Here is a 57,671-nt window from a genome sequence, read left to right as displayed (position 1 = left end):
AAAGCCGCCAGTCATGCCGGCACCGAAGTTGTAGCCGGTTTCGCCCAGGACGATGACGGTACCGCCAGTCATGTATTCGCAGCAGTGGTCGCCAGCGCCTTCGATGACTGCCAGTGCGCCGGAGTTACGCACACCGAAACGCTCGCCAGCCACACCTGCGGCAAACAGCTGGCCACCGGTGGCACCGTACAGGCAGGTGTTGCCGATGATGATGGCTTCGCCGCTGTCATAGGCTGCGTTCTTGGGCGGGTAGATGGTGACGCGGCCACCGGCCATGCCCTTGCCGACGTAGTCGTTGGCATCGCCTTCCAGTTCCAGGTGCAGGCCGGAGGCATTCCACACGCCAAAGCTCTGGCCGGCGCTGCCGTTGAACTTGACCTTGAGGCAGCCAAACGGCAGGCCAGCGGCACCGTGTACGCGGGCGATTTCGCCGGACAGGCGGGCACCGATGGAGCGATGGATGTTCTCGATCGGGTAGGACAGTTCCAGCATCTGCTTGTTATGGATGGCAGGCAGGGCATCCACCAGAATCTGTTCAGCCAGCTCGCCCTTGTCAAAGGACGGGTTGCTGTCGCTGATGCAGAAGCGCGGCACGTCGTCCGGCACTGTGCCTTGCGACAGCAGCGGCGACAGGTCCAGCTTGTTCTGCTTGGCGGTTTCGCCTTCCAGCAGTTCCATCAGATCCATGCGGCCGATCAGCTCTTCCATGCTGCGCACGCCCAGCTTGGCCATCCATTCGCGGGTTTCACGGGCGATGAACAGGAAGTAGTTCATCACCATTTCCGGCAGGCCAAGGAAGTACTTGGAGCGCAGCTTGATTTCCTGGGTGGCCACGCCGGTGGCGCAGTTGTTCAGGTGGCAGATACGCAGGTATTTGCAACCCAGCGCCACCATCGGGCCGGTACCGAAGCCGAAGCTTTCTGCACCGAGGATGGCTGCCTTGATCACGTCCAGGCCGGTTTTCAGGCCACCGTCGGTCTGTACCCGTACCCGGCCACGCAGGCCGTTGGCACGCAGCACTTGCTGGGCTTCGGACAGGCCCAGCTCCCACGGCGAGCCGGCGTATTTCACCGAAGTCAGCGGCGAGGCGCCGGTACCACCGTCGTAACCGGAGATGGTGATCAGGTCGGCATAGGCCTTGGCCACGCCGGCGGCAATGGTGCCCACACCCGGCTCGGCCACCAGCTTCACCGATACCAGCGCAGTCGGATTGACCTGTTTCAGGTCGAAGATCAGCTGGGCCAGGTCTTCGATGGAGTAGATGTCGTGGTGCGGCGGCGGCGAAATCAGGCTGATGCCTTCCTTGGCGTGACGCAGGCGGGCAATCAGGCCGGTGACCTTGTCGCCCGGCAGTTGGCCGCCCTCACCCGGCTTGGCGCCCTGGGCTACCTTGATCTGCAGCACTTCGGCATTCACCAGGTAATGCGGGGTGACGCCAAAGCGGCCAGAGGCCACCTGCTTGATCTTGGACATGCGCTCGGTGCCATAGCGCGAAGCATCTTCGCCACCCTCACCGGAGTTGGAACGGCCACCCAGACGGTTCATGGCGGTTGCCAGTGCCTCGTGGGCTTCCGGCGACAGCGCGCCCAGCGACATGCCGGCGGAGTCGAAGCGCTTGAGAATGGCTTCGATCGGCTCGACTTCGTCGATGGAGATCGGCTGCTCGGCCAGTTTTACCTTCATCAGGTCGCGCAGCATGGATACCGGACGGGTATTCACCGTGTCGGCGTATTGCTGGTAGGTCTGGTAGTCGTCGTTTTGTACCGCTTTTTGCAGCAGCTGCACCACGTCCGGGTTGTAAGCGTGGTATTCCTCGCCGTGCACGTACTTGAGCAAGCCGCCCTGCGAAATCTGGCGCATCGGGTTGAAGGCGAAGCGCAGCAGCTGTTGCTGGTCGTCTTCAAAGTCCTCGAAGCTGGCCCCGGAAACGCGGGACACGGTGCCCTTCAGGCAGAGGTCCACCACATCCTTGTGGATACCCACGGCTTCAAACAGCTGGGCACCGCGATAGGAAGCGATGGTGGAAATACCCATCTTGGACAGCACTTTCAGCAGGCCCTTGTTGATGCCCTTGCGGTAGTGCTGCAGCGCTTCGTTGATCTTGCAGTTGACCACACCGCTGTTCACCAGGTCGATGATGCTCTGGTAAGCCAGGTAAGGATAAACCGCAGTGGCACCATAACCGATGACACAGGCCATCTGGTGCGCGTCGCGCACGGTACCGGTTTCCAGCAGGATGTTGGTCTTGCAGCGCAGGCCGGTTTCGATCAGCGCATGGTGTACCGCACCAGTGGCAAACAGCGCATGAATCGGCAGGCGACCCTGGGTGATGATGCGGTCGGACAGCACCACGATCACCGTGCCCTCGTTCACCGCTTCGATCACATGCTGGCACAGCTTTTCGATGGCTTGCTTGAGCGAGCTTTCGCTCGGGTCGTAGCACAGGTCGAAGGTGGTGGCCTTCAGATAGGTTTCCGGCCGGGTGGTCACGCGCACGAATTTTTCATGCGACAGCACCGGCGAGCGCACTTCCAGCCGCTTGGCGTGTTCGGCGCTCTCTTCAAACATATTGCGTTCCGGGCCAAACACGCTGTTGAGCGACATCACCACCGCTTCGCGGATAGGGTCGATCGGCGGGTTGGTTACCTGGGCAAACTGCTGACGCAGGTAGTCGAAGGGTGAGCGCACTTTCTGGCTCAATACCGCCATCGGGGTGTCATCGCCCATGGAGCCAACGGCTTCCTGACCGTCTTCGGCCAGGACGCGCAGGATCTGGTCGCGCTCTTCAAAGCTGAAGTTGTACAGCTTTTGCAGACGGGACAGCTCTTCCTTGCCCATGGCTTCGATGCCGGCATCGTCTTCAATCGACAGTTCCAGATACTTGGCGCTGTCCTTGATCCACTGACGATACGGCTTGGCGCTCTTGAGCATGGCGTCGATGTCTTCCGGCATCAGCAGCTCGCCGGTGGCCAGGTCGGCAGCAAACAGCTGGCCCGGCTTGACGCGGCCCTTGCGGACGACATCTTCCGGCTTGTAGTCCCACACGCCCACTTCGGAGGCGATGGTGAGGATATTGTCGCGGGTCAGCACCCAGCGTGCCGGACGCAGGCCGTTGCGGTCCAGCATACAGGCAGCGTAGCGGCCATCGGTCAGCACGATGCCGGCCGGGCCATCCCACGGCTCCATGTGCATGGAGTTGTATTCGTAGAAGGCGCGCAGGTCCTTGTCGGTGGAGTCGACGTTCTGCCAGGCCGGCGGTACCAGCAGGCGCAGCGCACGGAACAGCGGAATGCCGCCCATCAGCAGGCCTTCCAGCATATTGTCCAGGCTCATCGAGTCCGAGCCATCGGTCTGGACGATGGGGCGCACGGCGTCCATATCCAGATGCGGCGAGGCCATGATGCGCTCGCGCGCGCGCGCCCAGTAGCGGTTGCCCTGCACGGTGTTGATTTCACCGTTGTGCGCCAGGAAACGGAAGGGCTGAGCCAGCTTCCATTGCGGCCAGGTATTGGTAGAGAAGCGCTGGTGGAATACCGCCAGGCTGGATTCAAAACGCGGGTCGTTCAGGTCCAGGAAGAACTTGGGCAGGTTTTCCGGCGTCACCAGGCCCTTGTAGGACAGGGTGTGCGGCGACAGCGTGGGCAGGTAGAAAGACGGATCGTCCACCTTGTTGGCTTTTTCTGCCTGGCGACGGCCCATGTACAGACGGCGCTGGAAGGTGAGCTCGTCCATCCCGAAGGGACAGTTAACGAACACCTGCGAAATGGCCGGCAAGCTGGCCAATGCCGCTTCGCCACAGGCGCTGATGTCGGTGGGCACCACGCGGAAACCAGCCACTTCCAGTTGCTGGGCTTCCAGGAATTCCTTCAGCCGGCGCAGGCTGCGCTCGCCGATTTCACTGTCGGGGTGGTGGAACACCAGACCGGCGGCGTACACTGCCTTGAGCGCGATATCCGCCTCGGCAGCCACTTCACGCAAGAAACCGTCCGGCTTGCGAAAGAGCAGGCCACAGCCGTCGCCCGATTTGCCGTCTGCCGCCACCGCTCCACGGTGGGTCAGTTTGGCCAGCGAGGAGATGGCGGTTTCAACCAGCCAGTGGCTGGGTTTGTCGTCCAGTTGGGTGATGAGGCCGAATCCGCAGCTGTCCTGCTCGAAATCCGGATGGTACAGGGTACCCTGCAACCAGCGCTGTCTGTCCATTGCTTTGTCCTGCTTATAATTGTGAATCGAGTGAATCGATTCTAAGGGCAACTTGCTTGACCTTGCAACCAGTTATTACCTGCTTTTCCGCAGCGCAATAATCGTTTAACTTCAACAAGTTGATTGATTTTTTCCGCAAAAAAATCAGGGAAAACCCGCAAAATATGCACATTTTTCTTCCAGTTTTGTGACACTCATATTCATATTTACGACTTTCCCTGTTGCGGGATGTCCTTATCCAAAACCAGAGAAAACACCTTATTTTGAATATTGTCTGACAACATTCACGAGGCGATATGCGTAGCGATGCCACTACACCGGCAACACAGGATTTCGTCCGCCAGCTGGCCGACCAGGCTTTCGCGCGTTCGGCCGGCGCGCCGCTGATTGCCGGCAATAGTGTGCAGCTGCTGTATGACAGCAGCGATAACTTTCCGGCCTGGAAACAGGCGATTGCCGCTGCGGAAGATTCGGTATTCATTGAAATGTACATCGTGGCCAACGACCGCTTTGGCCGCGAAATTCGCCAGTTGCTGATGGACAAGGCCGCCGCCGGCATCAAGGTATGTTTGTTATACGACTGGCTGGGTTGCTGGCGGCCCAGCCTGGGTGGTTTTTTCCGGCCACTGGCCAGTGCCGGGGTCGAGGTGCGCGCCTACAACCCACCCACGCTGACTGGCGGGCTGACCCTGCTGGGGCGCAATCATCGCAAGCTGATCGTGGTAGACCGGCAAACGGCCTTTATCTCCGGCCTGTGCATCAGCTCCAGCTGGGAAGGCCAGCCGGATGCCGGCATCGCCCCCTGGCGTGATACCGGGCTGGCGCTGCGTGGCCCGCTGGTGGCCGAGGCGCTGGCTGCCTTTACTGACAGCTGGGCCAGCTGTGGTCCGCCACTGGACGCGCATTGGCTGGATTTTTCCACCCCCATCCCGGAATGCGGCACGATTGCCGCCCGCCTGATTGCCACCACTCCGTCCACCGCTCACATGATGCGGCTGGACATGCTGATTGCCAGCTTTGCCCGCCGCACGCTGTGGCTGACCGATGCCTATTTCATGGGCACCAGCACCTATCTGTCGGCACTGAAACAGGCGGCGCGCGATGGCGTGGATGTGCGGCTGCTGGTGCCGCGCTCCAGTGACATCCGCTGGATCGCCACCGTCTCGCGCACCATGTACCGCCCCTTGCTGGAATCCGGCGTGCGGGTGTTCGAGTGGAACGGCCCGATGATCCATGCCAAGACGGCGGTGGCCGACGGCCGCTGGGCGCGTATCGGCTCCACCAATCTGAATATCTCCAGCTGGCTGGCCAACCGCGAAATCGATGTCGCCATCGAAGATGAAACGGTGGCGCAAGAACTGGCCGCGCGCTTTCTGCAGGATCTGCAGCAATCCACCGAAGTGGTACTCAGCGGCCACAAGCGCACGCCGGTACTGACCCAGCCGCGCCAGCGCCAGCCGCCCTCTTTACTGTTGCCGGCGGCCAGCCATGCGGCGCGCAGCAGTGCCAGCGCCGCAGCGCGCCAGGCGGCACGCATTGGCGATGCGCTGGGTGCCGTGGTGCGCGGCACCCGCAGCATCGATACCAGCGAGGCCGCTGCTTTTCTGACCATTGGCCTCGCCTTGCTGGCACTGGCGGTGCTGGTGGTGCTGTTTCCCTGGCTGGTGGCCGGGCCGCTGGCCTTCCTGCTGCTGGTCAGCGGTGGCGCCATTGTGCTGAAGGCTTTGGGGCTGTACCGCCGCCGCAATGAAAAAAAACAACAGTTGGCCGCGACAAAAAATAATCTCAAACCGCCAGCACCACCTGCAGGCTAATCTGTCTTAAAACAATCCTTTAAGTCGGTAGCGACTGGCTGAAACCCTTGCCAGACAAGGCTTTCAGCCGGATATTTGATCAAACCTGCAGAATATTTTCACTCACTGATATTGCCTTGCAACACAAGCACGGTAAAAGGTCTACAATGCGCGCTTTCTTGGGATGTTCCCCAAGCCGGCCGACGTGAAGGACGCACCTAAACCGTGCTCCCTAAGAAAGCCGGGGATCTGCGGCCACTCCACGTCAGCCAGCAGGATGCACCCCGGTTTTCGTGCGCGCCTAGTACCATTACGCGCCTCAAGGCCAGCCCCGCCCACTGCCATCCGGCAGGGACCAGCGACTGCGCCCCAACGCGCACCGAGTGACACTGCAGCAAGCTGCGGGCCGACAGGCGTTACAGGTGCACGGTATTGCCCTTTGCCATGGCAAGGGCTGCCTTCCTGAATGGCCATCCCCGGCTGTGGTGTCCGAGTTTTGACCGACAAGGACTCAGGTATGCGTTTTCATTTTCCCATCGTCATCATCGACGAGGACTTCCGCTCGGAAAACACCAGCGGCTCCGGCATCCGCGAACTGGCAGCAGCCATGGAGGCCGAGGGCATGAGCGTGATCGGTTACACCAGCTATGGTGACCTCACCTCCTTTGCCCAACAGCAAAGCCGGGCAGCCGGTTTCATCCTGTCCATCGACGACGAAGAATTCCAGACCGACGACGCCTCGGAAAACGCCCTGGGACAGCTGTACAGCTTCGTGGCGGAAATCCGCCGCCGCAACCCGGACATCCCGGTGTACCTGTATGGCGAAACCCGCACCGCGCGCCATATTCCCAACGACATCCTGCGCGAGCTGCATGGTTTCATCCACATGCACGAGGACACGCCGGAATTCGTGGCGCGCCACATCATCCGCGAATCCAAGAGCTATCTGGACAGCCTGGCCCCGCCGTTTTTCCGCGCGCTGGTGGACTACGCCCACGATGGCTCCTATTCCTGGCACTGCCCGGGTCACTCCGGTGGCGTGGCCTTCCTGAAGAGCCCGGTGGGCCAGATGTTCCACCAGTTCTTTGGCGAAAACATGCTGCGCGCCGACGTGTGCAATGCGGTGGACGAACTGGGCCAGCTCTTGGACCACACCGGCCCGATTGCCGCCTCGGAACGCAATGCCGCACGCATCTTCAATGCCGACCACCTGTTCTTTGTCACCAACGGCACCTCGACCTCCAACAAGATCGTCTGGCACAGCTGCGTGGCTGCCGGCGACATCGTGCTGGTGGACCGCAACTGCCACAAGTCCAATCTGCACGCCATCATGATGACCGGTGCCATTCCGGTATTCCTGATGCCCACGCGCAACCACTACGGCATCATCGGCCCGATTCCGAAATCGGAATTCCAGCTGGAAAACATCAAGAAAAAGATTCTGGCCAACCCCTTTGCCCGCGAAGCGCTGGAAAAGAACCCCAAGCTCAAGCCGCGCATCCTCACCATCACCCAATCCACCTACGATGGCATCCTGTACAACGTGGAAGAGATCAAGGGCATTCTGGATGGCGAAGTGGACACCCTGCACTTTGACGAAGCCTGGCTGCCGCATGCCAGCTTCCACGACTTCTATGGCGATTTCCACGCCATTGGCGAAGGCCGTCCGCGTTGCAAGGACAGCCTGATCTTCTCCACCCAGTCCACCCACAAGCTGCTGGCCGGCATCAGCCAGGCTTCGCAGATCCTGGTGCAGGACCCGCAAAACCGTCAGCTGGATACCGCCTGGTTCAACGAGGCTTATCTGATGCACACCTCCACCAGCCCGCAATACTCGATTATTGCCAGCTGCGACGTGGCTGCCGCCATGATGGAACAGCCGGGCGGCCAGGCACTGGTGGAAGAATCGCTGGTGGAAGCGCTGGACTTCCGTCGCGCCATGCGCAAGGTGGACGAGGAATACGGCAACGACTGGTGGTTCAGCGTGTGGGGCCCGGACGAGCTGTCCGACGACGGCATCTGCGACCCGGTGGACTGGGAACTGAAACCCGGCGCGCACTGGCATGGTTTTGCCGGCATCGAAGAAGGCTTCAACCTGCTGGACCCGATCAAGGCCACCGTGCTGACGCCGGGCCTGGATGTGGACGGCAGCTTCGAAGAGATGGGCATTCCGGCCGCCATCGTCACCAAATACCTGACCGAACACGGTGTGGTGGTGGAAAAAACCGGCCTCTACAGCTTCTTCATCATGTTCACCATCGGCATCACCAAGGGCCGCTGGAACACGCTGATTTCGTTGCTGCAGCAGTTCAAGGACGATTTCGACAAGAACCAGCCGCTGTGGCGCGCCATGCCGGACTTTGTCGCCCGCTACCCGCAGTACGAACGCGTGGGTCTGCAGGACCTGTGCCAGCGCATCCATGCGCTGTACACCAAGCACGACATCGCCCGCCTGACCACCGAGATCTATCTGTCCGAGATGGAGCCGGCCATGCGTCCGTCCGATGCTTTCGCCAAGATGGCCCACCGCGAGATCGAACGCGTGCCGGTCGACCAGCTGGAAGGCCGCGTCACCGCCGTACTGCTGACCCCGTATCCGCCGGGCATTCCGCTGCTGATTCCGGGCGAGCGTTTCAACAAGACCATTGTTGACTACCTGCGCTTTGCCCAGGCTTTCAACCGCGAACTGCCGGGCTTCGAAACCGACGTGCACGGTCTGGTGGCTACCGAAGTGGAAGGCCGCAAGGTCTACTGCGTGGACTGCGTCAAATAAGCGCGGTCACAGCCCCATGTCAAAGCCGCAGGCATTGCCCTGCGGCTTTTTCTTTGTTGTTTGCAGTGATGTGAACACGCTTAGAGCGGCTAACAAAATAGTGTAGCGGCCCTGGGGCAAGGCGCGCCGACGCCGACAGCAAGGGTACGGCCAGGCCGCACCACGTCGCACCAGCTAGGTTGTTAGCGACGCCTAATGGCGGCACAAGGTATTGCGCCCGGTTGCCTTGGCCTGATACAGCGCGATATCCGCACGCGCATACACCTGGGCCAGGTCATCACCGGGCCGCCACAGGGCCAGCCCGGCCGAGCAGGTATAGCCAAAGCCCGGCTGCTCGGCCAGCGGCCGCGAAGCCTCCACCGCAGCCAGCATGGCACGCAGGGACAACTCGGCCTCGGACGAACTGTAGCCGGGCAACAGCAGCAGAAATTCCTCGCCGCCCAGCCGGCCAAAACCGTCGTGCGGCCGCAACATCGGCTGGATGCGCTGCACAAAGTCGATGATGACGCGGTCCCCTGCCGGATGACCCAGCCGGTCGTTGATCTGCTTGAAATGATCGAGATCGATGATCGCCACCGCCAGCGGCATGCCGGTGGCCTCGGCCCGACCCAGCAATTGCTCAAACAGCTGCATGATGCAGGAACGATTACTGATGCTGGTCAGCGGATCGGTCTGCGCCGCACGCTGTGCCATGTCGCGCGCCTGGCGCAGCTCACGCTCTGACACTTTCAGTTCGCTCATATCGGTGGCCACACACACCATGCTGCCATCCGGCTGCATCGCCTCGGTCATCCAGATCCAGCGGCCATCGGTCAGGTCAGCCTCGAAGGCACGATAAGGCTGTTTGCCACGACGTGAACGGGCCGACACCAGCCAGGCTTCAAAATCATGGGTATAAATCAGCGCGCCGATGCAGCGCTGGTAATTGCGCCGCATCAGTTCGGACCAACTGAGCGTTTCATCCGGCGCCACATCATAAGCCTGACAAAACGCCGCATTGGCGTAACGCAACCGGTCATGGCGATCAAACAGCGCCAACAGCACGGGCGACTCATGCAGCGCCGCCTGCAACTTGCTGGCCATGGAGTGTTGTTCTTGTAAGGGCATGCCCTGGCTTCCCGCATACTTTGTTATGGGCCGACAGCGTGCTCTCACCTTCACACTGGCGTACCGTTCGGCAATGCCGACATTCTGTTTAAAGATAGTTGCCAGTTCTTAATACAGCTAATGATTTTGCCACGCGCTCTTGCATTGTGCTGAGCGCTGGCAGGGCCAGTCAAAAGCCATGGCCCTGACAGTCAACTTGCCTTTCCCCCAGCCCGTAAGCTGAAGTCCCGCCCGCTACGGGCGCAGGAGAACAAGGAGAAGGCAATGCAACATTATGACTATATCGTGGTGGGTGGCGGCTCGGCGGGCTGCACCATCACCTGCCGGCTGGTGGAGGCCGGCAAGCGGGTGCTGCTGCTGGAGGATGGCCCGCCCGACAACAGCCCCTTCATCCACATGCCGGCCACCTTCATCAAGGTCATCGGCAGCGAGCGCAGCGTCATCTACCACAGCGAACCACAGGCCAGTGCCGCCGGCCGCCGCATGCATGTACCGCAAGGCCGCACTTTGGGCGGCGGCAGCTCGATCAACGCCATGGTGTATATCCGTGGCACCGCCGCCGACTACGACGACTGGGCGGCCCAGGGCTGCACGGGCTGGGAATGGGAACAGGTGTTGCCCGCGTTCAAGAAAGCCGAAAACCATATGCGCTTGTCCGGCCCCTACCACGGCACCGAGGGGCCGCTACGGGTCAGCGATACCCGCTATCGCCACCCGCTGAGCCTGGCTTTCGTCAAAGCGGCGCAAGAGTGCGGCCTGCCTTATAACGATGATTTCAACGGCCCCGTGCAGCAAGGCAGTGGCTTTTTTCATACCACCACCTTCAATGGCCAGCGCGGCAGCACCGCTGCCACCTATCTGGCAGCGGTAAGACAGCGCGACAATTTGCAGGTGCGTACCGGCTGCTATGTAGAAAAGCTGCTGTGGCAGGGCCCCCGCGCCGTTGGCGTAGCCTGGCGTACGGCCGATGGCCAGCACCACCAGGCCCTGGCCGGGGCCGAAGTCATTCTGTGCGCCGGTGCGCTGTCCACGCCCAAGATCCTGCTGCTGTCCGGTGTTGGCCCGGCCGCCCAGCTACGCGAACAGGGCATTGAAGTGCTGCATGATGCGCCGGAGGTCGGCCAGAACTATCAGGATCATCTGGAGGTATCGGTGTATGGCCGCTGCCGCGAGCCGATCAGCCTGCTGGGGCAGGAACGCGGCTTCAAGGCCTTGCGCAACGGCTTGCAGTGGCAACTGCTGCGCAGCGGGCTGCTGACTTCCAATGTGGTGGAAAGCGGCGGCTTTGCCTGCACCGACGGCGGCAGCCGGCCGGATATCCAGTTTCACGTGCTGCCGGTGCTGGTAGGCGATGTGGAACGTGAGCCACTGCCCGGCCACGGCATCTCGATCAACCCCTGCCTGCTACGGCCGAAATCACGCGGCTCGGTCAGCCTGGCCAGTGCAGATGTCCGTGCCCCGCTGCGCTTTGTCAGCGGCGCACTCAGCCATGAAGATGATGTGGCCGGCCTGCTGCGCGGGGTCAAGCTGGCACGGCGCATTCTGCGGGCAGCTTCGCTACAGCAAGTCATCAGCGAGGAGCTGTTGCCCTCCCCCGCCACACAGGCCAGCGATGCACTGCTGATCGAACACATCCGCAGCCATGCCAAGACGGTCTACCACCCGGTAGGCACTTGCCGCATGGGCAGCGATGCCGCTGCCGTGGTCAACCCGCGGCTGCAGGTCAATGGCGTGGAAGGGCTGCGCATCTGCGATGCCTCCATCATGCCCAGCATCATTTCCGGCAATACCAATGCGCCGGTCATCATGATTGCCGAGCGCTGCGCCGATTTCATCCTGCAAGCCTGATCCCCGGCCCCCAAGCGAAAAGCCCGCTGCCGCAAGGCAACGGGCTTGTGCTGGTTAAGCGGAAACAATCAGAAGGGCAGCACCAGCTTGGCCCACAGCGAACTGCCCTCGGGCCGGTTACGCACGGCAAACTCCTTCAGCAGCCGCACTTCCAGCCCGGCCTTGCCCAATTGCACCCGCGCGGCCGGGCCGATAGCAAAAGCCTGGCCACGGAAACCATCGCCATTCACCGCCTGGCCATGCTGGGTATCGTCGGTGGTCTGCTTGACGAAATAACCATTCACCCCCAGCCGCCAGTCCGGTCTGATGGCATAGCTCAGCGCATAGTCGAAGTGAAACAGCTGGCCTGACTGATAATCGGTTGCGCGGTTTTTGCTGTTGAAGGTGTAGGTGATCTTGGCCGAAGCCTCCCAGCCGCTGGCCGGCAGCCAGGACAAGGCCAGCACCGGGCGCAGCGAGTAATAGTTATTACCCAGGTTGAGCATGCTGTGCTGGTCGTAGCTGCCGGTGGGCAGCGAGATATCCAGTGCCAGCACGCTGTGCAATGGCCCCTCATCCCCCCAGGCCAGCAGCGGCCCCACCACACTGTCACCCAGCCCGCTGCGGCTGGCATGTTGCCCACCGGCATCCAGGCTGAGCGTGGGCAGGGCGGTGAGTACAAAGCCGCCCAAGCGCCCACCCCATAGCTGGCTATCCGACATATACAACAGCCGGGGAATCACCACATCGGCAGTCAGGCCGAAGCCCGGCACCGAAGACTCACCCGCGCCATTATTGAACTGGCTGGCGTGATAGTGGTTGTAGTAGAACACGCCGTACCAGCCGGCGGGCGGCAAGGCTCCGGCCAGAAAGCCCTCGGCTCCGACACCGATGGTATCGGCGCCAGACTGAGTGGCCTGTGCAGCAGAGGACAGCATTACGCCAGCCAGCAGGCTAGCTGCCAGCAAGGGCATGGATTGTTTGATTCGCATGATGATGGACCTCGATGGCCACGGCAGGGGCCTGCCCTGCCCGGCGAAATGGGAAGGCAAAGCGGGGTTTAGCGGGTTGCGGTATCGCCGTGACACAGGGTGGCTGCAGACGCCACGCGGCGCGGCGCGGTTTCGCGCAGGCCCAGCGACAGCAAGGCCGGCAACAGGGCTGCGGCCATGGCAATCCACATCACCACGGGCAGGCCGTAGCGGTCGGCAGCCATGCCGGCAGCAGTGGGCGCAACAAAGCCCCCCACCAGTTCGCCCACACCCATGATCATGCCCAGTGCGGTGGCGATGACCGTGGGTGATACCGTTTCGGCCGGAATGGTGGCCATGAACAGGGTGAAACAGCCCAGGCCGGTATAACTGAGAAACACCAGCAGCAGCAGGGTGCTGAAGTCGTTTACCTGTAACAGCACCAGCGGGCAGCAGGCGGCAATCAGCGAAAACACCACCATGGCCGGTTTGCGGCCGATATGGTCGGAAATGGCCGGCACCAGCGCCCCCCACACCACCCAGGCCAGGCCCAGGCTGCTCATCACCGCGCCCATGCGGGCCGGTGTCAGCCCCTTTACCTGCACCAGAAAAGTGGGGGTAAAGGAGATCAGGATGATGAACCAGGTGATATAGCTGCAGGCAATCAGCACGCACAGCAGGATATTGCGATGGCGCAGGAGCTGCAGCATGCCGCGCGCCGGCAGGCCATGCCGTACTGACAAGGTGGCGGACGATACATGCGGTGCCCGCTCGCGGACATGCCGCCAGATCAGCCAGGCAATCAGCAGGCCGGGGATGCAGGACAGGTAAAACGCCGTGCGCCAGCCATAGGCCGTGGCCAGGGCGATCAGCAGCGGCGGGCCGATCACCGCGCCCAGCAAGCCGGGGGCCGAACCATTGACGATGCCCATATTGAAACCGCGCCGCGCCGGGGTGGACGCTTCGGCCAGCATGGACTGGGCAATCGGCAACACTGGCCCCTCAGCCACGCCCATCAGCGCCCGGAACAACAACAGGCTGACAAAACCACCGACCAGCCCGGAGGCGGCAGAGAACAGTGAAAACGCCAGCACGGCCAGCAAGAGCATGGGTTTGCGTGCCTGCAGGCGATCTGACAATGCCCCCAGTCCCACGCCGGACAAGGACCAGGTCAGCGCCAGGGCCGAGGCCAGCATGCCCAGCTGGGCATTGTCCAGCTGCAGTTCGGTGGCGATGAAGGGGAACAGGAAGGATAGCGCCAGCCGGTCGAAAAACACGAAACCGAAACTGAGCGCCAGAATGCCCAGCAACTTGTTTTCATAGGAAAGTCGCATGTTGGCGCCCTCCCCGGCAGACAGGCTGGCGGATACGGGCCAGCAAAATGGCAAATGGCATGACAAAGTCTCCTCTTTATTGTGATGAACACGACGGCCTGTTGCGACCGTGAGGACACTGTAGCCACTGCCCCGGCGCCATCCTTGCCTGAGCCGGACGCCGCTGTTATCCGCAGCGGACATGGTGTTAACCGGCGGCTGCCGCTGCGCAGCCTAGCGCGGGGCTGACTGGCTGCGACCTTGCAGGCGGGTATGGCTGGGCGTTTCGCCAAAACGCTGTTTGTAGCTGCGGCAGAAATGGGCAATGTGATTGAAACCCCAGCGGAAAGCCAGCTCGCTCACTGACAGGTGGCGCAGCGCCGGATCTTGCAGATCGATACGGCAACGCTCCAGCCGCCTCCCCCACAGATAGCGGCTGACCGACAGGCCTTCCTGCTCGAAAATGCGCGCCAACTGGCGGGCAGACAGCCCCAGCGCACGGCTGATGCGCTCGCCGTCCAGCTCGTCTTCGGTCAGGTGCTGCTCGATATAGGCCTTGGCACGCCACAGACTGCACAGGGTGGATTTGCCGGCCTGCGCCTGGCCGCACTGCACGGCCCACAAGGAATGCAGCCATTCCAGCAACTGGCTGGCCTGATGCTCGCGCGCGGCAAGCTGTGCCTGCACGCCTTCGGCCAGCAGCTGGCGCACCGCCTGCGGCCCCCAGCCGGCAATACCGACACTGTGGTCGATCTTGACCAGCCCCTTTCCCTGCCAGCCGCCCACCTGCTGCTCGAACAGCTGGCGCGGAATATCCAGCACCGCCATCTCCATCTGGTCGGGAAAACCATGGCCATAGGGCTGGGCGGTGTCATACAGCACCACATCACCCGGCACATGCAGCGCGCAGTCCACACCCTGATGGCTGAAACCACGCCCCTGCAGCATCAGGCAGGCAAAGATGCTGTCACGGCCATCATGGCGGATGCTGTGGCCGCTGCGAGCCACGGCATGGGCATTGGCCTGGATGGTGGCCATGCGGAACAGGCCGAAGTCCTGATAGCGCAGGCTGGCGTCCAGCTCCTGCTCTGGCGGGCGCTGGCACTCCACATCGATCAGCAGCTGTCCTACTTGTTCGCGCCAGAAATCCACCCGTTCACTGCGGCTGACTGCACGGGTGGAAATGCTGACATCCGCCAGCACGCGGGCGGTCATCGGCGGCTCCCGGCTGACGGCAGGCAAGATACGGGACGACACATGGCAGGCGGCCACGCAAGCCGACCGGCGCGGTGGGTAATGGTGTGCATGGTTTCTCCTCCGGGTGGCCCTCTTGCGCGGGGCCGTACAGCCGGCGGTGTCATCACCGCTCGGCCTTGCCAGACGCGGAAGTAGCCCGGGCCTGACCTTGCTCCATATTATTAATATGTTAAGCAAAGTCAAGACCGGCCATTAGCCAGCCCCATGCTTACCAGCCATTCTCCAGCACCAGATGGCCCGGAGCGCTCAGCCGGCTCAGGCGGAAGCCCATTTTCATCAGCTGGCGGTGGGTGTCCTCCACCATGGCCGGATTACCACAGATCATGAAGCGGGAGCGCTCCACGGTCAGCGGCAGGCCGGCGGCCGCAGCCAGTTCGCCACTGGCCAGCAAGGCCGGAATGCGCTGCTGCAACATGCCGGGCTCAGCCGCCCGCGTCACCACTGGCAGATACTGCAGGCGCTCACCCCACTCCGCCCACAAGGGATGCTGGCGCAGGGCGGCAATTTCCTCGCGATAGGCCAGTTCGCTCACCTCGCGTACGCAATGCACCAGCACGATATGGGCAAAGCGCTGCCACACTTCCGGCTGCTGCAGGATGGACAGATAGGGCGCGAGACCAGTGCCGGTAGCCAGCAGCCACAGGTCTTCGCCATCGGGCAGGCGGTCTACCGTGAAAAAGCCATTGGCCTTGTTGTCCAGCAGGACCTCGTCCCCCAGCTGCAAGCGCGCCAGGCGCGAGGTAAACAGGCCGTCCGGCACCACGATGGAAAAGAACTCCAGATACTCGTCCCAGTTGGCCGAGCACATTGAATAGGCACGCCACACCATGCCGCCGTTTTCCAGTGGCAAACCCAGCCGGGCAAACTGGCCAGGAACAAAGCGCCAGGATTCAGGGCGGCTCAGGCGGAAGCTGAGCAGCTTGTCGCTCCAGCGGGTCAGCGAAAGAATGGTCTGGCGGGTGAATTTTTCTTCTGCGGGTGCGGCCATGGTGAATACCTGATTAATTTACTCGGGTAATTTAGCGCAACAGGCCGCCTGCGGCAAGCCAAGGGCAGCAAGCCGCATCCGGCCCGCTACCCACCACCACATCAGTCAGCCAGCGCCTGGGCCAGATCCGCCAGGATGTCTTCGATGTCTTCCACGCCGATGGACAGGCGCAGCCCACCTTCGCGAATACCCAGCGCGGCCTTCTGTTCCGGCGGCATGCCGCCATGCGACATGGTGTAGCTGTGATTGACCAGCGACTCCACCCCACCCAGAGACTCGGCCAGGGCAAACAGCTGCAGCTTGCTGGCGACGCGGCTGGCTTCGGCGCGGCTGTCTTCTTTCAGCCAGATGGTGATGATGCCGCCAAAACGGCGCATCTGCTGCTTGGCAATTTCATGGCCGGGATGGTCGGCAAAGCCGGGGAAGAACACCTTTTCCACCTTGGGGTGGCCCTGCAAAAAGGCCGCCACTTGCTCGGCATTGTCGCAGTGGCGATCCATGCGCAGGTGCAGGGTCTTGATGCCGCGCAGGGTGAGGAAGCAATCCTGCGGCCCCGGCACGCCACCGGCCGAGTTCTGGATGAACTTGATGTCGGTAAACAGCTGCTGGTCATTGACGGCCACCAGCCCCAGCAGCACATCGGAGTGGCCACCCAGGTATTTGGTGGCGGAATGCACCACGATGTCGGCCCCCAGATCCAGCGGATTTTGCAGATAAGGCGTGGCGAAGGTGCTGTCCACCGCCACCTTGCAGCCATACTGGTGGGCAATCGCCGACAGCGCGCTGATGTCCACAAGATTCAGCAAGGGGTTGGTGGGCGATTCCAGCCACAGCAGCTTGGTGCGCTCGCTAATGATGGCAGCCAGATTGGCGGTGTCGGTGAGGTCGGCAAAGGTCACGGTGATGCCGGCCGGCTCCATCACCTTGGTCAGCAGGCGGTAGGCGCCGCCGTACAGGTCGGCCACGGCAATGACTTCATCGCCCGGCTTGAGCGTGGCACGCAGCACGGCATCGATGGCCGCCATACCGCTGGCAAAAGCCAGGCCATGCTGGGCGTTTTCCAGGCTGGCCAGGCAGCTTTCCAGCGCGGCGCGGGTGGGCGTGCCGGTGCGGGCATAGGCAAAGGGCAGTTGCTCGCCGATTTCGGCAAACTCGAACACCGAAGTCTGGTAGATCGGCGGCATCACCGCGCGGCTGTGCTGGCTGCTGTCATGACCGGAGTGGATGGTTTTGGTGGCAAATTTCATGATGTATTCCTGATTTTTCGCTGCTGCATGTTGCGGCAGCCCGCCGCCAACGGCTGGAATGGCCCGCATGGGCAGACCATACCGCTGGCATGAATAAAAGCACGATCACTGCAAAACCCGGCAGCTTGCCGGCATTTTCTTGATTATTCCCAATAATCGGCCGCAATTTTCTTTACAGCGTCAGCGATTGGGGCTATTTTTCGCCGTTTCAGATTCAAACGGCTGTACGAATGAAGCTAGAACGCGCTTTTGACATTCTCTTTCACCAACTGGAAACCCTGCCGCGCGCAGATTGCCTGTCTGCCAAAACCGGCCAGCAATGGCAGTCGCTCAGCAGCGCCGACGTGATGGAGGCGGTCAATGCCGTCAGCCTGGGCCTGCTGCAACTGGGCATGGTACGCGGTGACAAAGTAGCCATCGCCGCCGACAACTGCCCGGCCTGGACCATTGTCGATCTCGCCCTGCAACAGATCGGGGCCATCAGTGTACCGCTCTACCCTACCTGCACGCTGGATGATGCACGCTATATCCTGGCTCATGCCGAGGTCAAGCTGGCCTTCGTCGGCAGCGCTGCCTTGTACAAGAAGCTGGCGCAGGCGCTGGATGGACGCAGCTGCCCGCTATACGCGCTGAACCCGCTGACCGGGCTGCCATGCTGGACCGAGCTGCGCGAGGCCGGCCGCCATGGCGATCTGCGCCAGCTGGCTGCGCTACGCAGCAGCATCCGGGCCGAGGACGTGTTCACCATCATCTATACCTCGGGCACCACAGGCCGCGCCAAAGGTGTGATGTTGTCGCACCGCAATGTGGTCAGCACCGTCATCGCCACCGCCGAGCACACCCGCTTGCCGCCAGGCCAATGCCGGGCGCTGAGTTTCCTGCCGCTGTCGCATATCTTCGAGCGCGCCGGCGTGCTGTATTACCTGCTCACCGGCACCGCTGTGTATTTTGCCAGCGTCGATACCCTGTCCACCAGCCTGAACGAAGTACGGCCGCATACTTTCAGCGCAGTACCGCGCGTGCTGGAAAAAGTGCATGAAAAACTGGTGGGCAAAACCAAGGAACTGGCTGGCTGGCGCCGTCGCCTCTACCTGTGGGCGATTAGCCGTGCCGAAGCCTACCAGCCGGATCAAGCGCCACGCGGCCTGGCTGCACTGCAACACGCGATTGCCGACCGGCTGGTCTACCGCAAGTGGCGTGCCGCCATGGGCGGCGAGCTGCGCTGGGTGAATGTCGGCTCGGCAGCATTACAGCCACGGCTGGCGCGCCTGCTGTGGGCCAGCGGCATTGCCGTGGCCGAAGGCTATGGCATGAGCGAAACCGCGCCGGTGATCAGCGCCAATCCCTTTGTCGCAAAAGACGTACGCATCGGCAGCGTCGGCATTCCGCTCAAGGGCGTGGAGTTGAAACTGGCTGATGATGGTGAAATCCTGGTGCGCGGGCCAAATGTGATGGTGGGCTATTACAAGGAGCCGGCACTCACCGCCGCAACCGTGCAAGATGGCTGGCTGCATACCGGAGATATCGGCGTACTGGAGCAGGGTTATCTGCGCATTACCGACCGCAAGAAGGAAATGTTCAAGACCAGCAACGGCAAATACATCGCCCCGCAATTGCTGGAAAACAAGCTGAAGGAATCGGCCTATATCGACCAGATCATGGTGGTGGGCGACGGACAAAAATTTGCCGCAGCCCTGATCGTGCCCCTGTATGAGCGGCTGCAGGAGTGGTGCCAGGAACATGGCATCACTTACACTACCAATAGCGAGATGCGCCTGCATCCGCGCATCGTCGAGCTGATCGAGCGCGAAGTGAAACGCTTCAACCGGCACTTCGGCAGCTGGGAGCACATCAAGAAGTTTTCCCTGCTGGACAAGCCCTGGTGCGTGGACGCCGGCGAACTGGCCCCCACACTCAAGCTGCGGCGCAAGGTAATCAGCGAACGCTGCCGCGCCCTGATCGACAATATGTACCGCCACGCCTGAGCCCAGCGCCTGCTAGCGCGCCGGCCCCGGCTGGCGCCCAACACGCAGGAGCTTTCATGATTGCCGCGATTGACCACATCGTACTGACCACCGCCCGCCTGGATGAGTGCATCGCTTTTTATTGCGATGGGCTGGGCATGACGCTGGAACGCTTCATCGGCGGCACGCCACCGGTGGAAAGGCTGGCGCTGCGCTTTGGCCGGCAAAAGATCAATATCCATGTGCAGGGCAAGGAGTTCGAACCCAAGGCCCAGCTGCCCACACCTGGCGCGCTTGACCTGTGCTTTATCGCCGAGCTGCCGCTGGCCGAGGTCATCCAGCAGCTACAAGCCAGGCAGATTGCCATTATCGAAGGCCCGGTGCTGCGTACCGGTGCCACCGGCAAGATCAACTCGGTCTATGTACGCGACCCCGATCACAACCTGATCGAGATTTCCGAATACCTGTCCTAGCCCCCTGCCGGCACTGGCTCAACGCTGGTGCGCCAGCTCCAGCTTGCGCTCCACCCGCTTTTGCAGGCGCTCGAAGCTGGCACTCATCATCCAGTACAAGGCAGCCGCACCCAGGTAGAGCGGCAAGGGCTGGAAAGTCTGGGCAATCACTTCCTTGGTAGCCAGCATCAGTTCGGTCACGGTAATCACCGACACCAGCGAGGTGTCCTTGATCAGGCTGATCAGCGAGTTGGACAGGCTGGGCACCGACAGGCGCAGGGCTTGCGGTGCCACGATATAGCGCATGGTCTGCCACCAGCTCAGGCCCAGCGACAGGCCGGCATCCCACTGGCCACGCTCCACCCCGGCGATACCGCCACGCAGGCTTTCCGACAGATAGGCCGCCACATTCAGTGTCAGCGCCAGCACGCCGGCAGGTACCGGCTCCAGTTCGATGCCGATGCCCGGCAAGCCGTAATAAATCACGAAAATCTGCACCAGCAGCGGCGTACCACGCATGGCGCTCACGTAAAAAGCCACCAGCTGCGACAGCACCGGCACCTTGCCCACCCGCAGCAGAGCCACCACAAAGCCCAGCAGCAAACCCAGCACCATGGCCACCACCGCAAACAGCAGTGTATACAGCGCGCCCTTGAGCATCACCGGCAAGGCGGCCTCGATCAGTCCTGCCCATTCCATGCATTCATCCCCATTCAGAAACAGCTGCGCCCCTGACTGGCAGGGGCGCAGTAATCAGCACATTCTAATGGTACTGACGGTAAAACACGATGCCCGCAGAGGGCCAGACCCGCTTACTTGGCAGCGGTCGGCGCCTTGGATACGTCGATACCGAACCACTTGACCGAGATCTTCTTGAAGCTGCCATCGGCCTTCATGTCATTCAAGGCCTTGTCCACTGCCTGCTTGAACTTGGGATTGTTCTTGGCAAACGGAATGCCCATGGTGGTGATGTCACCCACCGGATGGCCAGCCTTCAAGGGCAGCTTGGCTTGCTTGATGGCAAACGGAATCAGCAGGCTGTCGTTGAGCGCGGCGTCGATACGGCCGGTGGCCAGATCCTGCAGGTTTTCCGGTGCCGACGGATACACCTTCACCTCGATGCCATTCACCGCCTTCACCATGTCGGCATAGTTGCTGCCCTGGCCCACGCCCACCTTCTTGCCTTTCAGGTCATCCAGCGACTTGAACACGCGGCTCTCGTTCTTGCGCACGATCAGCTGGGCACTGGAATAGGTATAAGGCTGGGAAAAGTCGAAAGTTTCCTTGCGCTTGTCGGTAATGCCCACCTGGTTGACCACTACGTCAAACTTGCCAGCCTGCAGGCCGGCCAAGAGGCCGCTCCACTCGCCGGTGGTGAATTCCGGCTTGACCTTCAGGCGCTTGGCCACTTCGGTAGCCACTTCCACATCAAAGCCAGTGAGCTGCTGATTGGCATCCTTGAAGGTAAAGGGCGGATAGGTCCCTTCCACGGCAATTTTCAGCGTACCGCGCTGTTTCACGGTGTCCAGCAGGTCCGCCGCCAGGGCGTGGCCAGCAAAGGTGGCGATAAGGGTAGCCAGCAGAATCTTTTTCATATCAAAATAACCCTGAGTTATTTTAAACAAACAATTTAATCAAAGGCGGAATATATCAATACTCAAGCCGGCAAGCCAGCAACTTCTACAGTGGTCACAGCATACGCCGGGTTTAGCGCACAAACAGCCATATTGTCAGTACGGTTCCCACCACCACCACAAAGCCGCGCAACTGCCGCTCCGGCAGGCGGTGCATCAGCCAGCCGCCCACCACGCCACCGGCAATACCACCGGCGCCCAGCGCCAACACTGCCGACCAGTTGATCAGCGGAGAAAAGGCAAAGATCGCCACGGCCGAGGCGTTCATGGTCATGGCCAGTGCATTCTTGGTGGCCGTGGCCATCCGCACCTGCTGACCGGCAATGGTCAGCGCTGCCAGCATCAGAAACCCGATACCACCGCCAAAATAACCGCCATAAACGGCAATTGCCCCCTGAATCAGCAAGAGCAAGGGGGTGGGCAGATGACGCGGCGGCGCATCCGGGTCCACCACCGGCTTGCGGCGAAAACTGCCCCAGGCAAACACGCTGGTGGCAAACAACACCAGCCAGGGTACCAGCCGGGTAAAGATGCTCACCGGCGTCGACAGCAATAACACCGCCCCCAGCACACCGCCAATCAGGCTGACCACAAACAGCTGCCGAAACGGCACTGGCCCTACCCCGCCCACCAGCTTGCGCCCGGCCAGCGCCGAGGTGATCTGACTGGGAAACAGCGCGATGGTACTGCTCATATTGGCTGCCAGCGGATTCAGCCCGGCCAATAACAAGGCGGGAAAGGTAATGAAAGAACCACCACCGGCCAGCGCGTTCTGGATGCCTGCATACAAGCCTGCGGCAGCAATCAGTGCCAGCAGGGGAAGCGGCAGGGACAAGGTAGACATAAAAACAACTCCACAGTAGATAGGCCACACGCCAGCTGCCATTCTGCCTTGGATACCGAAGAAAAACACTCGGGTTTTCCCGGCATGACAAACATGGCCCACGCAACAAGCTGGCAGACTGGCCGTCCGCCAGCAGCCCTGTTAGTCTGTCGGCATAAGCCGACAAGGCAGCCAGCATCCACTGCTGCAGGGAGAAAACATGAAGCTGATCACAGGAGCCGCCGCCACACTGGCGCTGGCCGTAGCAGGATGGTGCGCCATCGCCCCCGGCATTGTCGGCATGCGTAGCGAAGACAAGATGCGCAGCGACTTTGCCGCGCTGGGCAACAGCAGCGCGGGATCCTTGCTCAGCCTGCAGCAGTTTGATCGCGGCTGGTTCAGCTCCAGCGCCCGTGCCCAGCTGAAATTGCCACTGGGCGGCCAGCTGCAGGTATTCCAGCTGGACTACCACATCAACCAGTTTCCCCTGCCTTTCGTGCGCTGGACGCGCACCGATACCACCATTACCCCGCTGGATGCCCAAGGCCAGCCCGGCCAGCCGCTACCGCTGCAGATTGACACCATCCGCGCCACCGACGGCAGCACCAGCAGCCACTTCTCCGGGCAGGACATCACGCTGGGCAGCCCGGCAGGCGCCCTCACCTTCAGCATCAAGGGCAGCGCGCGCAGCCAGCCAGGGCAGCCGGTCAGCTACGACCTGACCCTGCCGGATATCAGCTACCGCGCTGCCGTTCCGGCGGCTGGCGACATCAGGCTGAGCCTGGTCAATCTCAAGCTCAATGGCAGCCTGGCCGCCTTCAGCACACCGCAAGAACCGTGGGCCTCGCAGCTGACACAGCAATTCGATAGCGCCAGCCTGCAGAGCAACAACATGCCACTGGCCCAGCTTGGCCCCGCCCATCTGGATATTGCCGTGCAAGACAAGGCTGGCAATGTCGACATCAGCTACCGCACTCACCTGTCCAGCCTCAAGCTGATGCCCCCCGGACTACCGCCCATCCAGCAGGACAATATCGATGCCGACTTCAGCTACAACAATCTGCACAAACAGACGCTGACCGCCTGGCAAACCGAAGCACTGGCACTGAACAACCGTGCCGACCTGCGCGCCAACCCGGCCGCCATGCAGCAGGCGTCGATGGCGCTGGTCTACAAATACATGGGCGGCTTCCTGGCCCAATCCCCCAATTTCAAACTGGACCGCCTGTCCTTCCACATGCCACAGGGCAGCTTCAAGGCCAACTTCACCATCGCTTTCGATGGATCTGGCGTCAAACCGGGCGACATCACCCTGGCCTGGCTGGCCGCACAAGGGCAACGCCGCAGCAGTCTGCAAGCCGGCATGACACTGGAGCGCAGCCTGCTCGACGGCCTGCTGCCCCGTAGCGGCGGCCCCGGACAAACCGCCCAGGCAAGGGCAAGCGCCGATGTCATGCTCGCACAATGGCAAGCACAGGGGCTGATCAAGGACGATGGCAAGTTCATCAGCAGCAGCCTGCAGATCGACAGCAGCGGCATCAAGGCCAACGGCCAGCCACTCAATCTGCCGGCAGCCATGGCCAGCATGAGTGGCATGAACGGCGCACCGGTTCAGCCGGCTCCCGCCGCACCGGCCCCTGTCGCACCGGCCATGGCAACCCCGTCCGCGACAACAGCCCCGTCCGCTGCTGCAGCCATCGCGCCAGCGCCACCCGCTGCCCCGGCAGCCCCCCAGGCGGCACCGGCAAGCACCAACAGCAGCCCAGCACCCGCCGCCGCCGTAGTGGCCAACAAGGCCGAGCCAAGCAAAGCGGCCCCCACCCACCATGCCCTGCCCGGCCCGCAGCGCGACCTCAGACACTGCCTGAGCCTGCCCAACGACCGCGCCATCATGCGCTGCGCCGAGGGTTAAGCCCGCCGCACCAGGCCAGCTAACACCCCACCAAACAAAACGCCCCTGGGATGGACCATCCAGGGGCGTTTCACATGCAACAGCGGCCAAAGCCGCAGCTGACTTAGACGTTAAAGCGGAAGATGGTCTCGGAAGCGCCATTTTTACAGGGAATCAGCGCGGTGTGTCTCATTCCGTAGTCACCTCCGTATACATTTTTTTCGGGCATCCCCATGTGGGTGGCCTCACCCGTGTTCACTTGGTCTGCTCAGCCAAGAGATCGAGCACGTCGGTCTCCAGGATCGCGCCCAGCTTGCATAGGACCAGCAGGGAAGGATTGCCCACAGCGCGCTCGATCTGACTCACGTAAGTGCGATCCACATCCGCGCTCAGGGCGAGCGCCTCCTGCGACAAGCCACGCTTGCCCCGGAAGTCTTTCATGTTGCGCGCCAAGTCCTGACGCACTTGCTCGTAGTCTCGTCCCATCAACGCCGAGCATGGGCGTCATGGGACTACTAATCCACGGACTATATTCGACAATGTCGAATATAGTCTTCATAATCAGCTCAACTTGAGATCAAAGGGAGCTGATGGATGAGTGGAGTCTGCTTTCAGGTGCTGGCCGGTCTGGCTGTTGCGATGACCCTGACTGGCTGTGTGACGACGCAGCCGCAGGCTGACGGCTCGACCAAGGTTCACCTCTCCCTGGGTGGCGTGTCGACAGCCAGCCAAGGCAACGTGGTATCGCCTCCTGCTACCGAGGTTCGCCCAGCAGTTGTTGCCAATCAAGCAAAGCCAGATCAAAGCGCGCCGCCCGGCGCTCCTGGCATCCGTGCAACAGCCCTGGCAGGCGTCTTCAGCAAGCACTCCTACGACGGAACGCCCAAGACCTACTTCCCCCGCGTGGCAGTCACGGTCACGGACTGGTCCCGCAGTGACTGCTGGATCGGTACGGCCACCATCTGGTGGAGCAAAACCAAGTCCGAAGCTGTGCCCACCTTCTCGGTGTGCTGGGGGCAGTCGGTGGGGTACGCGGTCAACAACGCCGCCAACCTGCACCTCTTCATGCAGCAGATGGCGGTCGAACACAGCGGCAATGTCCGTACGGTTGGCCCCAAGCCGCCCATGCTGGCCATCCCCGACCGGCAGCCGATCAGCGAGCGGCAGCAGCTCGCCTTCCAGGGCTTTGTCCAGCAACTGGTGCTCGACACCGGCTGGCAGCCGGGTGCACCGACCAATCTCTGGTTGGTGGGGTACGACGCCAATGCGGCCATCAAGCCAACCACGCCCCCTGCCTCCAGCAACGAATCTTCGCAGCCCGCGGACGCCAAGGCCAAGGCGCAGCTTGAACAGGCGCTGGGGTGCGCGGCCATCGGCCCACGATTTGAATCGGCTGAGTCCCTGCTCAAGCAGTCGGGATGGAATTCAGATCAAGGCGTCACGCCGGTCGCTCTCGCCGAGCCCGTCAAGGTCTATGGGTTCAGCGTCCGCAAGGTGGCGGTGTCACGTGACGGGGGTGAGCAAACCTACCGCAGCTACCTGCCCAGCATCACGGTCCAGCAGCTTGCGAAGTCAGCCTCGCTGAAGCTGGGCAAGGACGGTAAGACCTATGGCCGTTTGACCAAGGTCGGCGTGTTGTCGGCGGGCATGGAGGGCGGCGAGGCCACGCTGACCTGTACCGTCAACACCGAAGGTTCGGAGGGCTGACCATGGCAATGCAATGTCCGAGCTGCGGCAGCACGCATATCCAGCCAATGGCCGTTGTGCATGCGGGCGGCACACAGCATTTCCACGCTACACACACGGCGGTGACCTCTGACGGGCAGTTTGTTCAAGGTAGCAGCCAGGGCCACCAGTTAACGGCGTTAGCCCAGCATTGCGCGCCGCCAGCTCCTCCGTCACCCTTGCCGTTCGTCATTGCGTTTGGGCTGGGTGGAGCGACGGTCTATCACGCTGCTACGGTGTGCGACCTTTTCGAGCGGGGTTGCCGGGTCGGCATGTCCTTCTGGGCGCTGCTCATCTACAACTGGAAGCAAGCTGCGGTCGGGATTGGAGTCATCGCGCTGGGCTGGCTACTGATGAAGGGCTGGCATGCCCAGGCTAAGGCTTACAGTGCGGCCAAGCGCCAGTGGCAGAGCACATGGTTTTGCCATACGTGCGGGCAGGCACATCGCAGGACATGATCGGTACGCACCCGTTATCGTAGTTACCGTAATTACGATAACGGGTGCATGGACTACCGCTGGACAGTCAAGCCAGCGGTGAAACCGATACTACGTTTACCGCCGTCCGAGACCAGCTGTAGGTCCTTGGGTTGGATGTGATCGCGCAGATCCCGTGCGGCATGCCCAAGCGCCCGTCGCAATGCCAGGCCTAGGCTTCGCGGAGGCAGGTGCTTCAGCTTCGCCAGCACGGCCTCGTCGAGAGAGGGTACGAAGGCAGAACCCCAGCTGGCTTCTGCCCGCATCCGGCCGTAGATGTTCTGCGCGATTCGTGCGACCTGATTAGGTGTAGGCGCATGGACATGCAGCACCGTGAGCCGGGACAGCAATGGGGTCGGGATGCCATCCACACTATTTGCCGTCGCGATCCAGTTCACGTGGCTGGCATCGATGGTGAAATCACGAATAGAGAGGTCCGTGAAGGATCGTGCGCTACGGGGCTCAAGAAGGGTGTACAGCGCCGCCAATGGGTCGTACTGGCGCACCTGCTCGGTCTTGTCCAGCTCATCCAAGACCACGACGGGGTTGGCCTTTGGCTGGTAGGCAAGCAGTTCGAACAGGAGGCCCGGCTCGGAATTGCTCCAGAAGGCTTCTGATCCAGCCAGTGGCGAACCTGATTGGGCGCTCGCCATGTCGAACACACGGAAGGGCAAGGCCAGCCTTTCCGCCAGCCAGCGAGCCGCTTCTGTTTTGCCGATGCCCGCAGGCCCGACCAGCAGTAGCGGCGACCACGCAACGCGGCCATCGCCCATCGCATTGAGGGCAAAGTGATCGTGCAGCACCTCGGCCAGCTCGCTGAAGTTCGGGAAGGCTTGGGTGAACTCCTCGATCAGCACGTCCCACTCGTCGGGCAGCATGCCGAGCGTGCGCCGCTCATGGCCGGCCGCCCGGATGCGCTCCGCGAACTGCTGGGCACGCTTGAACTTTTCGTCTGCCTTCGCGCGATGGCGGTCAACAAATTGTTTGAGGCCGGAAGCGTCCAGAAAGGCGATCAACGGTGCGTGCTTGTCGTCAGTCGAAGTGCTGCTGCTATCGCGTGCGGGGACGGGGTTGTCGGGCAGGTCTTTCTTGGCGGCTTCGGTGCGAGTGGGTGCATCGCGATCAGTGGTGCTGCTCGCACGCTCGGCATCCGCCAACTCCAAGGCCTTCGCAGCTCTCTTGAAACGCTGGATGTCCTCTGCGAACAGTCCTACCACTTGCTCGTGCGCAGCGCACCGAGCGCCTTGGGGGGCATTGGCGTCGCCACCGAAAACCGGAGCACCGCAAACAGGGCAGCACTGCTGGGCCGCGTGCCGAGCCTGTTCCACCACGTCGAGCAAGGCGCGCTCGCGCTGGATGCTGGCATCGGAGACCTCGACTCGGACTGCCAGCTTTTCCCTGGTTGCGGTGACACAGAACAGCGGACGACGCTGGTAGTCACTGCGATGCATCAACCGCTCGCATTGAGTGATCAGCTCGGCGACCACGGCGAGATGGCCTGGGGCGGGCTGAAACACCTGCTTCTCCAGCCAAGGGTGAAGTCGCTTCAGCTCTTTGACGGCCTCTTGGTACTCTCGGCGTCGCATTGGGCGGTACTGTCGTCGCAGGCTGTGCATGGCATCCTCCATCTAACTATAAATTACTATAACGATGAAAAGTCAGCATGCCAAGCCTTGGCTGGCAGGTTGTCGCCTTGTTATAGTGATTTACTGTTAGAGCAACGAGATTGCCGGATGTCGACACTTCAGGCCGAACAAATGCGTGCCATTGCAGCCGCACTCATGCGCCTGCGTGGCGATACGCTGAGCGCTGTGGGTGCAGCCACGGGCATCCGTCCCGCGAACCTGTCCGTTTGGCTGAGGGGCAAAGAGCAGGTCATTTCTGCCAAGCGCGTGGCGACTTTGATGTATCACCTAGGGCTGGAGGGGAGCAGCCTGCGCGCGGACATCCTCCACCAATGGCGGGACGCTGGTGCCTTGGATGACCTGAGACTGGTGCTGAACGCCCTTGTCGGCTCTGAGGCCGTCGTGCTGTACCAGGATGGTCAGCCAGGCCTGAGCAAGACACGGTTCCTGCAAGTTGGCGATGTACTTGTTCGCGTCGAGCTAACCGCGGGCGTTGCGGCAGCACAGGACTTGGCCGATGTCATTCAGCCGCACCGTGTGATCGTGCTGGCTGAGCCCCTTGCTGCGATCCCTGTCGAGCCGTTAAGTGGCACGCGTGAAGCATTGCTTACGCTGGCTGAGCAAGCTGCAAATGACGTAGGCGACGACGAGCTGTTGGACAGTCTGCTGTTTCAGCTTGGTAATAGCGATTGGCCGACCGCCTCAACCAACACCAGTTCTCCCGTCGGTTGGCAAAAACTGGAGCAAGCACTACGCGCAGCACTGCATGATGGGTTTGAGCCCAGCGCGATTGCTCAATGGATCTCCGCAGCACGGGATAGCCAGAAATAGGCATTTATTGTTGCGCAAATGCAACGAGCGATGATTTATTTCGCTCGCGCCGTCATCTGTCCCCTCGCGATCCACGAATCGCGCAAGTGGCTGTTGATAAAAGACATTTTCCAGTTCAAAAGATGGCGATTCAGTTTTCTAGCTTCTGAGTCAAAACAACTGATTCCATATCCGTCATTCGGCGGTGAATGGTCGTTGGTCGGCCAATTTCGAAGAAGCGGCTTTCGTATTCGTGCGCAAGCGGAGGTCAATCGACTAATGCGAATTTTAACTGTCCGTTTCATCGGGGACGATAGTCGTCGCGTTTCCCAGCCCGGTCAAAAACATGCCGCTGCACGTTTCTGACAACCGCATCAGTTATCTGAATTTACCATGTAAATTGCGGGATATGGCCAAAATCTGAGCCTCTGGACACGCCGACAACGCGGAACGAAGAATTGCCTGTCATTACAAGAAATGGTGGGCAATCAAATGAAAAACCGCATCCTCCGGTACAGCGACCTGGAAACCCAGTTGGGCATGAACCGCGTCACCATCTGGCGCAGGACGAGAACGGACCCAACCTTCCCGCGCCCGATCCGCCTGGGCAACTCTCGCAACGCGGCCATCGGATTTCTTGCCGAAGAAATCGAGGCCTGGATTGCCCAGCAAGCTGCTACCGCACGGGTGGGCCGCTGATCATGAAGGTCAGTGGAGACGCCAATGAACGCCTCTCAGTTGCTGATCGTTCGGCGTCGCCATGCGGGGAATTTCACCCAGATTCCCAACTCGCTGATCCGCAACGAGCATCTCAGTCTGAAAGCGCTGGGGGTGATCGTGCACTTGCTCTCCCTCCCGCCAGGCTATCGCATCAGCCTCGAAGGTCTGTGCGCTGTACGCAAGGAGGGGGAGACGGCCATGCGAACAGCCATCAAGCAGCTTGAGAGCCTGAACTACATGCGAATCGTCCGCGACCGTTCGGCATCGGGGCAATTCATTCAATCCAGATGGATTGTCAGCGACGAGCCGATTGTGGACTGGGCTCCACACCTTGAAAACCCACGTGTGGAAGAGTCAGTTCTGGATCAGCCAGTTCAGGGCGATCAAGGGACTACAAACACTGGGTTCAAAGAAAGATTGGATTCATCAAAAACAACCACTACCGGACCAGAGGACACGCCACCTGAGACTGACGAGTCGCTGGCCTTGATCATGGACGAGGCGGATGAAGAGTGCTGGTCGTGGTTGTGCCAAAAGCTATCACTCGAACCCCAAAAGACGCGGGATCAATGCACGGGTCTCTCCACCTCCGTAGCCCTGGATGTCTTGGCAGAAGTCCTCGAATGCAAGCGCCAAAACAGCATCCGGAAGACTGTCCCCCAATTCCTTGCCTCCCTGCTGCGCAGGGCTCGCGAGGGCAAGTTCAGCTTGTCGGCTGGGTCAGCGCTGCGGCGGGACCTTCGGCAAATCATTAGGCGGCAACGCGCCTTGGAAGCCGCAGCCGAGCCCGCTCAAACAATCGAGACGGATCGGCCACCGGTGGACAGGGCCCAAGCCAGAGAAAGGCTCCAGAAGATGCGTGATGAACTGGCAAGGAAGTCACACACATCGGCAATGCCACGAGGTACGGCATGAACAGCAAAAACTTGGAAAGCCGATTCGCTTGGCGAGATGTCGTGGAGGATGACAAATGGGCTGGCTGGGGATGGATGCAAACCTGCATCGTGGCGACGGGCAGGGTCAAGATTGAATGCGTACAGCAACCAGCTCTTGGTAACGACCGATGCATGCGGCTTTGCGTCATTGCGCTCGATCAGACCACGTTGATCGAATATACGGACACTGGATTCGTGCTCCGCGAGTATGTGGCCCGACTTTCATTCGATGCTGTCATCGACAGGCTGCGCCAAGTCCCATCAACTCCAGTCCATTTGGCCGCACCGGAATTGCTGAATGGCCTGGCGGATGACGGTCTGCTCGTGCAAGTTTTTGGTAGTCAGCGGAGGCGTCGTGGGCAACTCACACATTGACTACACAATATGCGCCACAGTGCCCCCACATGGTTGCCACACTGTTAACACAAGGGTGGGCATCAAATCGGCCAGTTGTTCACACATATTCGCCCATTGGTTCGCACAGTTTCAACACACTGTTCACACATTGGACGGCGGGGTCCAGGGGATTTTCCCCTGGCCGACATTTATCGTTGCGATAGCGGCGATAAATATAGTCGGTCACTATGTTTCCAGCGACGGTGCCTCATGATCACAGGCGGCATCCAGTTTGTTCACATCGCTGTCTATTCGCTGCACTCACCGAAGAAAACCTCGCGGGGAGCAGATCGAAAATGGGCTGTGCGCGACGTGATTGCTGAAGCCAGTCGCGAGCCGCAAGCCTGCTTGCATGTGCCGAGACCGAGGCCACCCAACCTGCTGCATGGTCCCAGCCTCGTCGAGCTGGAAGCCGAAGTTGGTGCCATCCATGCGCGCAGCCGTGACGCAGCTGGTCGCCGTTTGCGAAAGGACGCGTCCGTCCTGCTGGCTGGCGTGGCGTCGTATCCACGTGGAGGCATTGAGTACAGCTACTGGAAGCAAAGCACCTTGGAGTGGCTGCAAACGGAATTCGGTGATCGCCTTCGGTCCGTTGTCGAGCACACCGATGAGGCGCACCCGCACCTCCACTTCTATGTCGTCAATCCTGACGGTGGCAACGTCAAGGACTTGCACCCCGGCTTCCGCACGGCAAAGGGCGCTCAAACACCCAAGGAGCAACGCCTTGCCTACAACACGGCAATGCGCGCATTTCAGGACCGATTCTGGGAGCACGTTGCCGGGCCGTCTGGACTCGCTCGTTTGGGGCCGGGCCGACAGCGCATGAGTCGTGCGCAGTGGACGCGGGTGAAGTTCGGGCTGCCGGCGCAGGCCGCGCTGCTCCAGCGTGCGCGTGAGATCACGCGAGGGACGGGTGAGCGTGACCGTCAGCTTCGCTCATTCGCGCACAAGACGATGCTCGAAGCACAGTTGTTGATCAAGGAGCTGGAAGCGCGGGAGGCTCGCGTTTTGGCCATGGAAGCCAGACTAGGGTTGAACCCGTACGCACCCTGCTCAAACGATCCTGACAAGGCCTAACCCGATCAAAACAGGTTAAAACCCTATTGAACTGGCCGAAAGTGGCGTAGACTGTGTTCAGTTGCCGCCACTTTGGCGGCGCATTTCTGTTTGGATGCAGACATGGACGACCGCTGGCTTTCTGTCGATGAAATCGCCGACTACCTCGGCGTAGCCAAAGACACCATCTACACCTGGGTGACCTCCAAGGGCATGCCGGGGCACAAGGTTGGACGCTTCTGGAAGTTCAAGAAAGAAGACGTGGACGCCTGGGTGCGTGAGGGCGGTGCCGCTGCCAGCAGTGATGACTTTGACGACAAGGAGCCCCGCAATGCCTAAGCAGCGCTCCGCACAGGACAACAACGACATGAGCGACCTTGATCAAGAAGCCCAAGCGCCCGAGAGCGCGCTCGAAGAGGGCAAGGTCTTCGACTACATCACCGGCAAACCGGTGAAGGACAGCGACAAAGAGCAAGTCCGCCAGCGCATCGCCCGCGCCATCATTCATGAGTACGGCATTGCCGCCGAAGACATGGAGCCTGACTTCAAGGTCAAGGTGCTGGGCAAAAACCGCAAGCTCGACATCGCCATCTTCAAGCCTGGCCAAGCGCACACGGTGGACAACCTCTACCGCGCCGTGGTGGTGGAGAAAGAGCCCAAGCTCGGCACCAAAGGTGCCTATCGCATGCGTGATCCAGAAGAGGCGCGCAAAGAGTTCGAGGTGCTGGAAACCGTAATGGCTGAAGTCGATAGTTGCGACTACGGCCTGTGGACCAACGGCCTGGAGTTCTTCTTCTTCAAGAAAGAAGTCACCCGCTTCGACACCAAGTTCAAGCCCATCGGCGACTGGCCCCTGGGTGACGACACCTTCAGCGTTGAAGGCCGCTCCATGGGGCGCCTGCGTCGTGCCGATCCGGTCATGCTGCGTACGGCCTTCCGCCGCTGCCACAACTACATCCACGGCAACGAAGGCATGCCTAAGGATGCGGCCTTCTGGCAGTTCCTGTACCTCATCTTCTGCAAGATGTATGACGAGCAGCAGCCCAACGATGCGCGTCGCTTCTGGGTGGGGCCGTTTGAGCCGTTTGAAGCTGCGGGACGCGAGCAAATCCGCCTGCGCATCAAGCCGCTTTTTGAGGCGGTGAAGAAGAAGTACGACGGTCTGTTCAAGGGCAACGAAGAGATCACCCTGTCTGACCGCGCCCTGGCCTTCATCGTCTCCGAACTGGCCCGCTACGACTTTGGTCGCACCGATGTGGACGCCAAGGGCACGGCCTACCAAGAAATCGTTGGTACCAACCTGCGTGGCGATCGTGGCCAGTACTTCACGCCGCGTGGCGCCATCAGTCTTGTGGTCAAGATGCTGGCACCCAAAGAGTACGAGCGCGTGCTCGATTCGTCCTGCGGTACGGGTGGCTTCCTGGTCGAGACCTTGAACTACCTGAACAAGGTCTTCCACGAAGAGAAGCGCATCAAGGCAGGCGACGAGAACACGGAAGAGTTCGTCTCCATCCGAGACCGGTTGGCCCACTTCGCGGCCAACAACCTGTTCGGTGCCGACTTCGACCCTTTCCTGGTTCGCGCGGCACAGATGAACGTGATGATGGCTGGCAATTCGCTCGGCCACCTCTACCACATGAACTCGCTGGAATTCCCGGCGGGTCACCTGCCAGGTGTGCCGGCCGCGAAGGCAGCCATCCCGCTAGGGACGATTGATGTCTTGATGACCAACCCGCCGTTTGGCTCGGACATTCCGGTCACCGAAAAGACCATCCTGGAGCAGTACGAGCTGGCCCGCCGTTGGGTGCCGCAGGGCGACGGTTTCGTGATGACTAACAACATCAAGCCTGCGGTATCGCCCGAGGTGCTGTTTATTGAGCGATGCGTCAAATGGCTCAAGCCAGGCGGCCGTGCTGGCATCGTCTTGCCGGACGGCATCCTGGGCAACCCCGGCGATGAGTACATCCGCTACTGGATTCTTCGCCACTGCTGGGTGCTGGCCAGCATCGACCTGCCCGTGGAGTCCTTCATCGTCGAGGCCAACGTCAACATCTTGACCAGCTTGCTTTTCCTGAAGCGCAAGCCTGAAGAGGTGATCAAGGCAGAAGACCTGGGCCAGAAGAAGGACTACCCCGTCTTCATGGCTGTCGCTGAGAAGGTGGGCTTCGACCGCCGTGGCAACACGCTTTACAAGCGCCACCCTGACGGCGAAGAAATCCTGGTAGATGTCAGCCATGAGGAGAAGGTTCGCATCGGCGGTGGCCTGCAAGTGCGCACCCTGCACCGCAAGGAGCGCATCCTTGATGACGACCTGCCCGAGATCGCCAAGGCGTATGCCGAGTTCCGCGCCCAACATCCGGAGCCCAGCAAATGATCACGCGACTTGAAGCCACACGCTATCGCTGCTTCGAGCAGTTGAGCGTGGACATGTCCGCATTCCAAGTCATTGTTGGGGCGAACGGCTCCGGCAAGACAACGCTCATTGATCTTCCAAGCCTCTTCGGTGAACTACTCCGTGCAGACAACATCTCCTCCGTTTTCACACTGAAGCGCGGAAGCCAGCCTGCGCGTGCAGCGGCATTGAGAGAACTGGTCTTTGCTGGGCGAGGTGATGACTTTTCTCTCGCGATTGAAGTGGTCTTGCCAGAAGACCAGCGCAGTGCATGGGTAGAGGCTTGGCTCGCCAACATCAAGAGCAAGCGTCAGCAAGAGGTGTTGCGGAACTCTCCTGACAAGTGGCCCAGCCACTTGCGATATGAGCTGCGTCTTGAGGTTTTCAATGAGCGCGAACTGAACGTCAAGAACGAGTACCTGTTCGCCTTCTCTCCCTCTAGCGTCCCGGATCGCTCCGTGGGCGGCTTGCTGGGTGAGACCAATCAGGACAAGGAAGACTGGCACTTCATCTTGCGCCGAGAGTACGGCGGACCAGCTGTTTTTGTTGACGAAGCGAAGACCATACAGCGCGATGCCGATCGGGAGGACAAGGTCCGCATCAAGCCCGGACTGCTCGCCATGTCCGCCGTGAAGTACAAGTCCGATGCCTTTCCCGCAGCCTCCTGGCTATACGAACTGCTCACAGAGAAGGTGGTTTTCCTTGCGCCAGATTGGGAGCAATTGCGTGCAGCTAGCGCTCCTGGGCAGGACAAAGCGCTGATCGCTTCCGCGCTCAATCTGCCGTGGCTGGCATTGGATCTCAAGCGTCAAGGTCTCCCAGATGATGCAACCGTAGAGCAACAAAAAAGCCACCGCAGTCGCGATTTCGAAGACTGGGTAGACCACGTCAAGACTGCCTTGCCGCAGGTCGAAGACATCGACGTGAAGGAGCGAGAGGAAGACCATCACGCCTACTTCAGCGTGCGTTATGCCGGCGGATACAGCGTTACTTCCAGCGGCTTGTCTGACGGCACGCTGCGCATTTTGACGCTCACCCTGCTTGCTTATCTGCCAAATGCGCCGCAGCTCGTGGTGACAGAGGAGCCGGAGAACGGCATTCACCCAAGCGCCATTGAAGCCATCCTCCAATCCTTGGAGTCGCTGTATGGCAGCCAGGTTTGGGTCTCGTCTCACTCACCAGTCGTGCTGGCCGCCAGCAAGCTGGAGCAGCTTCTGTGCGCGCGACAGACCACTGAACATGGCGTTGTTGTAGTCGCGGGTAATGAGCATCCGCGCCTTAAAGATTGGCGGGGCGGTATCGACCTGGGCAGCCTCTTTGCTTCGGGGATTTTGGGATGAAGAGAGACTGCGCTTTCTATGTGGCTGATAAGACCATGCGCGACACTTTTGAGGGTTTCCTGAGTCGCGAAGATCGGTGTCAACAGTTGGGGTGTGGACACTTTGATTTCGTGCCATCAGAGGACCTGTTCTTTGCTGGTGGGCAAAACGATCCCGGCATCTTCACCCGAGGAGGTGCGCTTGTCAGCTCGCTCATCAATACGCACAAGAAATTGGTGATCGCGCTGGACTGCGATTGGGACGGTTCGCCTGGTCAGGCTGAGATTCTGAGCAAGGTTACCAACCAACTGCATCAAGGTGGGTGGGCGCCGCAAGACGTACTCGTTATTGCGATTGAACCGGAGCTAGAGCAATGGATCTGGCAGGACTCTCCGGTGCTTGCGGAAGAGTTGCGTTTGAACGCGCCACAAGGGCTTAAAGCAATGCTCGGTCAACGTGGCCTGTGGCCTGCCGAGGCTTCCAAGCCGCCGTCGCCGAAAGACCTGTTTATCCAACTTCGTCGAGAGAACAACGTCAAGTTGTCTTCTTCCATCTTCAAACGCATTGCGTCAAAAGTACCTGTGGCCGCTTGCGAGGACGGTGAGTTCCGTCGCCTTCTTGCACAGATGCGGGCGTGGTTTCCCGTGGAGGTGCCAGCATGACTTTCGCAAGTTTCAAGAACGCTCGCATCGTTCGGTCGGGCTGGCTGCAGGAAGGTGGTCGACGACTGGATTGCAACCCGTACATGTCTGGCGCCCTAGAGGCACGCGACACCCTCAAGCAGCTCAAAGCGCGCAAGGATGCGCTGAGTACTTTGACTACGGGACATACGGGTGGCATCTACAACGGCCCCGTGTTCGCACGCATCTGGGTTGACGACCCACGTTACGGTGTTCCGTTCCTCAGCAACAGCGACATGCTCAATGCGGACCTCGCTAACTTGCCACTGTTGCAGCGGCGCTATGCGGAGTCCAAGAAACTGGCTCATCTGGAGCTGAGCCCAGGCACCACGTTGATCACTTGCTCGGGGACGATTGGGCGTATGACCTATGTCCGCCCTGACATGGCGGGCATGTGGTCTTCACAGCACATCATGAAGGTCGTACCGGACTCAGAGCGTGTTCCGGCGGGCTACCTGTACGCCTACCTGTCCAGCCGCTATGGCGTGCCACTGGTAGTCTCGGGCACCTACGGCGCGATCATCCAGCACATTGAGCCTGAGCACATCGCTGAACTGCCTGTGCCGAGGTTCGGACCAGTCTTCGAGCAAGAGGTGGCGCAACTCATTGACGCGGCCGCAGTTGAGCGCGTTGCAGCATCCAAATATCGTCGAGCAGCGCTTGAGCTATTCCAGACAAAGATTGGTTGGAGCCGTCATGCTGACTCGATAGCTCGTGCCCCCAAGGCATCAGCACTGCTCGGCCGAATGGATGCATTTCACTACTCACCGCGAGTCGAAACGGGTCGAGCCTTACTGGCCGCCCATTTCGGATTTCGGCTGGGTGATCAAGTGGAACGGGTTTTTGAGCCCAATCGAGGCTCACGTTTGAAGGTCACCGACCCGGCTTTCGGTGTGCCCTTCTTGTCGTCGTCGTCCGTGTTCGAGCTGAACCCCAGCGCGGAATATTTGGTCTCCCGATCACTGACGCCGCATCTGGAAGGGCTCTTGGTCTCGGATTGCGATGTCTTGATTCCTCGCAGCGGCCAATTGGGCGGGATCATTGGTCGTGCAGTGCTGCCCCTGCCCATGAACGTTGGGCAGGCTGGCAGTGAGCATCTGGTTCGCGTGCGGTGCCATTCTCCGCAAGATGCGGCGTACTTGTGGGCTGTTTTGGCATCCGAGCCTGGGTACTGGGCGCTGGTGGGTACGGCATTCGGATCGTCGATTCCCAGCCTCGATTCGTCGTTGATCAGCGACCTCACCATTCCGTGGCTGTCCGATCTGGATCGCCAGGAGATTGGTGCATTGGCTGAAAAAGCAGTTGTGGCGCAGAACAAGGGCAACGAACTGGAAGCAAAAGCAGTTGCATTGCTAGAAGAAAAGATCAGGAAGGAAAGCTGATGGCGAAAGTGATCCCTGTAGGCCAGCCGGTCAACGATGCAGAGCGCAGCGTCATCGCTTACCTGCGGGATCGCTTGCCAGACAGTTTCGTTCTGCTTCACAACTTCGAGATCGAGCGGCAGGGCGAGCGCTTCGAGATCGACATCGCGTTGCTGACCCCGCACGCTCTTTACCTGATCGACGTGAAGGGCACGCGCGGCACCATCGATGTGTACGGCAACAAGTGGTACCCGGAGGGGCGTGCGCCGTATCCGTCGCCGCTGGGCAAGCTGCGCGGCCATGCGCGCACGGTGAAGGGCTTGGTGACCCAGGCCAATCCCGGTCGGAATGAGCTGGACGGTATCTATGTCGATGCCGCCATCCTGCTCACCGCGCCCGATGCTCACCTGAATGACCGCGAGCAGCTGGATGCAGACCGGGTGGTGAAGCTGAAGGACGCGGAGCGCTACTTCAAAGATGCCACGCGCATTCCGGCGCGCTTCTCCAAGAACATCCTGCAGCAACAGGGCTTGATTCTGCATGCCTTGAAGGTGGTGAAGCCTGCCTCCGCCGTGCAGCGCTTTGGGCACTGGCAGGTGAAGGAAAAGCTTGGGGCGGCGGAGGCCTATACCGAGTTTCGTGCCGAGAACGCGTTCGCGGGTGGCACGGCCCGCCTGCGGGTGTACCAGGCAGACCCCTATCAGCCTGAAGAGGTGCGCAAGGCGCAGGTCAACCGCATTGCCAATGCCTACAGAGCGCTTTCCAAGCTGCCGCTACATCCCAACATCGTGGCGGCGCGGGATTTCTTCCCGACCGATGATGACAAGTCTTTCATCCTGATCCTGGACGATGCACCGGGCCAGGCGTTGACGGTGCACATGGCTCGGCCCCAGTTGGCACTGACGCTGGACCAGAAGTGGCGCGTGGCCAAAGACTTGTTGGCGGCCTTGGCTCATGCACATCACCACGGTGTGGTGCATCGCAACCTGACGCCGGGTGCGATCTTGATTGGCCAGGACGGCACCACACGCATCACCGACTTCGATTTCGCCAAGCCCGGTGTGGACCGCAGCTTGACGATCGCGACGGATATTGTTGATCTGGTGGAGAAAGCCTATGTGGCACCCGAAGCGTTCAGGGAGCCGGGTGCCGCATCCAGCGCATCAGATATCTTCTCCGCCGGGGTCATCCTCTACGAACTCTTCACCGGCGAGCGCCCCTTCGCGGGCGAGCCCACCACGGTGTGGGATCGGGCCGGGGAGTTCCTCAGCAAGCCCTCGGCACTGCGGCCGGAATTGAACCAGGCCTTTGATGCTTGGCTGCAAAGCTTGTGCGCTTTTGATGAGCACCAGCGGCTGACCGCATCGGCCGCGCTGGCCGCATTGAATGCTTTGCTGCAACCCGTAGCGCAAGCTGCCAGCCAAGCTGCAGAGGCACCGAAGCCTGAGGTCTTGGAAATTGATGATGCCCAGACCGATTACCTGAACTTGGCTGCAGGCCATCGCCTGACCCACAAGTTCATCGTGGAGAAGAAGCTCGGGCGCGGCAGCTTCGGGGTGGTCTACAAGGTGATCGACACCTTGGGTGATGTGGCGCGTACGGTGAAGCTCATCGTCAGTGACCGGCACTCGACCTTGGAGCGCCTGAAGAAGGAGTACCGCCACCTGGTGCACATCCCCGAGCACCCCCATGTGGTGCGTGTGCTGGATGCGGATGTGATTCCAGGGCGAGACATCCCGTTTCTGGTGTTTGAGTACGTGGAAGGGGCCGATGTTGGCGACATGATCCACGACCGCCTGCTGTCCCCTGAAGATGCGCTGGAGCTGGGCAAGCAGGTGATTGAGGGTCTGGTGCATCTGCATGCGCAGGGCTTCCATCACTGCGACATCAAACCGCGCAATCTTTTGTGGACGCAGAAGGGCGCCAAGATCATCGACTTCAATGTGTCGGTGCGGGCCGATGACAAGGAGTCGCGCGGCGGTGGTTCGCGGCGCTATCTGCCGCCGGACTTTGACCCAGAGGTCATTCCGCACAACGGCGAGCGCGCAGACCGCGATCTGTATGCGCTGGGTCTGACTTTGTACGAGGCATTGACCGCCCGGTACCCGTGGGACACCACAGAGCCGCCCATCAACAAGCCTGCGCCGGACCCTCGCGAACTGTCGGGCTTCGCCGACTTGGCACCGGAGCTGGTGAACGTGGTGCTCAAGGCCATTGCTCCGCGCAGGGCAGAGCGCTTCCACACGGCCGTCGATTTCCGCGATGCGCTGGCAGAGGTTCGCCATGCACGTCGAGTGCAGACGGTCAGCCTGGCCGCCATGGTGACGGCGGTGAGCAGCGGGCAACCCGCCCTGGCTGAATCGGCGCCCAACACCAATGCGTTCGTATCACACCTGCTGACGCTCTACAGCCAAAGCCGGCGCAGTAACGCGGGTACGCGGGGCATGGACGCGCTTGGGTTCTCAGCCTATGTGGACACTGCGCTGGACCATGCTCTGTTGCCTGCTGTGCTGCAGGGGGAGTTCCGGCTTGTGCTGATCTCTGGCAACGCTGGTGATGGCAAGACCGCCTTCTTGCAACGGCTGGAGAAAGAGGTCGAAGCGCGCGGCGGGGCCGTCAATCGTGGTTTGGCAAACGGCAGCGAGCTGAGCTTGGACGGCACGCGCTACCTGATCAACTACGACGGCAGCCAAGACGAGGGCAACAAGGACAACAACCAGGTGTTGCTGGACTTCCTGGCCCCGTTCAAGGGCAACGATGCAGCCTCCTGGAGGCCCCAGGAGACACGACTGATTGCGATCAACGAAGGTCGCTTGGTGGACTTCCTCGCTGCGCATGAACGAGATTTCCCGGCGCTCACGGCCCTGGTTCGGCGTGCATTCGCCACTGGGGAAGCGGAATCTGGCGTGGCAGTGGTGAATCTGAATCTGCGCAGCGTTGTGGCCGATGACGCGAGCAATGCTGAGGCCGGTTCGATTTTGGAGCGCACGCTGCGAAGCATTGTCCGCCCGGAGAACTGGGCTGCTTGTGCGCAGTGTGACTTGAAAGACAGTTGCTACGCCTTGCACAACGCGCGCAGTTTCCAGGATGAGATTGCCGGGCCGCGTTTGTTGGAACGCCTCAAGACGCTTTACACGATGGCTCACTTGCGCGGGCGCTTGCACATCACGATGCGCGACCTGCGTTCAGCACTGTCGTTCATGCTGATTGGCAACCGCGACTGTGGCGAGATTCATGCGCTCTACGCCTCAGGTAAGCACGATGACGTGGCGCGCAGCTTCTACTTCAACAGCTGGATGGGTGGCGGGCAAGCCACCTCGGACCGGCTGCTGACGCTGCTGAGCGATCTAGATGTTGGCAAGCAGGAGGACCCCCGCTTCGACCGAGGTCTGGACTTTGTTCAGCCGGATGACCGCGCCCTGTTCCGCTTCGAGCGCCGAGGGCAGTTTGACTTTGAGGTGTTGAAGCGACTGTTCGGCGATCTGCCGCGTGGCGTGTCTGACTCGTCAGTTCGCCACCGGGCGCGGAAGCATCGCGAGTACGTGGCCATGGCACGCCGCAAGCACTTCTTTGAGCGGCGTGACGCCAGCTGGGAAAAGATGCTGCCCTATCGCTCCGCCAAACGCATGGTGGAGATCGTTCGAGGCGAAATGCCCATCGACGAACTCACGAGCGAAATCTTGCATGCCATCAACCGAGGCGAGGGGCTGCAGCGACCGGAGCGTCTTGGAGCCAGCCTGGCTTTGCAGTTGCGGCAGGTCGAACACGGTACGGTTCGGAGCTATCGGCTCTTCCCTGTGGAGGGCTTTGGGCTGCAGGTACAGGACTTTGCGGCCAAGGCGCGCTTCGTTGAACACCTGCCGACCGGCCTGCTGCTGAAGTATCAAGGCCAAGGCGCAGGCGCCATCAGCAGCGAGCTGATCATCAACCTCGACGTGTTCGAGATGCTGGTGCGGCTGAATGAAGGCTATCGGCCAAGCGTTGAAGAGATGCAGGGTTTCTACCTCTGCCTTAGCGTGTTCAAGAACAGTCTCAACGCTCAGCCTTACCGCGAAATCCTGCTGACCACCACGGGGCACGACTTCTACCGCTTGGCCCGCCATGACGATGGTCGGGTGGAGATGCGTTTGCTGCACGGTCCGGTGAAGGGCGCTCGCCAAGAAGAAGCCGCAGAGAGCGGCGCCAGGGGGAACTGATGGCATTGCAGAAGAAGGACAGGGAGTTCCGACTCCCGAAGATCAGCTATCTCGACTTCAAGACCATCGAGATGGATCGGGTGCTCACCGGCTTGTTCGAGCGGCTGGAGCATGGGGGCTATCCGAGCGTTTTCCGCGACAAGCGCGAGCTGACCGTGGACAAGTTCGTTGATGACATCCTCGATGCCAGCGACAAGTTCTTGGGCTTCACCCAGCACCGAGACATGGTGGAGCGCTGGGTTGAAACCCACCTGATGGACATCGTGAACCGAGGCAAGAAAAACGCTGCCGTGGCAGGGCCGCGACCGCTGCACGGCTATACCTATCGTTTTCGCAACCCGAAGCACTCGCGTGACTACGGGGCTGCACAGCATCTTTACCAGATGCTGCACCACGCGCGCCACCTCGCCGGCCACAAGGCGATCGAGCATCTCAAAGGCTTCTTCTTCGACGGGTTCGACAAGCTCACAAGAGAGTTGAACGACAAGGCGCTGACAGACATTGAGACAGCGACGCTGCTGCACTTTCTATCGCAGAGGAAGGACACGGCGGACACGCGCGCGGGCGGAGATCGGTTTGCGCCTGTGTGCATCGGCTCAGCCGATTTGATGGCCGAGGATATTCAGCGATTGCTGTTCTACAAGCCTTTCATGCCGCGCTCGGTGATGGTGGAGTACCTGAAGGTGCTGTTGTCGTTTCACTTGGCGCTGTATCACCTTCGCTTGCTCAAGCTGCTGCCTGCCTGGCAGAAGCTGGAGGGAGCCAACTCGCTGTGCGCTGAATCGGCATGCCCTATGAAGCCCCGAGAGCAACGCGAGCCTCAGGGTGACTGCCCCTACAAGCTTGGCCTGTTCGTTGATCTATCAGGGAGCGCAGAGTCTTCTACCGCAGCGCTGGCAGAGCGCAGCGCAGATGGCTATTACCGGCGCATCCCTAGCTTTGTGCGAGCGTACTTCGTCGCCAAGAAGCTTGACGAGTTTTCTGAGCACCTCGTTCGGAGAGGGAAACTGATCCGTCCCTTGAATTCCGTGTTCTCGGTCGGCGAACTCTACGGTCTGCAAGGGGATCCATTCGCGGAAGAGCGAGACAAGTTCTTTGGTGAGCGACTGGCCGGCCTGCTGGAATCCTTGTCTGAGGGCGATGCAGGCCTTGACGCAGAGGTCGAGGCCATCACAAAAATGGGTCTCTCGGACTTCGAGACCTACATCGAGATTCTGGTGGCTCTGCGTGGTGCCTTCCATCGGAAGTACATCATCGAGTCGTTGGACGCGACGATGTTGAAGAACAAGTCGGGGGCGCTGCTTGCGCAGACCCGCGCGCGGAACGCACCTCGGCGATTTGCGCTGGAGAGTCGCCTGCTGGAAGTGTTGCTGCAGATCGCGGTGTTGCGACCCGGTGGGGACCAGGGCTACTTCACCGGCGAGATGCGGATCGACGACTTGCTGTCGTTCTTGCGTGAACGTTATGGGCTCTACATCGATCAGCTGCCGCCCGGTGAGGGGTTCAGCGCTCCGACCATCGACGAACGGAAGGCACTGCGCAGCAATGTGCAGGCATTCACCGGACGCCTCCGTGAGATTGGCTTCTATCGAGATTTGTCTGATGCCTACGTGACCCAGACCGTGGTGCCGCGCTACACGATTGCAGAACGAAACGAAGGAGCACGCGCATGAGTCAGGGACTGCGTGAACTCACCAATCAAGAACTGAACGCCGCGCTGGAATCGGTCCTGCTTCCAAAGCTATCTCAGCTGCTTGCCGCTCGCGAGCTTGGGCATTGCATGCGGGTCACAGACTTGGATCGAGAGCTGATGATCCGCTTGGCTGGCGGCCTGCGGGCTGCCGTGCCGGCAGCGAACGTCGTGGTACTGGCGGACGAAGGCTTGCGAGCGATGGCTCCGGACATGGCTGTCAGCAGCACCAAGCTCGTTGAGCTGCGGAATCCGCTACCGAACGATGAGCTTCGGCCCCCGTTGCTGGTCTTCGTGCCGAATGACCTGCGTGCTTCAGCGGAAGATTCCTTTGGCGTCGCGACGTTCGAAGAGGTCTCGATCGATGGCGCGTATGCGGAGCTGAATGGGCAGCTGCTGGCTCAAGTTCCTGCCAATTTGCGGATGGCCGTAGAGGCATGCTTGAGCGAGTTGCGGCGGCGTGACAGCCGGTGGAGGTACGCTGATGACGCTGCTGTCGCTCGTTACCTGCTCACCTGCCAGATCAATGAGTTTGATCCGGATGCGATGGGGGCAGCGCTGTTTGAACTTGCTCTGGTGCCGGACTTTGAGTTGTTCCAACAGTCCGAGCGCGCACCTGCGCGGGTGGCGCGCAACCGAGAGTGCGTTGAGCGCGTGACCTGGTCTACCAAGACGGAGCGCGTTCGCGCGCTTGAGTTGGGCTTGCTCGACCCTGTGTTCTGCAAGCAGCTTGGCGAGTTCTTCTCCCGCATCGGCGTCTCCAATCCCAAGGAGTGGACGCAAGCCATCGTTCGTGACCGCGTGAATTGGCCACTCGCGTTCAACAAATGGTTGTTCGAGGACGGGGGAGTCAACCCTGATGCCATCTACATCGGCGATGTCGCACTGCCTGACTTGCCCGTGGTGAAGGATGACAACGAAGACCCCCGGTTGGCTGAGTTGATCGGCCACAAGGTGCTTCCCATCTCAAAAACCGGCCTCAAGAAGTTCAGTGTCTCTTTCCGTGTTGACCCGGTGCCGTCCAAGGTCGAAGGGTTGTCGCGGTTTGTGGCAGAGGTTGTGTCGCGCGACAACGGTCCGACAGGCCTGCGTAGACGAAAGGCCGCCTGGACCAAAGGAACCGACTCTGGCGCGATTGCTTTTTCGTCGATTGGCAAGATCGACTGGGAGGAAGGCTGGCACTACGTGCGGGTGTATGCAGAGACCGAGGACGGTGATCGCATCCCGCTCGCGGACGGAGAAGGCAATCCCATCCGGTTCAACACGGATGCAGCTGAGACGCACGCCAGCCCCAACGAAAGTGACCTCTTTTACGTGGTCACCGACGACGAGGTCGAGGTAGAACCACCGCAGCGTGCGGTCCCGCGTGAGGCTAGCTTGATGCATGCATTGCTGCGTGCACGTTTTGCGGCGGTGACTCAGGATCGCGATCCTGGAACCGTTACTGTGACCGGCTGCGGCTGGGTGGAGCGCAGTAGCAAGGCCATGGCCAGCGGCGAAACCTTGGAGATTCGCCTGGGCAAGGAGGGTAAGGCGAACGTCTTGGTGTCCAGCCTTTTGGCGAACCTGGAGCGCGCGTTTCTTGAAGACCCGGAAGGTCTTAACCGCTTGAGACTTTCGATCAGCGCTTCGGGTGTTGCCACCCGATCTACGACGTCATTCAAGTGGCCAGTCTCGGACGAGGTCACTCGATTCCGAGAGGCTCGGCAGTCATTCTTCGCTGCAGTGCTCAAGGGAGACCAACGGCTGATCATGCAGGCCAGCGATCTTCTGTCCCTTCAGGAGCCGGCTCAGAACTACGCGTCCGCCTACTTGGCTTGGATCGACACAGCGCTTGCACGTGCCAGCTCCACAGAGACGGCCGTTGCGCGGCAAGCAATGGATGAGCTTCGCTATGCGCTCACCATCGATTCAGTGGCCCTCGTGCTGGAGGACTACCAAGGCAGGCGACGAGATGCTGTGCTGTTGGGGCCAACGCATCCGCTGCGTGCCAACTGGCATGTTGCATGGAGCCATCTCGGCCAGACCTGGATGGAGCAGAGCCGAGCTAGCAACAAAGAGTTTGTGATCCCGACACGTGACGCAGTGATCAAGCAGCTTGCGCCAGCGGCATTTCCGCCGGTTGTTCCCTTCGGTGAGGAGCTGGGGCGGACAGCGCTGGCTGTGGACAACATCAACCCGTTCTGGTCCTTGTACGCGGCGACCGATGAAAAGGACCCTCGTGGCCTGATCGGGGAGGTTTGTGCTGCCTTGGGCTTGCCAGAGCCAGCCATAGGCGGGGCAACCATCGATAGTGCTTATCTTGCCGCGCGCGTGCAGCGTTATCTGGTCCAGCACCCATATGTGGAGACGCTGACGATCAACGCCTTCAACGCGGGGCGCGCAGGTGCAATGGCCGAGGTGCTGCTGGCACTCCAGCGACATCCTGATTTCGCCGATCTGCGTTACGACATTCGGCTCTTCGTGCTTGATCCTGCAGCACCCTCGACCGGGGAAGCGTTGCTGGAACTCTTGTCGCCAGACTCGGGAACCAGCGCCAAGGAGGCAGACGCTTTTTCGACGCCGACCAACAGTCATTTGCACCCCAAGCTGCGATTGGCCATTCGTGCGATCAAGGAGTTCCGTGACGATCCGGAATTGCATGCGGCGCATCTGTCCTTCTTGTTCGACTTGTTCCCTGCTGAGGAAATTCGAGCAGTTGATGTTCGGGACAGTGACGACTCTTCGTTTGTCCATGGTCTGGTTCAGCCCTTCGAGGTGGACTATCTGGAAGACGAGCAGTCCATCACTTGGCTGCGTCGTCCGCTTCATGGCGCGGCGCAGCCGCTGGAGGGGGCAGAGGCGCTATCCGACCTCATGGGTGGCGTTTCCCGTGCTGTCTCGGTCGCAGTGGCGACAGTTGCTCGCAGTCAATACCTGCCGCATGCGCGCCCTGTTGTTGCGCTGAGCCTGTCCGCAGATGAGCGTGCCATGCTCCATCAGGTTCATGAGGTCAGTGATTGGGTGCTTACGATTGATCGGAACTTGGGGATAGAGTTCTTCGACCATCGTCGGCATGCCACACGGCCAGACTATCTGATCGACCACTCGCCCGACATGGCGAGCGCCATGAGCCATCGATTGGCGATCACCTCGCGCTCCGTTTGCTGAGCTTGAGTCGTTGCTGATTCCCATCTTGGGGGAGTACGGACTGCCCAATACGGGCCGACATGCCTTGGTGATGCTGGATCAGCTTCGATCGTTGTCCGGACGGTTGGCCTTGAAGCTACTGTCCTCTTCATCCCAGCGGGCCGAGGCGATGGGCTTGGCGCTCTCGCGTTTGTTCCTCGAACACCAAGGCGTTTTCCAGAACCAGGTCGTCGTGCCGTTGGATGCGCACTTGGAGTTGTACAAGGCGTTGAAGCAAAGCGCTGAGGAAATGGGCGATGAAGTCAGCTTCCGTCGGACTGACCTTGCCCTGTTCGACCTCGACCCAGCAAGCCGTGTGGTGACATGTCGGCTGGTCGAAGTGAAATGCTACAGCCAAGTAGGTGATGTGGCTGCCTACGCGCAGTTGAAGGCCTCCATCGCTGACCAGATCGCTCAGTCCGAGCACGTCCTGGCCTATCACTTCGACCCCAAGATGGCTGACGTAGATCGGCCTGACCGCCCCATCAAGAATCGCGATCTTGCTGCACTGCTGGGCTTTTACCTAGACCGCTCCGAACGGTATGGCGTGGTCTTGCCTGAAGCCGCCGAAGAGGCTCACTACTTCCTGCGACGCCTTGATGAGCGGCCTTACACCCTGCAGTTCACACGAAGTGCCGTGGTGTTTGACTTCAGCAAGCCAGGTACTGAGCCCGCCGAGCATGAAAACGGCATCGAGTTCTATCGGATCGGTAGTGATTTGATCCGGCAGTTGGTGGAATCGGCTGTGACGGACACTGAAACGGTGGCCAGCGTCCAGTACGTACGCGCTGCTGACACAGCGCGAGAGGTCACGCAAGAACTGCTTCGTCGCAGGGAGTTGGCGCCAGCCGTTCCTACTTTTGAAACGGCAGCCTTCCTCAGCCCGCCACGGGATCGAACACTCGCGTGGGACGACAGTCCGAGGGTCAGGTACGCGCAGCATGAGGTGGTTTCCAGCGTGCCCGTGAGGGAGCCGGAACCCGCCGCCTTGGCGCAGGTGGCTCCTCTGCCAGTTGAAACCGTACAGGCTGCAAGCACTGACAAGCCACCACTGCCAGTAGACGAGCCGAGTGCGGATGCGACTGCGACGGCGGAACAGGCGCCTGCGTCGGTTCTTGTTGCGAAGAAGGAGGCTCCCCAGGGTGCGACCGTTACACGGCCGCAGACTCAAGATGGCGAGGCTACCGATAGCCGCGTGGCTTACGACATCATGCTCGGTGCCACGGGAGTAACACCGCAGTACGGCCTGATTGGTGAAGTGTCTGGACGCAAGGTGGCACTTGACCTCAATCAGACCCACACCATCAGCCTGTTCGGCGTTCAGGGCGGCGGCAAGAGCTACACCTTGGGCAGCGTGGCAGAGATGGCTTCGCTGCAGATCCCTGGTATCAACTGCCTGCCTGAGCCGCTGTCCACGGTGATCTTCCACTACAGCCCGACGATGGACTACAAGCCCGAGTTCACGTCGATGGTGGGAGCGAACTCGGTGGAAGATCAGGTTCGCGCGCTGAAGGAAGTGTATGGCGCGGAGCCGAGGGCACTCGCAGATGTCTTGCTTCTCGTACCAGCCGACAAGATCGAAGAGCGTCAGACCGAGTATCCCGACATCGAAGTACGTCCGTTGCAGTTCTCGGCTTCAGAGCTGAAGGCTTCGCACTGGAAATTTTTGATGGGCGCCGTAGGCAATCAAGCCACGTACATCCGTCAGATCATGCGCATCATGAAGGCGATGCGCGACGACATCACCCTTGAGGGCTTGCGTGCAGGCATCGATGCATCGTCGGTTCCCGATCACCTCAAGGAGCTGGCTCGGATGCGCCTCGACCTGGCCGCTGAGTACATCAACGACGGAACCTCGCTCACTGAGGTGGTGAGGCCAGGCCGACTGATCATCGTGGACCTGCGGGACGAATTCATTGAGAAGGACGAAGCCCTCGGACTGTTCGTCGTGCTCTTGCAGTTGTTCGCTGATGCGCGCATCGATGGGCGCAGCTTCAACAAGCTGGTGGTGTTCGATGAGGCACACAAATACATCGAGAGTCCCGACCTGGTTGCCGGGCTCATCGAAGTGGTCCGAGAGATGCGGCACAAAGGGGTCAGCATCATGGTCGCAAGCCAAGACCCGCCATCTGTGCCTGTCAGCCTGATCGAGCTGTCCAGCCAGATCATCATGCACAAGTTCAACTCGCCTGCTTGGTTGAAGCACATCCAGAAGGCCAACGCCGCACTCGGCAACCTGACGCCAGAGCGCATGGCCCTGCTGAAAGCCGGAGAGGCCTACGTGTGGTCAAGCAAGGCGACGGATGAGTCGTTTTCCAAGGGGGCCGTCAAGCTTCGGTGCAGGCCCAGGGCGACCCAGCACGGTGGGGCAACTCGGGTGGCGGTGAGGGATTGAGAAGACTTCAGGGAGAGATAGATGATCCTGACCGATAACGAGACCAAGGTCGATCTACTCAACAACGAGGCAATTGCCTCCACGATCATTGGGCTACTTCGCGCGAAGCCAGACCACCCGGTGACTATCGGTGTGCACGGCGACTGGGGGGCAGGAAAGTCCAGCGTGCTCGAAATGATCGAAGCTGGTTTTTCCGATCAGGGCGATGTCCTGTGCCTGAAGTTCAATGGATGGCGCTTTCAAGGCTTCGAGGACGCGAAGATCGCCTTGATCGAAGGGATCGTCACGGGCCTGGTCGAGAAACGTCCGGTATTGAAGACGGCGGCAGTGGCCGTCAAGGATGTCTTTCGTCGCATCGACTGGTTGAAGGTCGCCAAGCGAGCCGGCGGTCTGGCCCTGACCGCATTCACCGGTATCCCAACACCCGAACAAATCGGAACGATTGTCGGCTCGCTCGAAGCGTTAGTGGCAGACCCTGCAAAGCTTGTTACGAAAGAAAACCTCTCGACCGCCATCAACGAAGCGAAAGCCCTGCTCAAACCAGGCGAGTCCAAGAATGTGCCGGAGGAAGTGGAGGCCTTCCGCAAAGCGTTCGACCAACTCCTGAAAGATGCTGGCATCAAGCAGCTTGTTGTCCTGATCGACGATCTCGACCGCTGCCTGCCCGATACGGCCATTGAAACGCTCGAAGCGATCCGGTTGTTTGTCTTCACTGCGCAGACGGCGTTCGTCGTTGCAGCAGACGAGGCGATGATCGAATACGCGGTGCGTAAGCACTTTCCTGATCTACCCGACAGCACTGGACCGCGCGATTACGCCCGCAATTACCTCGAAAAGCTAATCCAGGTTCCGTTCCGCATCCCGGCCCTGGGTGAGACCGAGACCCGGATCTACGTGACGTTGTTGCTGGCCGGCGCCGAGGTCGGGGAGGACGACGCAGACTATGGAAAGCTAATCACCGTAGCAAGAGAGAAGCTGAAACGTCCTTGGACCAATGGCGGTCTTGATGCCGCAGCGGTCAAGACGGCCCTCGGCAAGCAAGCCGACAAGGCGAACAACGCACTTGCACTCAGCGACCAGATCGGTCCCATTTTGGCGAGCGGTACAAAGGGCAACCCGCGCCAGATCAAGCGGTTTCTCAACACGTTGCTGCTGCGCGAGCGCACTGCGACCGCGCGCGGTTTCGGTGACGACATCAAGCTACCTGTGCTGGCGAAGCTCATGCTTGCGGAACGCTTCCTCCCAAGGTTGTTCGAGCAGATCGCATTCGTCGCGGCAGTCCATCCGCAAGGGCTGTGTGAAGACCTCGAAACGCTGGAAAAGAGCCTTGCACTGGCTGACGGCAAAGCTAGCGAGCCGAAGGGGCAGAAGGCCACTGAGCCCACCTCTGTGTCTGACAACGCTGTGTTGACCGAGTGGAAGTCGTCGGAGTCGGTGCGCGACTGGGCGCGCCTCCTGCCGAAGCTATCAGGACTCGATCTGCGCCCTTACCTGTTCGTGACAAAGGACAAGAAGGACTACTTCGGCCCGGTATCGGTGTTGGGTCACCTGGCTGCTGTGGTCGAGAAACTGTTCGGCGGCAAGATGACCGTCCAAAGCTACGAAGCCGAGTTAAAGCAACTCGTGCAACCCGAAGCCGAGAAGGTGTTCGAGGCCGTGCGCAGCAAGATCATGGGCTCCGGCGCTTTTGACACCAGACCTGCAGGTGTAGATGGCCTCACCGTCCTTGTGAAGGCACAGCCCGGCCTCCAGAGCCGGTTAATGGACTTCCTGGAGGCGCTACCAAGTGGTAAGTGCGGGCCTTGGGCCGTCAGTGGCTGGCAAAGCGTCATCAAAGACACCGAATGCGCTGCTCGCCTTACAAAGCTACTGGGAGACTGGAGCAAAGTCACCGGAAATCTTGGCCTCAAGGCCAGCGCCGAAGCAGCGCTCAAAGATCTGAAGGGAGGACGTTGATGGGAACCTCAACAGCTTACGGCGGCCCAGGCGGCGGGACACCACTTATTCCGTCATGGTTAGGTGATGCAGATAGCGGTAGCCCCCCTGCAACCCCTCCGGGGGATGGTGCCGGACCAGACGGCCAGCCGCCCGCTGATGGTGCTACGCAACCGGCGCCGCCAAACCGCCCGCCTATTCCCAGGACAGCTGACCCTCAACGCTTCTCTGGCGCCCGCAATAGCTTCACGCGATTCGCTGGCTCTGGTGGCAGCGATCGAGCCAGCCTGGGCCGTGCCGTCTCAAAGTACGTCTCAACATCCACTGGTGGTTCGCGCCAAGCTGCCCAACGCATGGGTGCCTCGCGCGGCGCCGGAGCGCGGCTCCTCGGCTTCCTCGCCGACGCGCAAACGCGAGGTGTACGCGAAGCACTGCGCGCCCTGAACCTGGAATCGTTGGCGGGGCGCCCAATCACTGAAATTTTCGTGGGGCTGGCCGATTACATCTGCCCAGGTGCGGGTACGGTTGATGAAGGCATTGCCCGCGAGGCGTATATCGAAACCATCGTTGAACTGGCGAGCGAAGGGCTCACCGATCTAACCACGTTCACTCCCGATCAAATGCAGACGGTTTTCGAGCTATATGCCACTCATGCGATCGAGGCACGCATCTGCAATGACATCGGTACCAAGGCTGTGACAATGCCAACAGATGTACAGGCTGCACATCGCGTCGAACAGCAGTTGCGCGACTTCATCCGGGGAGGAGTGAGCGATGCGCTGACACGAGCGCGGGCGGAAACCCCCAATCTCACCCCTGAACGAATTCAAGGCTTCGTTGACGCTGTTTACGAATCCGCCTTTGCAATCTTGCATACCCTTGGCGATGCGGAGGCCAACCAATGAAGCGACAACTCCTGGCGGGCCGCTTTGGCCCAGACGACCGCTTCGATGTGACGCCGGGCACCGATGAACAAATGACCTACCTGTAACTCGTCGCCGGAGAGAAATCTTTGGATCACGGTATCGGTAGCGCGCTGACAAGCCTGAAAAGGATCGGCGTATTTCCTTCAGAAATCGGCATCGACTTACTGGTGCTGGCCGCCCACGTGCATGCCGCCGACACGCGCATCTCTCGCACCGAGCAGTCCCAAGATTCATGGACACGCGAGATACGTCTGGTCGTTCCGGTCAGCGATCCGGCTCGCTGGGATGCTGCAGCACTGACGCTCAGGAGATCTCTAGATTTCCTGACTGGAGATCGCTGGACGATCAGTTTCAGAGCACGCCCAGCTCGATTCGCGACGATCGCTCAAGCCGCATCTCCGAGCCTGATTGCTCCTCCCTTCGATTCTGTCAGCTTGTTCTCGGGTGGACTGGACAGCTTGATTGGCGCCATCGACCTGCTGGAGGACGGCTCCACTCCCCTGCTGGTCAGCCACTTCGGTGAAGGGGCGACGAGCGATGCTCAAGGCAAGCTGTTTGCAGGTTTGAAGAAGCACTACATCAAGTCATCTTTCGAGCGGTTGCGGGTCGGCATGACCTTCGTGGATGGTCTTGTAGAAGGCGTCGGATCAGAGAACAGCACACGAGGCAGGTCGTTCCTGTTCTTCGCTCTCGGGGTATTCGCAGGCACTGGGCTCGGACGGCGTTTCGTCCTGCGCGTCCCCGAGAATGGGCTGATCGCTCTGAATGTACCTTTGGACCCTCTGAGACTGGGATCAAACAGCACACGCACCACGCATCCGTATTACATGGCGAGGTGGAACGATCTGCTTGTAGCGCTCGGCATAGACGGAGAAGTTCGGAATCCATACTGGGACAAGACGAAAGGCGAGATGGCAGCAGCCTGCCGCAACCCGGATCTCTTGAAGAACCTGGCAACAGATTCGCTATCGTGCTCGTCCCCCGCCAAGGCCCGATGGCTAGGACATGGCATCGAACAATGTGGCTATTGCCTACCATGTCTGATCCGTCGCGCAGCATTGACGGCTGCATGGGGTACTGGGAACGACCCGACAACATATACGGTTCCCGATCTTCACGCGCAGCCGTTAGACACACGCCAGGCGATGGGAGTACAGGTCAGGTCGTTCCAGTACGCGATTGAGCGCTTGAAGGGTAAGCCACAGATCGCGAACCTTTTGATCCACAAACCCGGCTCGCTTGCCGATGAAGCTGCGCACTTGGACCAGCTTGCCGACGTCTATCGGCGCGGCCTGGGCGAAGTCGCACGGTTTATTGACGGTGCCGAGGCGAGACCAGGTTGATGGGTGAGGGGTGCGCATGATCGCTACTGCAGGCCTTGTGGACTTCCATTGCCATCTTGATCTCTACCCGGACCATGCGGCGGCGGTCCAGGATGCTGAGGCGTCCGGCGTGTTCACGCTGGCCGTAACGACGACACCCCGTGCGTGGCCCCGCAATCACGAACTAGCGCAGCGCACAAAGCATGTTCGAGCAGCACTGGGCTTGCACCCCCAACTGATCGCTGAGCGTGAAAACGAGATCGAGCTGTGGGATCGGTACCTTGCGGAAACACGCTATGTTGGAGAAGTCGGATTGGATGCCGGTCCCCGATTCTTCAAATCGCTCGATGCGCAAAAGCGTGTGTTCCAGCATGTGTTGCAGCGTTGTGCGCAGGCCGGCGACAAGATCATTACGGTCCACAGCATCAGATCGGCCAAGATGGTTCTCGATCTTGTAGAAGCACATCTACCGTCAGAGCGAGGGAAGATCGTCCTCCACTGGTTCACCGGAACGAAAAGCGAAGCGAAACGCGCGCTGGATTTAGGCTGCTATTTCTCCATCAATGTAGCAATGCTCGGAAATGAGAGACATGCGTCAATGGTGGAGTGCATCCCATTAGAGCGCATGCTGACGGAAACGGATGGCCCTTTTACCCGCACGGGCGAGAGACCTTCTCAGCCAGTTGATGTCGCGCTCGTCGTCAAACTTCTCAGCCAGTTGCGCCGCATGTCTCCAGAAGAAACCGCTAAGGCTATTCGGGATAACTTGCGAACAATTCTTTTGTAATAATTTCAGCGGCATATCATCCCAAAGCGGATTGGCTGACGGGAAATTCGTAGGAGCTTTTAACATCATGCCGGAGACGCAGCGCCTATTCGTTACAGAAGGCAGCGTACACCTCTATTCGAGCCAGCCTATCGCCCTTTCCCCGGCAGACTTGTACGACGGAAGGAACAATCAGCATTTCAGAAACACCATCGCTGACTGCAATCTCTATGTCATTGCAACCCGAGAGAGAATACTAATTCAGCCAGAACGAGTGTCGTTTGTCGACAATATTCTCCATGGCGATTTTATAGTCATGCGAGAAAACGGCTGGGTGCAAATTCCCTTCTGCTGGGACTTGGTGAAGGCATTACAGCGTAGCGGAGACTCCGTGAGAGGCGTTGGGGTCTTGCCGTCTGGTACACACCTCATTGTCGAGACACAGCGAGGCTCGATGCAGATACCGGCGCATGCTGTGGTCGCCAATGCCGATTCGCTCCTGAGCTACGAAGACTGCGATCTTGAAGTAGTCTATGTCGGGCAAGGTATTGGAAGATCGCAGCGGCGAACTGCGCTGGATCGACTGCTCAATCACTCAACATTGCAGAGAATCCTCGCCGAGGCGACGACATACCGGCCTGCCGCAGAAGTGTTGCTGTTGCTCTACCGCTTTGAACATCGCCGAGTTTTCATGAGCACAGGAGGAGATCTTCAAGCCGATCCGCAATCAAGTGTGGAGGAGGAAAGAGCGCATCTGGAGAACATGCGGGCTTTAACGCTTTCCAGGCATGCACAAATTGCTTTAGCTGAAGCAGCCCTGATCCGACATTTCCAGCCGCACTACAACGAGCAGTTGAAGGAAACCAACTTCGCTGCCAGGAAACGTATTAAGATTTTGGAGCAGTTGCTGAAGAAAGACATTTCGGGAGTGATGGTAGAAATAGCCTCGGCTAATATCCGCTCTCGCCTCCGCACTGTAAACGCCCCGCCACGTGATCTTACTGATTTGTTCGGACCGGAGGCGCTAAGTGGCGAAAGGCTGGAAACGGAAGAAATGCGTCAGCAATGGGCAGAAGATGTGAAGCTAATGGCTCACACCCAATATGCAAGCTTCCCTTTAACTACGCCAGAAGAGCGGGATACTTTCCTGCATGGGACCATCTGGAATGGCGAAACCGAACGGCGAAAATTCATCTGAGCACTGAGCTGCTGCGGGCATCCGAAGTTAATTTCTTTCCTGTGCGGCCACCTTCCAACTTTCCAGTTTTTCCGCCCAGTCTTGCATCATCACCCGCCGCTCGTCGAGGTAGGTGGCATGGTTGTATGTGCGCCGAACACTATTCGGCTCCGCATGTGCAAGCTGGGCTTCGATGGCATCGGGCCGATAGCCCAGTTCATTGAGCCGGGTGCTGCCCGTCGTGCGCGTGCCATGCGGGCTGTACTTGGTTGCCCAGCCTAGCTTCTTGAGTGCCTGCCGCAGAGCTGCGTCGGCCATGGGACGCTGGCGGTCATCGCGATTTGGGAAAACGAACTTCGTGTGCCCCGTGATCGGATGCATGGCCTTGAGAAGTTCGATCGCCTGAGTCGGTAGCGGAACGACGTGCTCTCGCCGCGCCTTCATCCGGCGTGCAGGAATGGTCCAGAGCGCCTTCTCCAGGTCGAACTCGGCCCATTCTGCTTGGACGGATTCATTCGGGCGGCTGAGCGTCAGCCACATCAGCTGGAAGGCCTTGATGGTCTGGAAGTTGCCACCGTGTCCATCAAAGTCGTTCAGCAACTGGCCGACTTCCTCCGCGCTGAGGGCGCGCTTGTGTTGCGTCTTGTTGGGCGGCAGCGCTTTGCGGACTGGCCAAACAGGGTCTGTGTCGGCCCGCAGGGTTGCTACCGCATGCTCGAAGACGCCGGACATGGTGCGCTTGGCTTCAGCTGCCACCGTGGGTGCGCCGCGCTTGACCGTCTTGTTAAGAATGTCGAGAACGTGGGCTGGGGTGATCTGACGCACCGGCAGCTTGCCAATCGATGGGAAGACCACGCGCTCCAGCATGTCGAGTCTGCGCTTCTTGGTTACTTCTTCCCAGTCCTTCAGGGCCAGCCACTCTTTGGCGATGGCCTCGAATGTGTTCGCTGCGTCTTGCTCGCGCTTGATGCGTTCGATCTGGCGGTTCTGGACGGGATTGATGCCCTCCCTGACCAGCTTCCGCGCCGCTTCACACTTCTCTCTGGCCTCGCCGAGCGTCACGCTGGGGTAGTCGCCAAGTGCGAACCACGAGGCCTTGTCATTGAGCTTGAAGCGATAGCGCCAAGCCTTGATGCCGTTGGGTTTGATCTCTAGGTACAGCCCCTTGTAGTCATTGAGGCGGTAGATGCCTTCTCTGGGCTTGGCGGCTCGGCACTGGGCGTCTGTCAGCATCGTGAAGCTCTCCTGTTCGTCCTCAGGGCTTCATCGTATACACCTTCATCGACCTGGCGCAAGATCCATATACACGCCCGTATTCACTTGCGCAGCGCCATCAGATGTCGTTGCATGCAACGAGCTGAAATGAAAAAGCCCCGTATCCACGGGGCTTTGCGTCGATTTCAGCGATGCACCTGCAAGCAGATGCAATGGCCTGAAATGGCTTGCTTGAATCAGACGTTGAACAGGAAGTTCATCACGTCACCATCCTGCACCACGTATTCCTTGCCTTCCGAGCGCATCTTGCCGGCTTCCTTGGCCTTGGCTTCGCCACCCAGGGTGATGAAGTCGTTGTAAGCAATGGTCTGGGCGCGGATGAAGCCGCGTTCGAAGTCGGTGTGAATCACGCCGGCGGCCTGCGGCGCGGTGTCGCCCACGTGGATGGTCCAGGCGCGCACTTCCTTCACCCCGGCGGTGAAGTAGGTCTGCAGGCCCAGCAGCTTGTAACCGGCACGGATCAGGCGGTCCAGACCCGGCTCTTCCAGGCCCATTTCGGCCAGGAACTCAGCCTTGTCGGCGTCTTCCAGATCAGCGATTTCGCTTTCGATGGCAGCGCACAATGCCACTACCGGCGCGCCTTCGCGCTCGCCCAGTGCTTGCAGCTTGTCCAGGTAGGCATTGTTCTTGAAGCCGTCTTCGGACACGTTGGCCACATACATGGCCGGCTTGATGGTGAGCAGGCACAAGGGCTTGATGATGGTGATTTCTTCATCGGACAGCTTGAGCGAGCGTACCGGCAGGCCCTGGTCCAGATGCGGCATCAGCTTTTCCAGCACGGCGATCAGCGCGCGTGCGTCCTTGTCGCCGGACTTGGCTTTCTTGCCTTCCCGCTGCATGGCTTTTTCGACCGAAGACAGGTCGGCCAGTGCCAGTTCGGTACCGATGGTTTCAATGTCGGCAATCGGATCGACCTTGCCAGCCACGTGCACGATGTTGTCGTCGTCAAAACAGCGCACTACGTTGACGATGGCGTCGGTTTCGCGGATGTTGGCCAGGAACTGGTTGCCCAGGCCTTCGCCCTTGGACGCGCCCGCCACCAGACCAGCGATATCGACGAATTCGACGATTGCCGGCTGGATTTTT

Annotated in this window: 42 protein-coding genes (1 of these 42 running past the window's edge); 28 read left to right on the top strand and 14 right to left on the bottom strand. The window is 60.3% G+C overall.

From position 1 onward, the window contains the following. On the bottom strand, positions 1-4,200 hold the 5' portion of the coding sequence (gltB, locus tag EAY64_RS07800; RefSeq protein ID WP_103524215.1) for a glutamate synthase large subunit. Its footprint begins 249 nt before the window's first position; 4,200 of the gene's 4,449 nt are visible here — the first part of the coding sequence; it begins with the start codon at positions 4,198-4,200; its stop codon lies beyond the left edge, outside the window. A 296-nt stretch (positions 4,201-4,496) separates the two neighbouring features. On the opposite strand from gltB, the gene EAY64_RS07795 reads away from it, so the two are divergent. Together EAY64_RS07795 and EAY64_RS07790 are read left to right on the top strand one after the other, a co-directional pair. Next, positions 4,497-6,014 (top strand): phospholipase D-like domain-containing protein, encoded by a 1,518-nt coding sequence (locus EAY64_RS07795; protein ID WP_103524214.1) that lies wholly within the window; start codon positions 4,497-4,499, stop codon positions 6,012-6,014. A gap of 496 nt (positions 6,015-6,510) precedes the next feature. Next, complete coding sequence (locus tag EAY64_RS07790; protein ID WP_103524213.1) at positions 6,511-8,766, top strand: arginine/lysine/ornithine decarboxylase; 2,256 nt, start codon at positions 6,511-6,513, stop codon at positions 8,764-8,766. 192 nt (positions 8,767-8,958) lie between these two features. On the opposite strand, the gene EAY64_RS07785 is transcribed toward EAY64_RS07790, so the two are convergent. Then, positions 8,959-9,873: a GGDEF domain-containing protein gene (locus EAY64_RS07785; RefSeq protein ID WP_199734413.1), complete on the bottom strand. Its 915-nt coding sequence runs from the start codon at positions 9,871-9,873 to the stop codon at positions 8,959-8,961. A gap of 264 nt (positions 9,874-10,137) precedes the next feature. Between EAY64_RS07785 and EAY64_RS07775 the strand changes: the two genes are divergently transcribed. After that, positions 10,138-11,721, top strand: coding sequence for a GMC family oxidoreductase (locus EAY64_RS07775; RefSeq protein WP_103524211.1), 1,584 nt, complete (start codon positions 10,138-10,140; stop codon positions 11,719-11,721). 68 nt (positions 11,722-11,789) lie between these two features. Here EAY64_RS07775 and EAY64_RS07770 read toward each other — a convergent pair whose 3' ends face one another. From EAY64_RS07770 to EAY64_RS07750, 5 genes are all read right to left on the bottom strand, one after another. Further along, positions 11,790-12,692 (bottom strand): SphA family protein, encoded by a 903-nt coding sequence (locus EAY64_RS07770; RefSeq protein WP_103524210.1) that lies wholly within the window; start codon positions 12,690-12,692, stop codon positions 11,790-11,792. A 68-nt stretch (positions 12,693-12,760) separates the two neighbouring features. Continuing rightward, the gene (locus EAY64_RS07765; RefSeq protein WP_103524209.1) at positions 12,761-14,005 is read right to left on the bottom strand and encodes an MFS transporter; all 1,245 of its coding nucleotides are present in this window, start codon (positions 14,003-14,005) and stop codon (positions 12,761-12,763) included. Positions 14,006-14,218: 213 nt separating this feature from the next. Beyond that, positions 14,219-15,199, bottom strand: coding sequence for a helix-turn-helix domain-containing protein (locus tag EAY64_RS07760; protein WP_103524208.1), 981 nt, complete (start codon positions 15,197-15,199; stop codon positions 14,219-14,221). Positions 15,200-15,449: 250 nt separating this feature from the next. Beyond that, the gene (locus EAY64_RS07755; protein WP_103524207.1) at positions 15,450-16,229 is read right to left on the bottom strand and encodes a ferredoxin--NADP reductase; all 780 of its coding nucleotides are present in this window, start codon (positions 16,227-16,229) and stop codon (positions 15,450-15,452) included. A gap of 101 nt (positions 16,230-16,330) precedes the next feature. After that, complete coding sequence (locus EAY64_RS07750; RefSeq protein WP_103524256.1) at positions 16,331-17,476, bottom strand: trans-sulfuration enzyme family protein; 1,146 nt, start codon at positions 17,474-17,476, stop codon at positions 16,331-16,333. Positions 17,477-17,706: 230 nt separating this feature from the next. On the opposite strand from EAY64_RS07750, the gene EAY64_RS07745 reads away from it, so the two are divergent. Then, a complete protein-coding gene (locus EAY64_RS07745; protein ID WP_103524206.1) occupies positions 17,707-19,461 on the top strand; it encodes an AMP-dependent synthetase/ligase in 1,755 nt (584 codons plus the stop codon). Positions 19,462-19,517: 56 nt separating this feature from the next. After that, entirely contained in the window at positions 19,518-19,913 is a 396-nt protein-coding gene (locus EAY64_RS07740) for a VOC family protein (protein ID WP_103524205.1), read from the top strand. Between the two features lie 18 nt (positions 19,914-19,931). Here the strand turns inward: EAY64_RS07740 and EAY64_RS07735 are convergent, their stop codons facing one another. The 3 genes from EAY64_RS07735 to EAY64_RS07725 all read right to left on the bottom strand — a co-directional run bounded on the left by EAY64_RS07735 (position 19,932) and on the right by EAY64_RS07725 (position 22,370). Then, complete coding sequence (locus tag EAY64_RS07735; protein WP_103524204.1) at positions 19,932-20,591, bottom strand: amino acid ABC transporter permease; 660 nt, start codon at positions 20,589-20,591, stop codon at positions 19,932-19,934. 113 nt (positions 20,592-20,704) lie between these two features. Beyond that, the gene (locus tag EAY64_RS07730) at positions 20,705-21,487 is read right to left on the bottom strand and encodes a transporter substrate-binding domain-containing protein (protein ID WP_103524203.1); all 783 of its coding nucleotides are present in this window, start codon (positions 21,485-21,487) and stop codon (positions 20,705-20,707) included. A gap of 112 nt (positions 21,488-21,599) precedes the next feature. Next, positions 21,600-22,370: a sulfite exporter TauE/SafE family protein gene (locus tag EAY64_RS07725; protein ID WP_103524202.1), complete on the bottom strand. Its 771-nt coding sequence runs from the start codon at positions 22,368-22,370 to the stop codon at positions 21,600-21,602. A 199-nt stretch (positions 22,371-22,569) separates the two neighbouring features. On the opposite strand from EAY64_RS07725, the gene EAY64_RS07720 reads away from it, so the two are divergent. Then, positions 22,570-24,261 carry a DUF945 family protein gene (locus tag EAY64_RS07720; RefSeq protein ID WP_103524201.1) on the top strand — a complete coding sequence of 564 codons (1,692 nt, stop codon included), beginning with the start codon at positions 22,570-22,572 and terminating at the stop codon, positions 24,259-24,261. A 234-nt stretch (positions 24,262-24,495) separates the two neighbouring features. Here the strand turns inward: EAY64_RS07720 and EAY64_RS07715 are convergent, their stop codons facing one another. Beyond that, positions 24,496-24,726, bottom strand: coding sequence for a helix-turn-helix domain-containing protein (locus EAY64_RS07715; RefSeq protein WP_103524200.1), 231 nt, complete (start codon positions 24,724-24,726; stop codon positions 24,496-24,498). 108 nt (positions 24,727-24,834) lie between these two features. Here EAY64_RS07715 and EAY64_RS07710 point away from each other — a divergent pair, with 108 nt between their 5' ends. Both EAY64_RS07710 and EAY64_RS07705 read left to right on the top strand, forming a co-directional pair. Then, complete coding sequence (locus tag EAY64_RS07710) at positions 24,835-25,947, top strand: hypothetical protein (RefSeq protein ID WP_103524199.1); 1,113 nt, start codon at positions 24,835-24,837, stop codon at positions 25,945-25,947. 2 nt (positions 25,948-25,949) lie between these two features. Then, positions 25,950-26,423, top strand: coding sequence for a hypothetical protein (locus EAY64_RS07705; protein WP_113023991.1), 474 nt, complete (start codon positions 25,950-25,952; stop codon positions 26,421-26,423). A gap of 53 nt (positions 26,424-26,476) precedes the next feature. Here EAY64_RS07705 and EAY64_RS07700 read toward each other — a convergent pair whose 3' ends face one another. Continuing rightward, positions 26,477-28,057 carry an AAA family ATPase gene (locus EAY64_RS07700; RefSeq protein ID WP_199734412.1) on the bottom strand — a complete coding sequence of 527 codons (1,581 nt, stop codon included), beginning with the start codon at positions 28,055-28,057 and terminating at the stop codon, positions 26,477-26,479. A 117-nt stretch (positions 28,058-28,174) separates the two neighbouring features. Here EAY64_RS07700 and EAY64_RS07695 point away from each other — a divergent pair, with 117 nt between their 5' ends. The 20 genes from EAY64_RS07695 to EAY64_RS07605 all read left to right on the top strand — a co-directional run bounded on the left by EAY64_RS07695 (position 28,175) and on the right by EAY64_RS07605 (position 55,331). Next, positions 28,175-28,897, top strand: coding sequence for a hypothetical protein (locus EAY64_RS07695; RefSeq protein ID WP_103524197.1), 723 nt, complete (start codon positions 28,175-28,177; stop codon positions 28,895-28,897). A 30-nt stretch (positions 28,898-28,927) separates the two neighbouring features. Further along, positions 28,928-29,242: a hypothetical protein gene (locus EAY64_RS20270; RefSeq protein ID WP_147456200.1), complete on the top strand. Its 315-nt coding sequence runs from the start codon at positions 28,928-28,930 to the stop codon at positions 29,240-29,242. A 126-nt stretch (positions 29,243-29,368) separates the two neighbouring features. Beyond that, positions 29,369-29,575, top strand: coding sequence for a helix-turn-helix transcriptional regulator (locus EAY64_RS07690; protein WP_103524196.1), 207 nt, complete (start codon positions 29,369-29,371; stop codon positions 29,573-29,575). A gap of 24 nt (positions 29,576-29,599) precedes the next feature. After that, entirely contained in the window at positions 29,600-30,511 is a 912-nt protein-coding gene (locus EAY64_RS07685) for a hypothetical protein (protein ID WP_103524195.1), read from the top strand. Next, positions 30,508-30,906, top strand: a complete 399-nt coding sequence (locus EAY64_RS07680) for a hypothetical protein (RefSeq protein WP_103524194.1) — start codon at positions 30,508-30,510, stop codon at positions 30,904-30,906. Before EAY64_RS07685 ends, EAY64_RS07680 begins: the two co-directional genes overlap by 4 nt. 231 nt (positions 30,907-31,137) lie before the next feature. Then, positions 31,138-32,004 carry a plasmid recombination protein gene (locus EAY64_RS07675; protein ID WP_103524193.1) on the top strand — a complete coding sequence of 289 codons (867 nt, stop codon included), beginning with the start codon at positions 31,138-31,140 and terminating at the stop codon, positions 32,002-32,004. 102 nt (positions 32,005-32,106) lie between these two features. Beyond that, on the top strand, positions 32,107-32,322 hold the full coding sequence (gene mads1, locus EAY64_RS07670) for a methylation-associated defense system helix-turn-helix domain-containing protein MAD1 (protein WP_103524192.1): 216 nt from the start codon (positions 32,107-32,109) through the stop codon (positions 32,320-32,322). Continuing rightward, positions 32,315-34,357: a methylation-associated defense system DNA methyltransferase MAD2 gene (gene mads2, locus EAY64_RS07665; RefSeq protein WP_199734411.1), complete on the top strand. Its 2,043-nt coding sequence runs from the start codon at positions 32,315-32,317 to the stop codon at positions 34,355-34,357. The genes mads1 and mads2 overlap by 8 nt, the downstream gene beginning before the upstream one ends. Further along, positions 34,354-35,715, top strand: a complete 1,362-nt coding sequence (gene mads3, locus EAY64_RS07660; RefSeq protein WP_103524191.1) for a methylation-associated defense system AAA family ATPase MAD3 — start codon at positions 34,354-34,356, stop codon at positions 35,713-35,715. The genes mads2 and mads3 overlap by 4 nt, the downstream gene beginning before the upstream one ends. Then, positions 35,712-36,356 (top strand): methylation-associated defense system protein MAD4, encoded by a 645-nt coding sequence (gene mads4, locus EAY64_RS07655; RefSeq protein WP_103524190.1) that lies wholly within the window; start codon positions 35,712-35,714, stop codon positions 36,354-36,356. Before mads3 ends, mads4 begins: the two co-directional genes overlap by 4 nt. Further along, complete coding sequence (gene mads5, locus EAY64_RS07650; protein ID WP_103524189.1) at positions 36,353-37,756, top strand: methylation-associated defense system restriction endonuclease subunit S MAD5; 1,404 nt, start codon at positions 36,353-36,355, stop codon at positions 37,754-37,756. Before mads4 ends, mads5 begins: the two co-directional genes overlap by 4 nt. Next, positions 37,756-41,931, top strand: a complete 4,176-nt coding sequence (mads6, locus tag EAY64_RS07645) for a methylation-associated defense system protein kinase MAD6 (RefSeq protein WP_103524188.1) — start codon at positions 37,756-37,758, stop codon at positions 41,929-41,931. The genes mads5 and mads6 overlap by 1 nt, the downstream gene beginning before the upstream one ends. Continuing rightward, complete coding sequence (mads7, locus tag EAY64_RS07640) at positions 41,931-43,604, top strand: methylation-associated defense system protein MAD7 (RefSeq protein ID WP_103524187.1); 1,674 nt, start codon at positions 41,931-41,933, stop codon at positions 43,602-43,604. Before mads6 ends, mads7 begins: the two co-directional genes overlap by 1 nt. Continuing rightward, positions 43,601-46,771, top strand: coding sequence for a methylation-associated defense system ATP-binding protein MAD8 (gene mads8 / locus EAY64_RS07635; RefSeq protein WP_103524186.1), 3,171 nt, complete (start codon positions 43,601-43,603; stop codon positions 46,769-46,771). Before mads7 ends, mads8 begins: the two co-directional genes overlap by 4 nt. 109 nt (positions 46,772-46,880) lie before the next feature. Then, on the top strand, positions 46,881-49,184 hold the full coding sequence (locus tag EAY64_RS07630) for a hypothetical protein (RefSeq protein ID WP_147456198.1): 2,304 nt from the start codon (positions 46,881-46,883) through the stop codon (positions 49,182-49,184). Between the two features lie 21 nt (positions 49,185-49,205). Further along, positions 49,206-51,140, top strand: a complete 1,935-nt coding sequence (gene qatA, locus EAY64_RS07625; RefSeq protein ID WP_103524184.1) for a Qat anti-phage system ATPase QatA — start codon at positions 49,206-49,208, stop codon at positions 51,138-51,140. Continuing rightward, entirely contained in the window at positions 51,029-52,024 is a 996-nt protein-coding gene (qatB, locus tag EAY64_RS20825; protein ID WP_369407071.1) for a Qat anti-phage system associated protein QatB, read from the top strand. The genes qatA and qatB overlap by 112 nt, the downstream gene beginning before the upstream one ends. Positions 52,025-52,131: 107 nt before the next feature. Then, positions 52,132-53,388: a Qat anti-phage system QueC-like protein QatC gene (gene qatC / locus EAY64_RS07615; RefSeq protein ID WP_226034182.1), complete on the top strand. Its 1,257-nt coding sequence runs from the start codon at positions 52,132-52,134 to the stop codon at positions 53,386-53,388. 16 nt (positions 53,389-53,404) lie between these two features. Further along, a complete protein-coding gene (gene qatD, locus EAY64_RS07610; protein ID WP_103524182.1) occupies positions 53,405-54,154 on the top strand; it encodes a Qat anti-phage system TatD family nuclease QatD in 750 nt (249 codons plus the stop codon). A gap of 67 nt (positions 54,155-54,221) precedes the next feature. Next, positions 54,222-55,331, top strand: a complete 1,110-nt coding sequence (locus EAY64_RS07605) for a hypothetical protein (RefSeq protein WP_103524181.1) — start codon at positions 54,222-54,224, stop codon at positions 55,329-55,331. 27 nt (positions 55,332-55,358) lie between these two features. On the opposite strand, the gene EAY64_RS07600 is transcribed toward EAY64_RS07605, so the two are convergent. Then, the gene (locus EAY64_RS07600) at positions 55,359-56,543 is read right to left on the bottom strand and encodes a tyrosine-type recombinase/integrase (RefSeq protein ID WP_103524180.1); all 1,185 of its coding nucleotides are present in this window, start codon (positions 56,541-56,543) and stop codon (positions 55,359-55,361) included. 218 nt (positions 56,544-56,761) lie between these two features. Beyond that, a partial coding sequence (gene ychF / locus EAY64_RS07595) for a redox-regulated ATPase YchF (RefSeq protein ID WP_103524179.1) occupies positions 56,762-57,671 on the bottom strand: 910 nt, incomplete at its 5' end.

This window comes from Aquitalea palustris (genome assembly GCF_003693445.1).
Lineage (GTDB): Bacteria > Pseudomonadota > Gammaproteobacteria > Burkholderiales > Chromobacteriaceae > Aquitalea > Aquitalea palustris.
Note: the sequence above shows the minus strand (reverse complement) of the source record. Positions and strands in the feature narration are given on the sequence as shown.

What these genes read in the sequence shown, in the direction of transcription:
- EAY64_RS07795 (WP_103524214.1), top strand. Translation starts at nt 4,497, where the DNA reads ATGCGTAGCGATGCCACTACACCGGCAACACAGGATTTCGTCCGCCAG.
- EAY64_RS07790 (WP_103524213.1), top strand. Translation starts at nt 6,511, where the DNA reads ATGCGTTTTCATTTTCCCATCGTCATCATCGACGAGGACTTCCGCTCG.
- EAY64_RS07785 (WP_199734413.1), bottom strand. Translation starts at nt 9,873, where the DNA reads ATGCCCTTACAAGAACAACACTCCATGGCCAGCAAGTTGCAGGCGGCG.
- EAY64_RS07775 (WP_103524211.1), top strand. Translation starts at nt 10,138, where the DNA reads ATGCAACATTATGACTATATCGTGGTGGGTGGCGGCTCGGCGGGCTGC.
- EAY64_RS07770 (WP_103524210.1), bottom strand. Translation starts at nt 12,692, where the DNA reads ATGCGAATCAAACAATCCATGCCCTTGCTGGCAGCTAGCCTGCTGGCT.
- EAY64_RS07765 (WP_103524209.1), bottom strand. Translation starts at nt 14,005, where the DNA reads ATGCGACTTTCCTATGAAAACAAGTTGCTGGGCATTCTGGCGCTCAGT.
- EAY64_RS07760 (WP_103524208.1), bottom strand. Translation starts at nt 15,199, where the DNA reads ATGACCGCCCGCGTGCTGGCGGATGTCAGCATTTCCACCCGTGCAGTC.
- EAY64_RS07755 (WP_103524207.1), bottom strand. Translation starts at nt 16,229, where the DNA reads ATGGCCGCACCCGCAGAAGAAAAATTCACCCGCCAGACCATTCTTTCG.
- EAY64_RS07750 (WP_103524256.1), bottom strand. Translation starts at nt 17,476, where the DNA reads ATGAAATTTGCCACCAAAACCATCCACTCCGGTCATGACAGCAGCCAG.
- EAY64_RS07745 (WP_103524206.1), top strand. Translation starts at nt 17,707, where the DNA reads ATGAAGCTAGAACGCGCTTTTGACATTCTCTTTCACCAACTGGAAACC.
- EAY64_RS07740 (WP_103524205.1), top strand. Translation starts at nt 19,518, where the DNA reads ATGATTGCCGCGATTGACCACATCGTACTGACCACCGCCCGCCTGGAT.
- EAY64_RS07735 (WP_103524204.1), bottom strand. Translation starts at nt 20,591, where the DNA reads ATGGAATGGGCAGGACTGATCGAGGCCGCCTTGCCGGTGATGCTCAAG.
- EAY64_RS07730 (WP_103524203.1), bottom strand. Translation starts at nt 21,487, where the DNA reads ATGAAAAAGATTCTGCTGGCTACCCTTATCGCCACCTTTGCTGGCCAC.
- EAY64_RS07725 (WP_103524202.1), bottom strand. Translation starts at nt 22,370, where the DNA reads ATGTCTACCTTGTCCCTGCCGCTTCCCCTGCTGGCACTGATTGCTGCC.
- EAY64_RS07720 (WP_103524201.1), top strand. Translation starts at nt 22,570, where the DNA reads ATGAAGCTGATCACAGGAGCCGCCGCCACACTGGCGCTGGCCGTAGCA.
- EAY64_RS07715 (WP_103524200.1), bottom strand. Translation starts at nt 24,726, where the DNA reads ATGGGACGAGACTACGAGCAAGTGCGTCAGGACTTGGCGCGCAACATG.
- EAY64_RS07710 (WP_103524199.1), top strand. Translation starts at nt 24,835, where the DNA reads ATGAGTGGAGTCTGCTTTCAGGTGCTGGCCGGTCTGGCTGTTGCGATG.
- EAY64_RS07705 (WP_113023991.1), top strand. Translation starts at nt 25,950, where the DNA reads ATGGCAATGCAATGTCCGAGCTGCGGCAGCACGCATATCCAGCCAATG.
- EAY64_RS07700 (WP_199734412.1), bottom strand. Translation starts at nt 28,057, where the DNA reads ATGCACAGCCTGCGACGACAGTACCGCCCAATGCGACGCCGAGAGTAC.
- EAY64_RS07695 (WP_103524197.1), top strand. Translation starts at nt 28,175, where the DNA reads ATGTCGACACTTCAGGCCGAACAAATGCGTGCCATTGCAGCCGCACTC.
- EAY64_RS20270 (WP_147456200.1), top strand. Translation starts at nt 28,928, where the DNA reads ATGATTTATTTCGCTCGCGCCGTCATCTGTCCCCTCGCGATCCACGAA.
- EAY64_RS07690 (WP_103524196.1), top strand. Translation starts at nt 29,369, where the DNA reads ATGAAAAACCGCATCCTCCGGTACAGCGACCTGGAAACCCAGTTGGGC.
- EAY64_RS07685 (WP_103524195.1), top strand. Translation starts at nt 29,600, where the DNA reads ATGAACGCCTCTCAGTTGCTGATCGTTCGGCGTCGCCATGCGGGGAAT.
- EAY64_RS07680 (WP_103524194.1), top strand. Translation starts at nt 30,508, where the DNA reads ATGAACAGCAAAAACTTGGAAAGCCGATTCGCTTGGCGAGATGTCGTG.
- EAY64_RS07675 (WP_103524193.1), top strand. Translation starts at nt 31,138, where the DNA reads ATGATCACAGGCGGCATCCAGTTTGTTCACATCGCTGTCTATTCGCTG.
- mads1 (WP_103524192.1), top strand. Translation starts at nt 32,107, where the DNA reads ATGGACGACCGCTGGCTTTCTGTCGATGAAATCGCCGACTACCTCGGC.
- mads2 (WP_199734411.1), top strand. Translation starts at nt 32,315, where the DNA reads ATGCCTAAGCAGCGCTCCGCACAGGACAACAACGACATGAGCGACCTT.
- mads3 (WP_103524191.1), top strand. Translation starts at nt 34,354, where the DNA reads ATGATCACGCGACTTGAAGCCACACGCTATCGCTGCTTCGAGCAGTTG.
- mads4 (WP_103524190.1), top strand. Translation starts at nt 35,712, where the DNA reads ATGAAGAGAGACTGCGCTTTCTATGTGGCTGATAAGACCATGCGCGAC.
- mads5 (WP_103524189.1), top strand. Translation starts at nt 36,353, where the DNA reads ATGACTTTCGCAAGTTTCAAGAACGCTCGCATCGTTCGGTCGGGCTGG.
- mads6 (WP_103524188.1), top strand. Translation starts at nt 37,756, where the DNA reads ATGGCGAAAGTGATCCCTGTAGGCCAGCCGGTCAACGATGCAGAGCGC.
- mads7 (WP_103524187.1), top strand. Translation starts at nt 41,931, where the DNA reads ATGGCATTGCAGAAGAAGGACAGGGAGTTCCGACTCCCGAAGATCAGC.
- mads8 (WP_103524186.1), top strand. Translation starts at nt 43,601, where the DNA reads ATGAGTCAGGGACTGCGTGAACTCACCAATCAAGAACTGAACGCCGCG.
- qatA (WP_103524184.1), top strand. Translation starts at nt 49,206, where the DNA reads ATGATCCTGACCGATAACGAGACCAAGGTCGATCTACTCAACAACGAG.
- qatB (WP_369407071.1), top strand. Translation starts at nt 51,029, where the DNA reads ATGCGCTGCTCGCCTTACAAAGCTACTGGGAGACTGGAGCAAAGTCAC.
- qatD (WP_103524182.1), top strand. Translation starts at nt 53,405, where the DNA reads ATGATCGCTACTGCAGGCCTTGTGGACTTCCATTGCCATCTTGATCTC.
- EAY64_RS07605 (WP_103524181.1), top strand. Translation starts at nt 54,222, where the DNA reads ATGCCGGAGACGCAGCGCCTATTCGTTACAGAAGGCAGCGTACACCTC.
- EAY64_RS07600 (WP_103524180.1), bottom strand. Translation starts at nt 56,543, where the DNA reads ATGCTGACAGACGCCCAGTGCCGAGCCGCCAAGCCCAGAGAAGGCATC.